54 protein-coding genes (2 of these 54 cut by a window edge) are annotated in these 57,671 nt (G+C 54.5%); 17 read left to right on the top strand and 37 right to left on the bottom strand.

Annotated elements, in window-relative coordinates:
* The 7 genes from nirD to ACK3CJ_RS02345 all read right to left on the bottom strand — a co-directional run.
* Positions 1-221, bottom strand: the 5' portion of a protein-coding gene (nirD, locus tag ACK3CJ_RS02375) for a nitrite reductase small subunit NirD (protein WP_409524803.1). It extends 130 nt beyond the left edge of the window; the window shows 221 of its 351 coding nt (coding positions 1-221); the start codon lies at positions 219-221; the stop codon falls past the left edge of the window.
* Positions 218-2,737: a nitrite reductase large subunit NirB gene (gene nirB, locus ACK3CJ_RS02370; RefSeq protein WP_409524801.1), complete on the bottom strand. Its 2,520-nt coding sequence runs from the start codon at positions 2,735-2,737 to the stop codon at positions 218-220. The genes nirD and nirB overlap by 4 nt, the downstream gene beginning before the upstream one ends.
* Positions 2,738-2,765: 28 nt before the next feature.
* Positions 2,766-3,986, bottom strand: coding sequence for an NAD(P)/FAD-dependent oxidoreductase (locus ACK3CJ_RS02365; RefSeq protein ID WP_409524800.1), 1,221 nt, complete (start codon positions 3,984-3,986; stop codon positions 2,766-2,768).
* A complete protein-coding gene (locus ACK3CJ_RS02360; protein WP_409524799.1) occupies positions 3,983-4,876 on the bottom strand; it encodes an ABC transporter ATP-binding protein in 894 nt (297 codons plus the stop codon). The genes ACK3CJ_RS02365 and ACK3CJ_RS02360 overlap by 4 nt, the downstream gene beginning before the upstream one ends.
* A gap of 59 nt (positions 4,877-4,935) precedes the next feature.
* Entirely contained in the window at positions 4,936-5,907 is a 972-nt protein-coding gene (locus ACK3CJ_RS02355) for an ABC transporter permease (protein ID WP_409526535.1), read from the bottom strand.
* Positions 5,908-5,999: 92 nt separating this feature from the next.
* Entirely contained in the window at positions 6,000-7,319 is a 1,320-nt protein-coding gene (locus ACK3CJ_RS02350) for a CmpA/NrtA family ABC transporter substrate-binding protein (RefSeq protein WP_409526534.1), read from the bottom strand.
* A 465-nt stretch (positions 7,320-7,784) separates the two neighbouring features.
* Positions 7,785-9,098 (bottom strand): nitrate- and nitrite sensing domain-containing protein, encoded by a 1,314-nt coding sequence (locus ACK3CJ_RS02345; protein WP_409524798.1) that lies wholly within the window; start codon positions 9,096-9,098, stop codon positions 7,785-7,787.
* Positions 9,099-9,552: 454 nt separating this feature from the next.
* Here ACK3CJ_RS02345 and ACK3CJ_RS02340 point away from each other — a divergent pair, with 454 nt between their 5' ends.
* From ACK3CJ_RS02340 to ACK3CJ_RS02290, 11 genes are all read left to right on the top strand, one after another.
* Complete coding sequence (locus ACK3CJ_RS02340; protein ID WP_409524797.1) at positions 9,553-12,270, top strand: molybdopterin-dependent oxidoreductase; 2,718 nt, start codon at positions 9,553-9,555, stop codon at positions 12,268-12,270.
* Positions 12,267-13,454, top strand: coding sequence for a methyl-accepting chemotaxis protein (locus tag ACK3CJ_RS02335; protein WP_409524796.1), 1,188 nt, complete (start codon positions 12,267-12,269; stop codon positions 13,452-13,454). Before ACK3CJ_RS02340 ends, ACK3CJ_RS02335 begins: the two co-directional genes overlap by 4 nt.
* A gap of 6 nt (positions 13,455-13,460) precedes the next feature.
* Entirely contained in the window at positions 13,461-14,357 is an 897-nt protein-coding gene (locus ACK3CJ_RS02330) for a nitrate- and nitrite sensing domain-containing protein (protein WP_409524795.1), read from the top strand.
* A gap of 79 nt (positions 14,358-14,436) precedes the next feature.
* The gene (locus ACK3CJ_RS02325; protein WP_409524794.1) at positions 14,437-14,943 is read left to right on the top strand and encodes a Na+/H+ antiporter subunit E; all 507 of its coding nucleotides are present in this window, start codon (positions 14,437-14,439) and stop codon (positions 14,941-14,943) included.
* Positions 14,940-15,236, top strand: a complete 297-nt coding sequence (locus tag ACK3CJ_RS02320; protein WP_409524793.1) for a monovalent cation/H+ antiporter complex subunit F — start codon at positions 14,940-14,942, stop codon at positions 15,234-15,236. Before ACK3CJ_RS02325 ends, ACK3CJ_RS02320 begins: the two co-directional genes overlap by 4 nt.
* Positions 15,220-15,549: a cation:proton antiporter gene (locus ACK3CJ_RS02315; RefSeq protein WP_409524792.1), complete on the top strand. Its 330-nt coding sequence runs from the start codon at positions 15,220-15,222 to the stop codon at positions 15,547-15,549. Before ACK3CJ_RS02320 ends, ACK3CJ_RS02315 begins: the two co-directional genes overlap by 17 nt.
* Positions 15,550-15,551: 2 nt before the next feature.
* On the top strand, positions 15,552-16,496 hold the full coding sequence (locus ACK3CJ_RS02310; protein WP_409524791.1) for a hydrogenase subunit MbhD domain-containing protein: 945 nt from the start codon (positions 15,552-15,554) through the stop codon (positions 16,494-16,496).
* Positions 16,493-16,798: a cation:proton antiporter subunit C gene (locus ACK3CJ_RS02305; protein ID WP_409524790.1), complete on the top strand. Its 306-nt coding sequence runs from the start codon at positions 16,493-16,495 to the stop codon at positions 16,796-16,798. Before ACK3CJ_RS02310 ends, ACK3CJ_RS02305 begins: the two co-directional genes overlap by 4 nt.
* Entirely contained in the window at positions 16,795-18,330 is a 1,536-nt protein-coding gene (locus ACK3CJ_RS02300) for a complex I subunit 5 family protein (protein ID WP_409524789.1), read from the top strand. The genes ACK3CJ_RS02305 and ACK3CJ_RS02300 overlap by 4 nt, the downstream gene beginning before the upstream one ends.
* A complete protein-coding gene (locus ACK3CJ_RS02295) occupies positions 18,327-19,820 on the top strand; it encodes a monovalent cation/H+ antiporter subunit D family protein (RefSeq protein ID WP_409524788.1) in 1,494 nt (497 codons plus the stop codon). Before ACK3CJ_RS02300 ends, ACK3CJ_RS02295 begins: the two co-directional genes overlap by 4 nt.
* Positions 19,817-21,535, top strand: a complete 1,719-nt coding sequence (locus tag ACK3CJ_RS02290) for a complex I subunit 5 family protein (protein WP_409524786.1) — start codon at positions 19,817-19,819, stop codon at positions 21,533-21,535. Before ACK3CJ_RS02295 ends, ACK3CJ_RS02290 begins: the two co-directional genes overlap by 4 nt.
* 103 nt (positions 21,536-21,638) lie before the next feature.
* On the opposite strand, the gene ACK3CJ_RS02285 is transcribed toward ACK3CJ_RS02290, so the two are convergent.
* Entirely contained in the window at positions 21,639-22,088 is a 450-nt protein-coding gene (locus ACK3CJ_RS02285) for a hypothetical protein (RefSeq protein WP_409524785.1), read from the bottom strand.
* Positions 22,089-22,108: 20 nt separating this feature from the next.
* Positions 22,109-23,149 carry a hypothetical protein gene (locus ACK3CJ_RS02280; RefSeq protein WP_409524784.1) on the bottom strand — a complete coding sequence of 347 codons (1,041 nt, stop codon included), beginning with the start codon at positions 23,147-23,149 and terminating at the stop codon, positions 22,109-22,111.
* A gap of 276 nt (positions 23,150-23,425) precedes the next feature.
* Here ACK3CJ_RS02280 and ACK3CJ_RS02275 point away from each other — a divergent pair, with 276 nt between their 5' ends.
* The gene (locus tag ACK3CJ_RS02275; RefSeq protein ID WP_409524783.1) at positions 23,426-24,571 is read left to right on the top strand and encodes a hypothetical protein; all 1,146 of its coding nucleotides are present in this window, start codon (positions 23,426-23,428) and stop codon (positions 24,569-24,571) included.
* A gap of 95 nt (positions 24,572-24,666) precedes the next feature.
* Here the strand turns inward: ACK3CJ_RS02275 and ACK3CJ_RS02270 are convergent, their stop codons facing one another.
* Positions 24,667-26,136, bottom strand: coding sequence for a PLP-dependent aminotransferase family protein (locus tag ACK3CJ_RS02270; protein WP_409524782.1), 1,470 nt, complete (start codon positions 26,134-26,136; stop codon positions 24,667-24,669).
* Positions 26,137-26,245: 109 nt separating this feature from the next.
* On the opposite strand from ACK3CJ_RS02270, the gene ACK3CJ_RS02265 reads away from it, so the two are divergent.
* A complete protein-coding gene (locus tag ACK3CJ_RS02265; RefSeq protein ID WP_409524781.1) occupies positions 26,246-26,881 on the top strand; it encodes a pyridoxamine 5'-phosphate oxidase family protein in 636 nt (211 codons plus the stop codon).
* A 22-nt stretch (positions 26,882-26,903) separates the two neighbouring features.
* On the opposite strand, the gene ACK3CJ_RS02260 is transcribed toward ACK3CJ_RS02265, so the two are convergent.
* The 8 genes from ACK3CJ_RS02260 to ACK3CJ_RS02225 all read right to left on the bottom strand — a co-directional run bounded on the left by ACK3CJ_RS02260 (position 26,904) and on the right by ACK3CJ_RS02225 (position 35,193).
* Entirely contained in the window at positions 26,904-27,503 is a 600-nt protein-coding gene (locus ACK3CJ_RS02260) for a DUF882 domain-containing protein (protein WP_409524780.1), read from the bottom strand.
* Positions 27,504-27,628: 125 nt separating this feature from the next.
* A complete protein-coding gene (locus ACK3CJ_RS02255) occupies positions 27,629-29,239 on the bottom strand; it encodes a L,D-transpeptidase family protein (protein ID WP_409524779.1) in 1,611 nt (536 codons plus the stop codon).
* Between the two features lie 158 nt (positions 29,240-29,397).
* Complete coding sequence (gene parE / locus ACK3CJ_RS02250) at positions 29,398-31,290, bottom strand: DNA topoisomerase IV subunit B (protein WP_409524778.1); 1,893 nt, start codon at positions 31,288-31,290, stop codon at positions 29,398-29,400.
* Positions 31,277-31,954: a YqiA/YcfP family alpha/beta fold hydrolase gene (locus ACK3CJ_RS02245; RefSeq protein ID WP_409524776.1), complete on the bottom strand. Its 678-nt coding sequence runs from the start codon at positions 31,952-31,954 to the stop codon at positions 31,277-31,279. Before ACK3CJ_RS02245 ends, parE begins: the two co-directional genes overlap by 14 nt.
* Positions 31,944-32,717: a phosphodiesterase gene (locus tag ACK3CJ_RS02240; protein ID WP_409524775.1), complete on the bottom strand. Its 774-nt coding sequence runs from the start codon at positions 32,715-32,717 to the stop codon at positions 31,944-31,946. Before ACK3CJ_RS02240 ends, ACK3CJ_RS02245 begins: the two co-directional genes overlap by 11 nt.
* A gap of 2 nt (positions 32,718-32,719) precedes the next feature.
* Positions 32,720-33,163 carry a DUF1249 domain-containing protein gene (locus ACK3CJ_RS02235; protein ID WP_409524774.1) on the bottom strand — a complete coding sequence of 148 codons (444 nt, stop codon included), beginning with the start codon at positions 33,161-33,163 and terminating at the stop codon, positions 32,720-32,722.
* Positions 33,153-33,809, bottom strand: coding sequence for an NUDIX domain-containing protein (locus ACK3CJ_RS02230; protein ID WP_409524772.1), 657 nt, complete (start codon positions 33,807-33,809; stop codon positions 33,153-33,155). Before ACK3CJ_RS02230 ends, ACK3CJ_RS02235 begins: the two co-directional genes overlap by 11 nt.
* 151 nt (positions 33,810-33,960) lie before the next feature.
* Positions 33,961-35,193: a transferrin-binding protein-like solute binding protein gene (locus tag ACK3CJ_RS02225; protein ID WP_409524771.1), complete on the bottom strand. Its 1,233-nt coding sequence runs from the start codon at positions 35,191-35,193 to the stop codon at positions 33,961-33,963.
* 267 nt (positions 35,194-35,460) lie between these two features.
* Between ACK3CJ_RS02225 and ACK3CJ_RS02220 the strand changes: the two genes are divergently transcribed.
* On the top strand, positions 35,461-36,753 hold the full coding sequence (locus tag ACK3CJ_RS02220) for a surface lipoprotein assembly modifier (protein ID WP_409524770.1): 1,293 nt from the start codon (positions 35,461-35,463) through the stop codon (positions 36,751-36,753).
* Between the two features lie 24 nt (positions 36,754-36,777).
* Here ACK3CJ_RS02220 and ACK3CJ_RS02215 read toward each other — a convergent pair whose 3' ends face one another.
* From ACK3CJ_RS02215 to ffh, 14 genes are all read right to left on the bottom strand, one after another.
* Complete coding sequence (locus tag ACK3CJ_RS02215; RefSeq protein ID WP_409524769.1) at positions 36,778-38,541, bottom strand: EAL domain-containing protein; 1,764 nt, start codon at positions 38,539-38,541, stop codon at positions 36,778-36,780.
* Positions 38,542-38,625: 84 nt separating this feature from the next.
* Positions 38,626-39,486: a deoxyribonuclease IV gene (nfo, locus tag ACK3CJ_RS02210; protein WP_409524768.1), complete on the bottom strand. Its 861-nt coding sequence runs from the start codon at positions 39,484-39,486 to the stop codon at positions 38,626-38,628.
* A complete protein-coding gene (locus ACK3CJ_RS02205) occupies positions 39,483-39,665 on the bottom strand; it encodes a hypothetical protein (protein WP_151705220.1) in 183 nt (60 codons plus the stop codon). Before ACK3CJ_RS02205 ends, nfo begins: the two co-directional genes overlap by 4 nt.
* Before the next feature lie 46 nt (positions 39,666-39,711).
* Entirely contained in the window at positions 39,712-41,448 is a 1,737-nt protein-coding gene (recJ, locus tag ACK3CJ_RS02200) for a single-stranded-DNA-specific exonuclease RecJ (protein ID WP_409524766.1), read from the bottom strand.
* Between the two features lie 18 nt (positions 41,449-41,466).
* Positions 41,467-42,861 (bottom strand): threonine synthase, encoded by a 1,395-nt coding sequence (gene thrC, locus ACK3CJ_RS02195; protein WP_409524765.1) that lies wholly within the window; start codon positions 42,859-42,861, stop codon positions 41,467-41,469.
* Between the two features lie 10 nt (positions 42,862-42,871).
* Positions 42,872-44,173: a homoserine dehydrogenase gene (locus ACK3CJ_RS02190; RefSeq protein ID WP_409524764.1), complete on the bottom strand. Its 1,302-nt coding sequence runs from the start codon at positions 44,171-44,173 to the stop codon at positions 42,872-42,874.
* A 173-nt stretch (positions 44,174-44,346) separates the two neighbouring features.
* Positions 44,347-45,087, bottom strand: a complete 741-nt coding sequence (locus tag ACK3CJ_RS02185) for a thioredoxin fold domain-containing protein (protein WP_409524763.1) — start codon at positions 45,085-45,087, stop codon at positions 44,347-44,349.
* A 57-nt stretch (positions 45,088-45,144) separates the two neighbouring features.
* Positions 45,145-46,020, bottom strand: a complete 876-nt coding sequence (xerD, locus tag ACK3CJ_RS02180; protein ID WP_409526533.1) for a site-specific tyrosine recombinase XerD — start codon at positions 46,018-46,020, stop codon at positions 45,145-45,147.
* A gap of 50 nt (positions 46,021-46,070) precedes the next feature.
* Positions 46,071-47,522, bottom strand: coding sequence for a hypothetical protein (locus tag ACK3CJ_RS02175; protein WP_409524762.1), 1,452 nt, complete (start codon positions 47,520-47,522; stop codon positions 46,071-46,073).
* Positions 47,523-47,686: 164 nt separating this feature from the next.
* Complete coding sequence (gene rplS / locus ACK3CJ_RS02170; RefSeq protein WP_409524761.1) at positions 47,687-48,043, bottom strand: 50S ribosomal protein L19; 357 nt, start codon at positions 48,041-48,043, stop codon at positions 47,687-47,689.
* Positions 48,044-48,060: 17 nt separating this feature from the next.
* Entirely contained in the window at positions 48,061-48,810 is a 750-nt protein-coding gene (gene trmD, locus ACK3CJ_RS02165; protein ID WP_409524760.1) for a tRNA (guanosine(37)-N1)-methyltransferase TrmD, read from the bottom strand.
* A gap of 3 nt (positions 48,811-48,813) precedes the next feature.
* A complete protein-coding gene (gene rimM, locus ACK3CJ_RS02160) occupies positions 48,814-49,335 on the bottom strand; it encodes a ribosome maturation factor RimM (RefSeq protein ID WP_409524759.1) in 522 nt (173 codons plus the stop codon).
* Between the two features lie 34 nt (positions 49,336-49,369).
* Positions 49,370-49,621, bottom strand: a complete 252-nt coding sequence (gene rpsP, locus ACK3CJ_RS02155; protein ID WP_151705230.1) for a 30S ribosomal protein S16 — start codon at positions 49,619-49,621, stop codon at positions 49,370-49,372.
* A 179-nt stretch (positions 49,622-49,800) separates the two neighbouring features.
* Positions 49,801-51,177 carry a signal recognition particle protein gene (gene ffh / locus ACK3CJ_RS02150; protein WP_409524758.1) on the bottom strand — a complete coding sequence of 459 codons (1,377 nt, stop codon included), beginning with the start codon at positions 51,175-51,177 and terminating at the stop codon, positions 49,801-49,803.
* A gap of 178 nt (positions 51,178-51,355) precedes the next feature.
* Between ffh and ACK3CJ_RS02145 the strand changes: the two genes are divergently transcribed.
* Both ACK3CJ_RS02145 and ACK3CJ_RS02140 read left to right on the top strand, forming a co-directional pair.
* Entirely contained in the window at positions 51,356-52,144 is a 789-nt protein-coding gene (locus ACK3CJ_RS02145) for a cytochrome C assembly family protein (RefSeq protein ID WP_409524757.1), read from the top strand.
* Between the two features lie 76 nt (positions 52,145-52,220).
* Positions 52,221-53,486 carry an HlyC/CorC family transporter gene (locus ACK3CJ_RS02140; protein ID WP_409524756.1) on the top strand — a complete coding sequence of 422 codons (1,266 nt, stop codon included), beginning with the start codon at positions 52,221-52,223 and terminating at the stop codon, positions 53,484-53,486.
* On the opposite strand, the gene ACK3CJ_RS02135 is transcribed toward ACK3CJ_RS02140, so the two are convergent.
* Entirely contained in the window at positions 53,470-54,105 is a 636-nt protein-coding gene (locus ACK3CJ_RS02135) for a CoA pyrophosphatase (protein WP_409524755.1), read from the bottom strand. The two genes, ACK3CJ_RS02140 and ACK3CJ_RS02135, sit on opposite strands and share 17 nt — an antisense overlap.
* Before the next feature lie 109 nt (positions 54,106-54,214).
* Here ACK3CJ_RS02135 and ACK3CJ_RS02130 point away from each other — a divergent pair, with 109 nt between their 5' ends.
* Positions 54,215-54,787 carry an NUDIX hydrolase gene (locus ACK3CJ_RS02130; protein ID WP_409524754.1) on the top strand — a complete coding sequence of 191 codons (573 nt, stop codon included), beginning with the start codon at positions 54,215-54,217 and terminating at the stop codon, positions 54,785-54,787.
* A gap of 15 nt (positions 54,788-54,802) precedes the next feature.
* On the opposite strand, the gene ACK3CJ_RS02125 is transcribed toward ACK3CJ_RS02130, so the two are convergent.
* The 4 genes from ACK3CJ_RS02125 to dnaK all read right to left on the bottom strand — a co-directional run.
* Complete coding sequence (locus ACK3CJ_RS02125) at positions 54,803-55,114, bottom strand: NGG1p interacting factor NIF3 (RefSeq protein WP_409524753.1); 312 nt, start codon at positions 55,112-55,114, stop codon at positions 54,803-54,805.
* 82 nt (positions 55,115-55,196) lie between these two features.
* Positions 55,197-56,006, bottom strand: a complete 810-nt coding sequence (gene dapB, locus ACK3CJ_RS02120) for a 4-hydroxy-tetrahydrodipicolinate reductase (RefSeq protein ID WP_409524752.1) — start codon at positions 56,004-56,006, stop codon at positions 55,197-55,199.
* Between the two features lie 34 nt (positions 56,007-56,040).
* On the bottom strand, positions 56,041-57,177 hold the full coding sequence (gene dnaJ, locus ACK3CJ_RS02115) for a molecular chaperone DnaJ (protein WP_409524751.1): 1,137 nt from the start codon (positions 57,175-57,177) through the stop codon (positions 56,041-56,043).
* Between the two features lie 104 nt (positions 57,178-57,281).
* Positions 57,282-57,671: the 3' end of a molecular chaperone DnaK gene (gene dnaK, locus ACK3CJ_RS02110; protein WP_409524749.1), read on the bottom strand. The gene runs 1,527 nt beyond the window's last position; the window shows 390 of its 1,917 coding nt (coding positions 1,528-1,917); the start codon falls outside the window, past its right edge; its stop codon occupies positions 57,282-57,284.

The raw sequence follows: 57,671 nt of genomic DNA, 5'->3' as shown, positions 1-57,671 counted from the left end.
AATTCACCGTTGATATCGCAGATTAATCCATGCGCCAGTACTTCGGCACCGGAAAAGGGGTCACGATGTGCCAGCGCAAACAGCCCTGGTTCCTGCTCCGGCAGCCAGAACAGCGCGACGGGTTGCTGCCCCAGCAGCACCGCCACACCGGAACCTGCGACCAGATCATCCACCGAGCAGACCGGTTGCCACTTTACTTCATTCAACATTGCCGCGTTCATGCGACCTCCTCCTCTTGGATCTCTCTGGCCGGAATCAACTGCCCACGCTCCTCGATCATCTGGATACGGGCACTGCGCGGCTGATCGGCATTAACATAACTGCGGAAGCGTTTGCGCTTGTTCGGATCCTGCACTGCGGTCTTCCATTCGCACTGGTAGGTGTCGATCACATGCTGCATGCGTGACTCCAGTTCAGCGCCCAGACCCAGGCTGTCATCAATCACCACTTCACGCAGGTATTCCAGACCACCTTTCAAACCCTCCATCCAGACGGATGTGCGCTGCAGACGATCGGCAGTGTAGACATAGAACATCAGGACACGGTCGATATAACGGATCAGCGTGGCATCATCCAGATCGGTCGCAAACAGGTCGGCATGACGAGGTTTCATACCGCCGTTGCCGCAGACGTAGAGGTTCCAACCATTTTCTGTCGCGATCACACCGATATCCTTGCTCTGTGCCTCGGCACATTCACGGGTACAGCCGGATACCGCCATCTTGACCTTGTGCGGGGAACGCAAGCCCTTGTAGCGATCCTCCAGCAGGATCGCCATGCTGACACTGTCCTGCACGCCATAGCGGCACCAGGTACTGCCGACACAGGACTTAACGGTTCTGAGTGATTTTCCGTAAGCATGCCCAGTCTCGAAACCGGCTGCGATCAGCTCTTCCCAGATCAGCGGCAACTCATCCAGCGTGGCGCCGAACAGGTCGATACGCTGTCCACCGGTGATCTTGGTATAGAGGTTGTATTTCTGGCCCACCTCACCGATCACGATCAGCATCGCGGGTGTAATCTCGCCACCCGGAATACGCGGGACCACTGAGTAGGTGCCGTTCTTCTGCATATTCGCCAGAAAGGTGTCATTGGTATCCTGCAACCCGACATGAGCCGGTTCATGTACGTGCTCGTTCCAGCAGCTGGCAAAGATTGAGGCTGCGGTCGGTTTACAGATCTCACAGCCATGGCCCTTACCATGTTTGCTGATCAGTTCGCCGAAGCTGCGGATCCCTTCCACCTTGATCAGATGAAACAGCTCCTGACGAGTATAGGGGAAGTGTTCGCAGATGGAGCGATCCACCTGTACACCGCGTTTCTCCTGCTCATTCTCGAACAGGTTTTTCAGCATCGCACTGCAACCGCCACAACCGGTCGCGGCCTTGGTAGCGCATTTGATATCCGACAGCGACACGGCGCCATCATTCATCGCTTCGCAGATATCACCCTTGGTGACATTATGACAGGAGCAGATGGTCGCCTCGTAGGGCAGCGCACCCGGCCCCAGTGCGACGGGGGCACCGCTGGAGGTGGGTAAAATAAGTGATTCAGGGTTCGCCGGCAGTTCTATGCCATTCAAGGCATACTGCAGCAGCGTATCGTAATAGCTGTTATCCCCGACCAGGATGGCGCCGAGCAGATGCTTACCATCAGCTGACACCACCAGCCGGCGGTATACGCCTTCCACTTCATTGATATAACGATAATTCAATGTGCCGGGTGTGGCACCATGCGCATCACCGATTGAGCCGACATCCACTCCGAGCAGTTTCAGTTTGGTCGACATGTCGGCACCGGTGAATGTCACCGAAGAGGTACCGCCAATGGTTGCCACAGCGGCACGCGCCATGCTGTAACCGGGTGCGACAAGCCCGTAGTGACCACCGTTCCAGATGGCGCACTCGCCGATGGCAAAGATGTCAGGATCACTGGTACGGCAGTGGTTATCGATCAGGATACCGCCACGCTCACCCAGTACCAGCCCGCTGCTGCGCGCCAGCGCATCCTGAGGCCGGATACCGGCAGAAAAGACGATCAGATCCGTTTCCAGATAGTCATCCCCGGCAAAGCACATACGCAGGCGGTACTCTTCGCCGGTGTCGATGCTACGGGTGCCCTTCTCGGTGTGCACCTGCACCCCCAGCGCTTCGATCTTCTGCCGTAGCAGAGCACCACCCTGATCATCCAGCTGCACCGGCATCAGGCGCGGCGCAAACTCCACCACATGCGCCTCCAGCCCCAGCTTCTTAAGCGCATTGGCGGCTTCGAGTCCGAGCAGACCGCCGCCGACCACAACACCACGTCGGGCACCGGCGGCACTGGCCTGGATCGCATCCAGATCATCCAGTGTGCGGTAAACCAGACAGTGTTCGCGCTCACGCCCTTCGATCGGTGGTACAAAAGGATAAGAGCCGGTTGCCAGCACCAGGGTATCGTAGGGATAGCGTCCCTGAGCGGTGATCACCTGCCGTGCCTCGCGGTCGATCTCGATCACCTGTTCACCCAGATGCAGCGTTACGCGCTCCTGTTGGTAGAACGCCTCATCGCCCAGTCGCAACTGCGCAGGATCCTGGGTATCAAAGTACTCCGACAGATGAACCCGATCATAGGCAGGGTGAGGCTCTTCGCCCAGCACCTGCACCTGATAATCTGCCGCAGCTGGCGATGCCAGCCACTGCTCGACAAAATGGTGTCCAACCATTCCGTTACCCACGACGACCAGTTGTTTGCTCATGTTACTTACCTCTTTAAATAACGACACTTCAGGCCGCTTCTGACGCAGCAGACTCGTCGGACAGACCGAACATCAACTGTTCGCGCCACTGCCCAACCGCTTGCTGTGTCTTGAGTAGATCGAAATACCAGGGACCCAGTCCGATATCGCCATACAGGACAACCCCCACCAGACGGTCATTCTTAATCAGTAGTCGACGGTAATCCTTCAGATCACTGTCCATATACACCTGCTCGGTGGCGTCGGTTGCATCGATATCGCCACAGGAGTAGAGAGAGATACCACTGATCTTGAGCGAAGTCGCCACGGGGTTTTCGGTGTAGTTGTCATCTTCGCCACTGAGCAGAGAGGCCAGTACGCGGGCCTGCTCCCAGATCGGTGCCACCAGACCATAGGTATTGCCCTGGCACTCGCAGCACTCACCCAGGGCATGGATGGCCGCATCCGAGGTGCGCAGGCGACGATTGACACAGATTCCCTGACGTACCTGCAGGCCCGCCTCCTGTGCCAGCTCAGTGCGCGGCACTATCCCGGTGGCAATCACCACCAGATTCGCCGGCAGTACACGTCCATCCTTCAGCAGCACCCGCTCAACCTTTCCATCGCCTTGCAGGGACTGGGTTTCAACACCCGTCAAAACCGCCATACCGCGTGCAGACAGCTCATCCTGAAGTAGACCTGCCGCCACCTGATCCAGCTGTCGATTCAGCAGATAATCGGCGCGTTGCAGCACGGTCACCTGCATACCTAGCTTACGCAGCCCTTCAGCCGCTTCCAGACCCAGAAACCCACCACCGATCACTACAGCCTGACCACCGCCCAGCCCGATACTGCGCAGTTGCTGCATATCCTTCCAGTTGCGAAAGCTCATCACCCCTTCCAGCTCACGCCCTTCCAAAGGCGGCAGCAAAGGTCTTGAACCCGTCGCCAGCACCAGTTTTTCATAACCGATCGTCTGCCCGGCTGAGGTCACAACCTGTTTTTTCCGTGGTTCAATCGAGACCACCTGCTCACCTGTCAGCAGAGAGAAGCCCTGCTCGGCATACCACTGTTCGGTACTCAGCTCGGCTGAGATCTCTTCCATCTCCCCCGACAGCAGCGGTGACAGCAGAATGCGGTTATAGGCCACACCTGGCTCTTCACCGATCACCAGCACCGAGCGGGGTTTTGATGCCTGCTGCGAAAGCTCTGTCAGCAACCGATGTCCGGCCATGCCATTGCCGATGATGATCAGATCGTAATGTTTCATGCTTGAGCCCTTACCTTCTGCTGAACTGGCTTTTCCTGCTGATGCTGCGTTGTCTCAACAGTCGCTTGTGGCTTTTCCACTGAGCGACGCTGGCTGATATCCTCCACCTTGCGCTGCTTCTCATACAGGAAGCTGAGCACCTGATGACGGTAGTGGTTGTACTCGGCATCATCGGCCAGAGCGATACGATTACGCGGCCGAGGCAGTTTGACCTCAAGGATTTCACCGATTGTCGCAGCCGGCCCATTGGTCATCATCACGATACGGTCCGACAGGAGCACCGCTTCATCGACATCATGCGTAATCATGATCACGGTGTTTTTCAGATCCGACTGAATCTCCATCAGTGAATCCTGCAGATGAGCGCGGGTCAGTGCATCCAGCGCGCCGAACGGCTCATCCATCAGCAGCACCTGCGGCTCCATCGCCAGTGCCCGGGCGATGCCGACGCGCTGTTTCATGCCACCTGAGATTTCATCCGGACGCTTGTCCATCGCATGCGTCATATGTACCAGTTCAAGGTTGTATTCGATCCACTCGCGCATTTCAGCCCGGTTTTTCTTGCCTTTGAACACCTGCTTCACGGCCAACTCAACGTTCTGATAAGTGCTCAGCCAGGGCAACAGCGAGTGGTTCTGAAACACCACCGCACGCTCGGGGCCCGGCTCATTCACTTCACGACCATTCAGTAGCACGCCACCCGTGGTAGCCTGATACAGTCCTGCAACAATGTTAAGAACGGTCGACTTGCCACAGCCCGAATGACCGATCAGACTGACGAACTCACCCTTGGCAATGTTCAGATTCACGTTCTGCAGGGCACAGAAGGGGCCTTTTGGTGTCGGAAAATCGATTCCCACCTGTGTCAGTTCAAGATGTGTCTGGCTCATAACAGCCTCCTGTTCATTAACGTACTGTTCATTAGTGCTCTGTTCATTAACGACCTTTATTAACGAACAACAGCTGACTTATCCCAGTTGATCCAGCTCTGCAGCAGCAACATGGTGCGATCCAGCAGGAAACCGATCAGACCGATCACAACAACGGCTACACAGATACGCCCCAGCGAGTCGGATGATCCATTCTGGAACTCATCCCAGACAAACTTGCCAAGCCCCGGGTTCTGCGCCAGCATCTCGGCGGCTATCAGCACCATCCAGGCGATACCCAGTGACAGACGCAGGCCGGTGAACATCATCGGAATAGCTGATGGAATCACGATGGTACGGACATGTGTGAACCAGCCCAGACGCAATACCTTACTGACATTCTGCAGGTCCTTACTGATGCTGCTGACACCCACCGAGGTGTTGATCAATGTCGGCCAGAGCGAGCAGAGGGTCACGGTGATCATCGAGACCAGAAACGAGCGTGAAAACATCGGATCGTCACTGACATATACGGCGCTGACGACGAGTGTCACCAGTGGCAGCCAGGCCAGCGGCGAAACCGGTTTGAACACCTGAATCAGCGGGTTAACGGCGCGGTAAACATTGGCACTCAAGCCGATCAGAATGCCCAGTGGAATCGCAATCAGGGTGGCCAGAGCAAAACCGCTGAGTACTGTCCACAGACTGGTCAGTATCTGATCTAAAAAAGTAGGGCGGCCGCTGTAGTCGCGCCAGCGCAGTTCAGCATCCGGATTCTTCGCCAGCAGCGCTGCATTGCGCTGCTCCTGGCGCTCATAGAACTCATCCTTACGCAGAGTCTCCTGACGATGCTCATCCATCAGATTGCCCCACTGCTGACTGACTTCAATCGGCCCGGGAAAAGTGCCCAGTGAGGTGTTGATCTGCTGTGCACCCAAATGCCAGAAGGTCAGGAAGAATGCCAGTCCCAGCATGGGGAAAAAGAGTTTCTGCGCCAGCAATTGCCACTGTGACGGGGTCCACTTTGCCAGGTTCAGCTTGCTCAGGTACATCTTGTTAAGGTATAGCAGTGCGGTACTCATCGTGTCGCCCTCGGCTTGCTGTGCCGGGCAGTGCCTGTCAGACACCGCCGGTCTTTATAAAATCAGGGTGTCGCATCAGCCTTGAGGCCGATCTCGAACTGCTCCAGATACAGGTTGGGTTGCTCGGCATCGAAGGTATGACCATCAATAAAGCGGGTGGCATCCACTGCACGAATACCCTTTTCAGTGGCGAAATCCGGGAAGTCCGCCCCGCTCATCAGGCCTTCTGCAATCAGTTCTTCAGCCGCCTGCTGATAGATCTCGGGGAGGAACACCTTCTTTGCCATCTCCATATACCAGTCATCCGATTTCTGCTCCGGTATCTGGCCCCAGCGGCGCATCTGGGTCAGATACCAGATCGCATCGGAGTAGTAGGGATAGGTGGCGTGGTAACGGAAGAAAACGTTGAAGTCAGGTGCCGGACGGACATCACCTTTCTCGAACTCGAAGACGCCGGTCATGCTGTTGGCGATCACTTCGTAATCCGCCCCGACATAGTAGGAGTTGGAGATGATGCGGGCACCCTCCTCGCGGTTGGCATTGTCGTTCTCATCCAGCCAATTACCGGCACGGATCAGCGCCTTCACGACACGCAGATGCGTATTCGGGTTCTGCTCTGCCCACTCATTACTGACCCCGAACACTTTCTCGGCCACATTGTTACGGATGTCATAGTCGGTCACGACGGGGATACCGATGCCACGGAACACCGCCTGCTGATTCCAGGGCTCACCCACGCAGTAACCATTGATGGTGCCTGCTTCCAGAGTCGCGGGCATCTGTGGTGGCGGTGTGACCGAGATCATCACATCGGCATCCAACTGGCCAGAGGTATCACCGCGCTGAGGCGCGTAGTAGCCCGGATGGATACCCGCAGCAGCCAGCCAGTAGCGCAGCTCATAGTTGTGCGTGGAGACAGGGAATACCATGCCCAGATTGAAGTTCTGCCCCATATCACGATAGGTTTCGATCACGGGTTTGAGGTGCTCAGCGCTGATCGGATGCACCGGCTTGCCATCGGCCATTTGCAGATGTGGCTTCATCTCCTCCCAGACATCGTTGGAGACGGTACAGGCATTGCCGTTCAGGTCCATGGTGAAAGCGGTGACGATATGTGCTTCGGTGCCGAAGCCAATAGTGGCGCCCAGTGGCTGTCCCGCCAGCATATGTGCGCCATCAAGCTGACCGTCTATCACCCGATCCAGCAACACTTTCCAGTTGGCCTGCGCTTCGAGCTGCACATACAGACCTTCATCTTCGAAATAACCCTTCTCAAGAGCAATCGCCAGAGGTGCCATATCGGTCAGTTTGATGAATCCGAACTTGAGCTCATCCTTTTCCGGTGCACCAATACTGGCAAAGCTGCTACCGCTGACCACCATTATCCCAACCGTGCAGGCACGCACCCAGGCACTCAGGCTACTTCTGGCGTGTTCACTTTTTCTCATATCCATTATCGCTACCTCAAATTGTCGGATCAAAAAGTCGTTGCAAAGAGTCGGGGCTAATAATCAGGGCTTATAATCAGAGCTTATAGTCAGAGCTAAGAATCAGGACAAAAAAAACGGCGTCATCTGCGGTTGCCTGCAATCTGCAGGTCCGAGATGGACGCCGTTGTCCAATATCTCTCTTGTTATGTGTCTCTTGTTACGCTTATCGAGCCAACACTGACTCGATCACTGATATGAATAAAGCACTAAGCGTGCCAACTACTGAAATCCTGCTTTATTCGCTTGTAATGCGTAGGATTTAGCGTGATGGAAAGGGATATTATTTTCAGCGACTACGCACTGCTGCAGTGCAACAAAAGGATATTCACGCCCAACAAAGGTGCATAACGTGTATTGCTACTCTGTTTTTGTCGCATAGGATTTGCTTTGCAACAGATCCGTCAGATTAAGCAGCGTTTCAGCTACATCAGCCAGGCGACGGCTTTGCTGCATAGCTGTCTGACGCATCAGGCGATACGCCTGCTCTTCGCTCAATCCCTGATGTTCCATCAGCAACCCCTTGGCTCTCTCGATCAGCTTGCGCTCATGCAACGCCCGGCGTGCCTCGTTCAACTCATCACCAATAGCCTGCAGACGTTGCGCCTGCGCCTGCACCAGATCAAACACCGAACGCCCGAGCGCCGGACTCATTCCATCCGCAGAAAAGGACTCAAGGCCTGCTGCAAGACTCTCAAGCCCCGCACCTGTTGATGCCAACATCAGCGTACCCGGTGACAGCATCTGATCCTGCCCATCGGTCAGACTGTCCAGGCTCTGCTGATGCTCATGCAGCTCCTGGTGGGCCGCCTTGATCTTGTCGGTACACAGATGCCGCAGCGCCTGAGCCAGTTGATCATCTATCCCTTTCATTGCATCGATCCGGTTAGAGGCCAGCTCGAACCACAGCTCACTGACACCGGACGGCACTGGGGATTGTGCGGTGGAACGAGTCGCTACCTGACGCAACCTTGCTATCTCATGACTGACATCATCGTGGCTAAGCCGATGCCAGTCCTGCAGGATTGCAGCAGGCGCAAACTCGGTGAAAATGTCGAAACAGCGCGCCTGAGACTCTATCAGATGTTGCAGACGATGCTGCTGATCCAGGCTCAGATAGCCGGAGGCAAAACCGGAAGCCAGACAGGCGCGCTCCTGCCCGGCCAGCTCTTTGCCTTGCATGAAGTTGAACATCGCGACGAGCAGCCGCGTGACAACAGGGTCTGCAGCAGTATCTGCAGCCTCAAACACCACCGCCAGCAACCCACCGATCAGCCGACTGAAAGCCGTGGTTGCATCATCAGGAGACACGTTGAATGCAGCAATCTGCTGCCTCAAGTCCTGCAGAAGATCCAGCGCATGCAGTACCCAGGCAATACGGTTGAAGAGCCGCACGCCGTCGCACGAGACGCTTGCAGTATCGCAATCCAGACGCTCAAAATGCAGGCGCACGGCCTGCTCTGCAGCATCCGTTTCCTTTATCTGCAATGTCCGCCTGTCGGTAAAACGCTGACCATCCGAGACAAGAAACACATTAGACACACCTCGCTCTCGCTGTAGCTGATGCACCAGCTCACTGACGGTACTGACCAGCTCACAGGTCAGCGCCAGCTGTTCCAGGCTGACGATTTCACAGCGTTTGGCTGCCAACAAAAAACGTTCTGCGGATCTCATACTCTTGCTCCAATCAGACAACCTAAAACACTGCCTGTCTTTGGGTTTCCATGGTTATGCGTCGTGTCGAGCATTAAAAATGCCCGGTATGAAAAGCTGATTCCGAACCTGCAGGATCTATTACTGCTCATCAGAGATTCACTACCTCAGGTAATAGCCTGCAATAGTTGTTCCAGTTATGGCTAATCAAAAGAAGGACGTCACCCTTATGAGCACAAATCAGTGCAGACGCACCAGTTACGGGCACTCACCATCAACTGAGATCCTCTCGAATTATCGTTATGTATTTGATTTATAAATATATAGCGACACTGGCACCGATGTTGCTTTATTCTGTGTAAGAAGAACGATGAATGTTTAACTGTGTCAGGGGATATTTTCCCCATGGGCAATGGCGCCCACACTCTCTGTTGATGACAGCAGCGGGTGTGGGCGTTTTTTTTTGGATGTGACCATGATGAATGAACTCACCACCTGTCCCTATTGCGGTGTCGGCTGCGGCGTCAAGGCAGTCGTCAACGGCCAGCAGTTGATCGCCATCTCAGGCGATAAGACTCACCCGGCCAACTTTGGCAAGCTCTGCGTCAAGGGCAGCGCACTGGGTGAAACGACGGGGAAGCACAATCGTCTGCTGCACCCGTTAGTTGACGGCCAGCAGGTCAGTTGGGGCACGGCGCTGGATGAAACCGCATCCAGGCTGCAGAGCATTATTGCCGAACATGGTCCCGGCAGTGTCGCCATGTATCTCTCGGGGCAACTGCTGACTGAAGACTACTATGTCGCCAACAAACTCCTGAAGGGGTTCATCGGCAGCAGCCATGTCGATACCAACTCCAGACTCTGCATGGCCTCCACTGTGGCCGGACATAAGCGTGCCTTCGGGGCAGATGCGGTTCCCGGCTGCTATGCGGACCTTGAGCTGGCCGACCTTCTGATACTGGTCGGCTCCAATGCGGCCTGGAACCACCCGATCCTGTTTCAGCGCATGCAGGCCGCCAAGACTCGCAATCCGGCACTGAAAGTGGTGGTCATCGATCCGCGCAAAACCGCCACTTGCGATCTGGCGGATCTTCACCTGCAGTTAAAGCCGGGATCTGATGCCGCCCTGTTCAACGCCCTGCTACTGCACCTGGTGAATGAAGATCGACTCGATCATGCGTTTATCAGTCAGCATACCGAACAGTTCAGCGAGACCATCGTTGCAGCACTGAGTCCGGAATTGGATCTGTCTGCCACCGCCGACTACTGCGATCTGGCAGTGGACGATCTGACACGCTTCTTTGACTGGTTTATGGCGCATGACAAGACCGTCACACTCTTCTCCCAGGGGGTCAACCAATCCAGCAGTGGCACTGATAAGGTCAACGCGATCATCAACTGTCATCTGGCCACCGGCCGTATCGGCAAGCCGGGCAGTAACCCCTTTTCACTGACCGGCCAACCCAACGCCATGGGTGGTCGTGAGGTCGGCGGTCTGTCGAATCAACTGGCCGCCCATATCGATTTCAGCGATTCTCAGTTGATTGACCGGGTCGGCGAGTTCTGGCAGGCACCAAACATAAGTCGACAGGAAGGATATAAAGCAATTGATCTGTTTCGTGCCATCGAAGAAGGCGAAATCAAGGCGGTCTGGATCATGGCAACCAATCCGGCGGTGAGCCTGCCGGATGTAAATCGTATACGCAAGGCACTGGCTGGCTGCGAGCTGGTGATAGTGTCCGAAAGCATGGCCGCAACCGACACGCTGACACTGGCCGATATTGCGCTGCCAGCCACCACCTGGTCGGAAAAGAACGGTACCGTCACCAACTCTGAGCGACGCATATCTCGACAGCGCAGCCTGATTGCAGCCCCCGGCGAAGCACGTCACGACTGGCAAATCATCTGCGATGTGGCAAAGCGACTGGGTTTTGCCGATCAGTTCTTTTATCAGCACCCGGTCGAGATATTCCGCGAACACGCCTCGCTGTCCGGGCTGGACAATAACGGCAGTCGCTGCTTTGATATCAGCGCGCTGAGCAGCATCAGCGAAGCCGCATTTGATGCTCTTCAACCCCTGCAGTGGCCTGTCACTCGCCACTCCCCGGCAGGTACCGCCAGACTCTTCAGTGATCGACGCTTTTTTACGCCTTCCGGTCGGGCGCGTTTTATTCCGGTAGTGCCCCGTACGCCAGAACAGCAGACTGACAGTGACTATCCATTCGTACTGAATACCGGGCGCATCCGTGACCAATGGCACACCATGACTCGTACAGGCCGCAGCGCACGCCTGCTGCAACACCGACCCGAACCTTTCGTTGAGCTGGATCCGCAGGATGCGCAGCAACTGAAACTGGCGGAGGGCGACATCGCACGCATTCATAATTCGCTCGGGCAGATGCTGGCACGCGTACGTTTGAGTAGCAATCAGCGCCGCGGCGAGCTGTTTGTGCCGATGCACTGGAATGACCAGTTTGCCTCCGATGGCTGTTGCGACTCGTTGATTCAATCGGTCTGTGATCCTGTATCCGGACAGCCTGAATCCAAGCAGGGCGCTGTTGCGATCAGTCGCCTGAACACCCGCTGGCAGGGTCGTCTGCTGATACGTCAACCGCATGCTGCAGCGACACCCACTTATCAACCAGCAGCCGATTACTGGACCAGAGTCCCGCTGGAGCACTCAACCAGCTACTGGATGGCCGCTCAGACAAATACTGATAACTGGAACAGCTGGTGTCATGAGCACCTCGGACAGGCACCGGATATCTGGCTGGAAGATCCAGAGCAAACGCTGTTCCGCGGCTGTCATATCCAGGACGGCAAACTGCAATGGGTGCTGCTGATAGGCCCAGACAACCGCCTGCCGGATACAGCCTGGCTGGATCAGCAGTTTGCCGGCCCAGTCACTGCTGATATGCGCAGGCAACTGCTGCGTGCCACGGCCAGCGACTCACAGCCGGCAGGTGCGGTGATCTGCAGCTGTTTTCAGGTGACTGAACCCGCCATCCGCGAGGCAATTACACAGGGTTGCAGCAGCACACAGACACTTGGCAAGCAGCTTGGCTGCGGCACCAACTGTGGCTCCTGCATACCGGAATTGAAGGCTCTGCTGGAAGAGGAACAGCCTGCAAAAGCAGCAAGTTCCGAGATAACCAGTAGCCAGATGGAACAGGTGGGAGGTAGACACTCATGAGAACCCTCTATCTGCCAGCCAGAATAGTGCTGAACTGGGGAGGCATCCGGGCTCTTTCTTACCTGATCGGTCTGATGGCACTGTCCGGGATCTCCAGCCTGCTGCTGCCCATCCCCTTTTTACCTGTCTACTTTCTACCCTTGATGTTCATGCTGTCGATCACTTTTATCTCGCTGACCAGCCTGATACAACTGGAACGTGAAGCGACTGCGCTGAGCAGGCTCTGTGAAGAACAGATGGATCACGGAGATCATCGTGACCAGACAGATCTGACCGCCGGAATGACTAACGGACTGAACCCCCTGACTCAGACCATCAAGCGCCTGATGAGTGAATCTCAACGGCAGGACATCACGCTGAAACAACGCCTGGAAGAGATCGCTCATGCCACAAACGAACTGGAGCAGAGTGCCGATCAGGTGGCGGCGAATGCCGAACATCAAAGCCTGGCAGCCTCCACCGCGGCAGCTGCCGTGGAACAACTCAACGCCAGCATCAGTGAAGTCGCTTCATTGGCCGAGCAGTCCCGCCATGCCAGTGAGCTGGCCGGTGGTCAGGTTAAAGAGGGGAGCATACGCCTTGAGGATCTGGTACAGCGCATCAGCATCATGGCGCAGAATGCCGCTGCTACCAATGAACTGATCATCAAGCTCGGTGATAACTCACGCATGATCAACCAGATGTCAGGGGTGATCAGCGATATTTCTGATCAGACCAATCTGCTCGCGCTGAATGCTGCCATTGAGGCCGCCAGAGCCGGTGAGGCCGGGCGCGGCTTCGCCGTCGTTGCTGACGAAGTACGTGGCCTCGCACAGCGCAGCCAGCGCTCCGCTATAGAGATCAGCAACAGTATCGACTCGGTACAGAGCTACATTGCTCAGGTCACAGAGCATATGGGGCACCTGTCGGGGCTTGCCGATGAAAGCGTCAGCAGTGTCGGTGATGTCAGAGCTGCACTTGATCATATTGATCAGCAAAGCCTTCAGGTGGCTGAACAAGTAGCGCTGGTCGCCGTCAGCACTGGTCAGCAGAATCTGGCCGCAACCGAGATTGCGGCGCTGGTCGATCAGGTACGACAGGGCAATGAGGAGAACAATCGTGCGGCATTCCAGACCAAAGCGATAGCCCATCACCTTGCCCAGCTCACCATAGGGACAACCGTCAACCCGGAACAAGCGAGGTGATCTGTCATGATGCCTGATTCCACAGTGTTAATACTCACTCTACTACTCCTGATCACCGCAACTGTATTGTTACTGCTGCTGCGCTGGCATCTGCAGAGTCGAACCTTGAAAAGACAGAAACAGGGTGTTCGTCTGCTGACGCTGTTGCGTGAACTGATCGCCGATCTGCAGCGTCATCGAGGGCTCAGCACAGGCCTGTTGCGAGGTGATAAAAGCCTCAGCTCGGATCTGCAACAGGTACGCACCAGAATCAATACCCGCCTGCAGTTAAAAAGTGAGTTAAATAACAATTTCAGAAATGAGTCCAGCAATGAGTTCAGTGCCTTTCTCAAGGACAACGAGCGCTGGCTGGGGATTACCGATCACTGGTCACGTCTGGGCCGAGACACTCATCACGTCACGCCGGATAACAACCTGCAGCAGCATAATCGCATGATCGGTAATCTGATTTTTCTGGCGGAAGATGTCGCAGAAAGCCTCCATCTTCCGGACAAGAATCGACTGCTGAGCTATCAGCCCTATATCTGGCGGGAAGTGATACAGGCTGCTGAGTGGGCAGGCCAGGCCCGTGCATTGGGCACAGGGATCGCTGCAGCTGGGCAGAGCAGTGCACAGGAGCGCATTCGCTTGCGCTTTCTTCGCGATAAGATTCAGGCTCTGTCTGACACTGCCTTCACCATGCTGCGGCACAAGAGTCCCGATAACAATCTGTTCAATCTGCTGGCACCGGAAGCCGCAGTATGCAGCCTGCTGCTGTGTATCGAACAGGAGCTGCTGCGTAGCGAGAAAACAGCGATTGCGGCAAAGAGCTACTTTGCCCAGGCAACCCTGACCATCGACGCACTGTTCACACTGGTCGATACCGCCCTTGAACATCTGAATCATGAGCTGAGCAGCCACTGACCCTTTGACTGCTTGAGAAGCACGTGCCTTTACCTTAGGCTAAGGACCTATGGCCAATGCACATCAGGAAATCAGACAGATGGAGTCACATGACTGGCATGTCAAGGCAGTGTCCGCCCTGCAGCGGTTTTTGCTGGCACTGCTGGTATGGTGGGTATTGAGCGATGACCTCATCGGCAGCGGTTGGATGGGTATCCCGACATCCCTGCTGGTGGTCTGGGCCAGTCTGCAGCTGGCCCCCCCCGGGCGTTACCGGATCAGGCTTCTGGCACTGCCACGCTTCTGCCTCTATTTTATTACCGTATCCATTATCGCCGGACTGGATATTCTGCGGCGCACGCTGACACCCTCCCTTCCACTCAATCCCGGTATGCTGGATCTGCAGATAGACCTGCCTGAAGGCCAACCATCGTGGCTGTTCATGATCACCATCAGCCTGCTGCCGGGAACTCTCAGCGTCAAACGCCAGTCAGACTCTTTGATTCGACTGCACTGTCTGGATACATCAAACAACCCTCAGGCCGATGCCAAAATACTGGAACACCGAATTCAGACGCTCTACGGCCTCAGGACGAGTCTCACATGAATAACCTTTATATACTCTGCATTATCCTGCTGCTGATTACGCTGCTGGTTGGGCTTATCCGGGTCTGGCACGGACCACGCTCTGCCGATCGAATACTTTCAGCACAGCTGTTTGGAACCACGGGCGTCGCTATTCTCTTGCTTCTGGCCGAGCTACAGTCATTGCCAGCCGCACGTGATGCAGCGCTGGTTCTGTCCCTGCTCGCGGCTCTGGCAAGTGTCGCGTTTGTCAGCAGGGTCTGGAGCAATGCTCGCCACCAGCCACAAGAGCCTGAGCATGAGCCTTCTGATTGATCTGCTGCAGGGCTTCCTGCTGCTGGCAGGAGTCGTGATGTTCGGCGCCGGAACACTGGGCCTGCTGCGTTTTCCCGACACCTATTGCCGTATCCACGCTCTGACCAAAGCCGATAATCTGGGGCTGGGGTTGATCATCGCCGGACTGATGCTCAGCGCAGGATCTGTTCTGCTGATGCTTAAACTCTTGCTGATCTGGCTACTGGTGATGCTGGCCAGTGCATTGAGTGGGCATCTGGTCGCCTGGGAGGGTGATGCTCAGGGTATAGAAGCCCAGCGCAGTACAGGTACAAGTGCAGGGAAGGAAAAGTGAGCATGCCCCTACTTCTCGACCTGCTGCTGCTCGGCTCACTCTGGGTTTTTGCGCTGCTGACGCTGACGGCACTGCCCCTGTTTCGTGGTGTGGTTTTTTTCATTCTCCTCGGTTTGATGTTGGCACTGGTGTGGATCAGGTTGGATGCTCCCGATATCGCGCTGGCAGAAGCAGCCATAGGCGCCGGTATCACCGGTGTACTGCTGCTGGATACGCTCGGGCATCTGCACAAACTCGCAGATCAGGAATCCAGCCCGATCAGGCTCAGGTCCAGCCGTTTCTGGGTTGCACTGATCAGTAGCCTCAGTCTGGCAGGCCTGCTGGTCTGGGCTCTGTTGGATACACCCTCTACACCCACCATGCTGGCTGAGCAGGTCATCAAAGCCTTGCCAAACAGTGGTGTCGATCACCCAATCACGGCAGTACTGCTCAACTTCCGCAGCTATGACACCTTGTTGGAAATAGGTGTTCTGGTGGTCGCCATACTGGTCGGGCTGACGCTGGCAGACAAAGATGCCGCTCAGCTGTCACTGCCGACACTCCCCAACCCTCTACTGCAGGCCTGTCTGGCACTGCTGGTCCCCCTGATGTTGATGGTCAGCAGTTATCTGCTCTGGGCCGGATCGAAACAGCCCGGTGGTGCCTTTCAGGCCGGTGCTGTCCTGGCGGCAACCGGTATTCTGCTGCACCTGTCCGGTTTTCGTCTGGCGCTGCGCACCAGCGAGCGGTTGATGCGCGCAGGATTATTGCTCGGTTTCAGTGTATTCCTGCTGGTGGCTGCCAGTGCACTGATTGGTGGCCAGCCACTGCTGACCTACCCCGACGGACTGGCAGGCACGCTGATTCTGCTCATAGAGCTGGCTCTGACCTTCTCGATCGGCCTGATTCTGCTGAGTCTGTTTACTCTGCCTCATTTTGCCTTGCCGGAACAGGAGAGGCAGATATGAGCAGCAGTGCCATGATCTTCAGCCTGGCTGGCATAGGCCTCTGCTCCATCGGTCTGTTTGGCTTTATGCTGCACACACACCTGATTCGCAAACTGCTGGCGTTCAATATCATGGGCAGTGGCGTTTTTCTATTGCTGGTAGGAATGGCGCAGCGCAGCGGCCAGGCTGACCCTGTCCCCCAGGCACTGGTCCTGACCGGTATTGTGGTTGCCGTTTCGGCCACCGCACTTGCTCTTTATCTGATCCGTCGCTGGTTACAGCTCTGTGCATCCACGGAGCTGCCGGAGGACGATTATCGATGATGCAGAATGCACCCATCCCACTGTTGATGATCACACCACTGGCCGCGGCTGTGATCTGCATGCTGCTATCCGAACGCACTCGCTTGCTGATCACGTTTGCCGCCATCGTGATACAACTGATGGCATCGGTTGCATTGCTGTTGCTCTTGCTGCAACAGGGCCCCATCACTCACTCACTGGGAAACTGGGAGGCGCCCCTGGGCATCGCACTGCGTGCCGATGGTCTCGCTGTGCTGTTTGTGTTGATGACGTCGACCATCGCATCGGTCAGTGCCGTGTATGCGGCGCTCTATCTGCCCCCCGGCCCTCTGCGTTCAAATTTCTGGCCGCTGTACTGGTTTATGTGGGCCGCCTTGAACGGTATCTGGCTGGCAGCAGATATTTTCAACCTCTATGTCGGATTGGAGCTGCTGAGTCTGGCCGCTGTCGGGCTGGTTGCCTTTTCAGGGAGCAAAGAGGCTCTGGTGGCGGCGATACGTTATCTGCTGGCTGCGCTGCTCGGTTCACTGGCTTATCTGCTTGGCGTGGCCCTGCTGTATGGCGCTCATGGCACCCTGTCGCTGACTGACCTGTCACAGCAACTGCAACCCGGCATCGCCAGTCTCATCGCCGTAGCAGCCATGGCGATGGGGCTGCTGCTGAAAAGTGCCCTTTTCCCCCTGCACACCTGGCTGCCCCCGGCACATGGCGGTGCACTGACACCTGTCAGCGCACTCTTGTCTGCACTGGTGATCAAGGCATCGCTGTACATTCTACTGCGCCTGTGGATAGAGCTGCGCATCCATGAACTGGCACCGGATGCCTCCCAACTGTTGGGTTGGATGGGCGCACTGGCCATCGCATGGGGAGGATGGATGGCCCTGCGTCAGACACTCCTGAAGCGAGTGGTCGCTTACTCCACCGTCGCTCAGATCGGCTACATCATGCTGATGTTTCCGCTGCTGCGGGCAGATAATACAGAGGCGTCAACTCTGGCCCTGCAGGGTGGCGTCCTGATGCTGCTGGCGCATGCGCTGGCCAAGGCTGGTATGTTTCTGGCAGCCGGCAATCTGATTCTCTGCACCGGACGCCCCGAGCTGAGCGCGCTGGCCGGTACCAGCCAGTATCGCCCACTGAGTATCTTTGGCTTCGGTCTCGCCGGTGTCAGCCTGATGGGCCTGCCGCCCAGCGGAGGCTTCAGTGCCAAATGGTTGCTATTGCAAAGCGCACTGGCGAGCGAGCAATGGTGGTGGATTCCGGTCATGCTGTTCGGTGGACTGCTCTCTGCCGCCTATGTGTTTCGGGTGTTTCACTACTCGTTTCGAGAGGCAGATAATACCGACACCTTCCGCCACCCAGCCCTGGGGCTCGAGCTCTGCGCGCTGGTGTTGTCCGGCGCCAGCATATTGCTGGGCTTTGCCGCCACCTGGCCACTGCAACTGCTGACGCTGCCGGATATTCTGCCACCCGGTGTATCGCCGGAGCTGTTACCGGATCTGCTTGAGGCCACAACCTACGAAACACTGCAAGGCATGTCGGAGCGCTGGCGATGATGATCAATCTGTTGCCACTGATTGTGCTGATGACCTCCTTCCTCGCAGCCATGGTGATATTCATGCTGCCAGAGAAGGAGCATCGCCTGCGCAGCATCGTCAACCTGGGTGCGGCCCTGCTCAAAATAGCCCTGATTCTGTTGCTGATTCAATATGTCGTAGCCGGCTTTCGACCGGAGCTGCGGCTGGAGGTGCTGCCGGGGCTTTCGATGATCCTGCGCGCCGATGCGCTGGCAATGCTGTTTGCCGGACTCTCCTCCATGCTCTGGCTGTTTACCACCCTTTATGCAATTGGTTATCTGGAAGGATCTGCTAATCGCAGCCGCTTCTTTGGATTTTTCAGCCTCTGCGTTGCCAGTACCATGGGGATCTCGCTGGCGGGCAATCTGTTTACGTTTTTTATTTTCTATGAGCTTCTGACTCTCTCCACCTATCCACTGATCGTGCATCGCGGCACGCCGGAGTCACTGCGCGCAGGCCGGATCTATCTGGCTTATACCCTCAGTGGCGGTGCGGTGCTCTTGATCGGCATCGTTTCCATCTATGCGCTCGCCGGTGATATCGAGTTCGGTGATCTGCAGCGGGTGGCCGAGATGGCACCCAATCTGCATCCTCTGCTGCATCTGGTCTTTGCTCTGCTGATTATCGGGCTGGGGGTCAAGGCGGCACTCGTGCCCCTGCATGGCTGGCTACCCATTGCGATGGTTGCTCCAGCGCCGGTCAGCGCGCTGTTACACGCTGTTGCGGTCGTCAAAGCCGGAGCTTTCGGCATAGTACGGGTAGTTTATGACGTGTATGGCATCGACTACTCCTGGCAACAGGGGCTGCTGACCCCGCTGGCCATCATCGCCTCAATCACCATTATTTATGGATCACTGCGAGCGCTGCAGCAGTCGGATATCAAGCGGCGACTGGCCTACTCGACCGTCAGCCAGGTCTCCTACATCATCCTCGGGATCACCCTGTTCGGCCCACTCGGCACCATTGGCGGGCTGGTGCACCTGTTGCATCAGGGGCTGATGAAGGTCACGCTGTTTTTCTGTGCCGGTAACTATGCCGAAACTCTGGGTATCCACAAAATCCAGGAGCTGGATGGTGTCGGCACGCGTATGCCACTGACCAGTGCCGCCTTCACGGTAGGCGCCTTCGGCATGATCGGCCTGCCTCCGGTGGCGGGCTTTATCAGCAAATGGTATCTCGGTAGTGGTGCACTGCTGGCAGGCATGGACTGGGTTGTGACGGTACTGGTGGCCAGCAGTCTGCTGAATGCGGCCTACTTCCTGCCCCTGCTCTATCGCATCTGGTTCAAGCCTCTGCCGGCCAGTTGGCCCAACGAGATGATCACCCGCTATCGTGATACCGCTCCGCTGTTACTGTATCCAGCTTTGGCCACCGCGCTGCTGAGCATTGCAGCCGGGCTCTTTGCCGGGCTGCAGGTCAGCCCGCTGGGCTGGGCAGAACTGATCACCACCCGGGAGTATCTGCCATGAGCCATAACCTGATACTGATCCCCCTGACGCCACTCCTGTTATGTCTGATCTGGTGTATCCCCCGATGGCGTGAAACTGCCTGCAGACTGACACCCTTGGCCGTGCTGCCAGCACTGCTTATCGGCCTGAGCGGCGCAGCGATGCATATCGAACTGCCCTGGCTGCTTCTAGGCAGCGACTGGCTGGTGGATGACCTTCGCCGTGTGTTTTTGATTCTTACTGCTCTGTTGTGGGGAAGCTGCTCCATTTATGCACGTGGCTACATGGCAGGCGATGCGCGCGAGAAGAGTTTTCACCTTCTGTGGCTGCTGACACTCTGCGGTAATCTCGGGCTGATCATCTCCGCCGACGTCGTCAGTTTCTACCTCTTCTTCGCGCTGATGACCTTTGCTGGTTATGGCCTGGTGATCCACACCCGTTCGGTGGAAGCCCTGCGGGCAGGTCGTATCTACCTGATCATGGCCGTAGCAGGCGAAGCCCTGATTCTGGCCGGATTGCTACTCAGTGCGGCACAGCTGCTGACACCCGGCTCACTGCTGTTGGAGGAGTTTGCCCGAGCCAATGCCACCTCAACCTATCAAAACCTGATCATCGTCTGCCTGTTTGCAGGCTTTGGCGTCAAAGCCGGCCTGCCACTGCTGCACATGTGGTTACCTCTGGCGCACCCGGTCGCTCCGATACCCGCCAGCGCCGTGCTCAGCGGCGCCATGGTCAAGGCAGGGCTACTCGGCTGGATCTTCCTGCTGCCAACAGGAATGGTCAACCTGCCCTACTGGGGCGTAAGCATCTGCCTGATCGGTCTGCTCGCCGCCTTTGCTGCTGCGCTGATCGGCGTACAGCAACAGAAAACGAAAACAGTACTGGCTTACTCCAGCATCAGCCAGATGGGGCTGCTCACCACCGCTCTCGGAGCTGCCTTCATCCAGCGCGAGATCTGGGCGGATCTGTTGCCAGTGATAGCGCTGTTCGCGATGCATCATGCACTCACCAAGGGCGTGCTGTTTCTGGGGGTCGGTATCACTCAATATCGCACCAGACTGCCGATGCTGATACTGGCAACCGCCATCTGCCTACCTGCCCTGTCACTGGTCGGCCTGCTCAGCAGCGGCAGCCATGCAAAATTATCATTGAAAGCAGCACTCTACGATGACCTGTTGCCTGACTGGTTGTTACCGGCCATCACGCTCAGCGCAATTGCCACAACTCTCCTGATGCTGCGCTATCTCTGGCTGCTATCACAGAATGTCTCCGACAACAGCAACTCTGAGAAATCGCCACTGCCGAACAGCATGTTATTGGGCTGGCTTTTCACGCTGGCGGCCAGTCTGACTGCTGTTTACTGGATGCCGCTGGCCACAGAACCAGTCTATCCCACAGGTAATCCAGGCGGATGGCTGGGTATGCTCTGGCCGGTTCTGGCCGCTGCACTTCTGGCTGAAATTGCGCGCCGGCACTGGAAAACTCTGCCAGTGCCGCCCGGTGATCTGATACTGCCAATTGAAACTCTGCTGCGACAGATACCGATTATTTTCCGTAAATTCCAGCGTTCCACCACAGCGCTGCACGAGCCTGTCGCGGAGCATTGGGCTGACTATGGTGACCGCGTGGCACGCTATCTGGAACATCAGTTCGAGAATCGAAGCCTTATTGCCACCTACTTTTGCCTGCTGACACTGCTGTTGAGTCTGTTATTGCTGGGTGCTTATTTTGTTTGAGTACTGGTGGGATCTATTTCAAGATCATCCCTATAGAGATATAAGCACAAGCTCCATAGCTTTTTACCGTTCAGTAATTTGATTTTTATAGGAACAAACTTCATTAATCGGGATAAAGCCACATATAGAAAAGTGCAAATATTAAACCAATACCACCAAAAAAATAGAAGCTCCGAGCTATAAAACGGTCAACTGGCTTGATATAAGGTATAACGAGTGTTGTACGCAACAAACTAAATGAACGCATGGCAACTCCTGCAGCTTGTTCAACCTGCACCATCTTTTCGATGGATTTACTTGAGGCGGCAAAAATATTCAAATAACCAAAAATATTTAACCAATGTAATGGGGGTGGTTCAATTCCATCACGTTTCATGGCGCGATTGACACGTAAAACTGAGTAAAAAAAGAATGCCAGCTGAAATAGGAAGCTCAACAACCCAGGAATTCCAGCTGTAAATAAGAAAAATTCCTCTGATAAATAATTACGCAAAAAATGAGAAATATTCGGAAAAAGATCATACATAAAAATTGAACCACTTAATGTTTTCAAATAATCTCATAACAAAATGACTAAAAAATTCCGTCATATAACCTACTGCCAATACTTTCACCTAATGACCCACCTACCTTGGCTCCGATATAGCCTGCGCCCGCTACAATAACCACAATACAGCCTATAAGCGCCCAAGCTATTGGCCCCCCAATCGCTGCCAAGGCGGCCATTTTCCCCAGACCACCGAAAGCTGCAAGCGTTACACCAGTTGCAGCACCACCTAACCCAGCACCTCCACCAAACCCACCAATTTGCTTTACACTTTCACGATGCCAGTTTCCATCAGCATTACTCACACTTCTTACCTTGCCAGCTCTGATTGAAGCATCAGCGGCTAAGGATAAGGGCGTAGCGACTTTTGACATAAACTGCGAGAATTTTTTCAACCTGTGGGCCTGGAACAGGTCGGCAACGAAAATACGTGTGTCGGCGTGAAGGCGGCCACGATTACGGCTGGCCAGAGTGATACCACGGTGAGCATTATTGATGGCGCTCCCACGGTTTTTAGTGCGCATAATAACTGGGGAGAGCTGAGTCATTGCACTTCTGTGTTCGCTGATAAGCACATCGTAGGCTTGAATAGCATTGCGCCGTGCAATAGCGTCCCTGGCTCCGGCTCCCGGCATACCGGCCGCGGAAGTTTTTTGCACAGCAATGAGTGCGTTTTCATAGTTCACCAAGGCTTTATGAAATTTTGAGAGGTTTTCATATTTGGCCTTGAAGGCAGAACCTGATGTACCTATCAGGCTGAGAACCACGGATAGTTCATCTTCAGTCAGGTATTTTTCCCAGAATTCAGCTTCTCGGTGTAACTCTTCACCCTCAGCTCCCGCCGCCTCCATCAGCCATCTACGCTCATGAATAGCCTGTTGATTACAGGTACGAATAATCGACTGTGAAAAGGTTTCAGCTAAATCCAGCGTGAAGGCTTGTGCTTCATAAACGCGTCCATCTGAACCTATGCTATTTACTCGGCAGAACTCGGCGGTGAGTGCCTCATCAGCGTCAATCAGATCAGAAACGTGGCAGGCGTGGGAATTGAAATAGACGGTTGTCATCGCTATATCCTTATAGTAAATAATCCTTCAGGGCAGTCCGGCCCCGTTTTGCGCAAGAGGTTACTGCCTTTTGTTGCTCGGATCAATGGTAATCGCCATTTCCCCGGATCCTCTGCAGTGGCTGAACAACCGGTTCAAGACCAGACAGGTTAGTTTTGAGTGATCCACTTCTTCGCTTTCGCCACAGAAATCACTTTACTAGAACTTACTAACATATATACTAATTATTAAGCAGACTAGTAATTGATAGTAATTTTTTAACCATCAAGGCGGACAATGGCAGCCTCACCTCACGCAAACTGGCATTACCCACGCACAGATCTGGCTGAAAAGATTTTAAAAAGCTTCAAGGCTGGACTGGCCGAACGCTTCACGATCTTTGCGCCAAGAAAGCGAGGCAAGACAGAGTTCGTCCAGCGCGACGTTGCTCCCATGGCTAGAGAACAGGGCATTCTGGTCGTTTACGTCGATTTCTGGCGTGACAGATCGTCTCCCTCCATGGCTTTTGCAACCGCTGTCATGGCAGCCCGGCGTGAACAAGAGAGCTGGTTTACCAATCTGGTCAGTGGCTCCAACCTCAAAGCGAGTCTTAAGTTGTTTGGTGGTGACCTCTCGTTGGAAGTTTCTCCACAGAAAAAACACGCGGAGAAAAAAGTGGTGGAAGCCGCCTTTGAAGAACTGGAGGCCACCAGCAAACCCATTTTACTGTTGCTCGATGAAGTGCAGCATCTCGCTACCGATCCCGAGTTCAGCGACTTCACCGCCGCCCTGCGTAGCTTTATGACCGCCCGCTCCGATGAAAAGATCAAAGGCATCTTTACCGGCTCCAGTCAGGAAGGGCTTGCCCAGTTATTCAAAAGGACCAAGGCCCCCTTCTACAACGCCAGCTCTACTCTGGATTTCCCCGATCTGGGTGAGGCGTTTGTGATCTTTGAGCTGGATGTGTTCAAGCGTGTCACTGGCGGAGCCTACCTCAATAAAGAGCGAGCCACTGACATCTTCGAGTCCATGGCCAGATCACCAGGACGCTTTACAGACCTCCTCAAACGGATGGCACTGGAAGAGGTTCACGATATTGACGAGGGGATCGCTCGCTTTTCTGATGCACTGATTGAAGAAGAATATCAGCAGTTCAGAACCCTGTGGGACGACATGCACTTCATGGATAAAGCTCTGCTTACCATGATTTCACGCGGTGAGCACAAAGGGCTCTACAGCGAGGACTACAAAGCCCAGTTGAAGACAATCTACCCGGAATTCGATACAACCAAGAAGTCGAGTATTCAAAACGCCGTTAACCGGCTGAAAAGCAATACTCTCAATGCGATTTACAGTAGCGAACATGGCGTATGGCGTTTTACCGACCCGGCCTTTGAGCACTTTGTCCGAACCCTGGATAACACATCGGACGACACAGAATAAGCAACCCACCGTGCTCGCGATAGTATGAAGAAGATTGTTCGTGAGCGTTATGGCTACAAACCTCCTGCCCGCATCCACATGCCAAGAGTGAGCTTTTAGTGATCGCCATTTCCCCTGCCCCTCTGCAGCGTCTGGAGCAAGCGCTCAACACCCTCACTCATATAAGGTTCCGACAGCGCGCTGAACCCGAGCAACAAGCCCTGCTGTGGCTCACCAGTGAAGTAGTGGCTGGACAACCGGTTCAATGTCAGCCCCAGCTCTGCTGCTCCCCTGGCTAACTGATCATCGGTCAGATCTGACTCGGGTTTCAGGAGTGCCACCAGATGCATCCCGGTATGCGTTGAGGTAATCTGAAACTCATCCGACAGTTCTGTGTGCAAAAGCTGCAGCAGATGGTCTCGGCGCTGTTGATAGATGCGGCGCATCTTGCGCAGATGGGTGGCGAAATAGCCGTGTGTCAGAAAGGTCGAGAGCGCCGGTTGCAGCGGCAGTGATGCCATGCTGCCCAGCGCTTGCTGACTGTTCAACAACGGTAAAACCAGTTGATCCGGCGCGACGATATAGCCGATACGCAGCGAGCGAAACAGTATTTTGGAAAAACTGCCCACCAGCAGTGTGTGTTGCTGCGTATCGGCATTCATCAAGGGTGCCTGCGCCCGCCCCTGATAGATAAATTCGCTGTCGTAATCATCCTCGATCAACCAGAAGGGATGGCCAGATTGATTGCTCTGGCTGCACAGATCCAGCCACTCCTGACGCCTGCGTGCACTCATCGCCACACCCAGTGGATATTGTCGTGACGGTGTCAGGATCGCCGCCAGTTGACCAGACATCTCCGACGGACAGACCGCCCCCTCGGCATCGATAGCCAGAGCATCCAGGTTGACCCCCATACTGCTGACACTTTCTGCGAGTGCCGGGTAGCAGGGATTTTCCAGCCAGACGGAGGGCGATGAGACGCCACTGATACGCTTCAGCGCACTCAGCAACAAACTGATCGCATCTCGGTTACCTGCTGTGATAATCACCTGATCGGGCGTCACACTGAGTCCTCGCATCGCATGCAGGTAACCAGCTACAGCCTGCCGCAAGGCAGGAAGGCCTGACTTCATCGTCCCCTCGAGCAGCTCTCTTGGCGGCTCGCGCCAGCTCTGTTGCAGGCAGCGTCGCCAGATTTGATGTGGAAACAGGCTCACATCGGCTCCTGAGTCGAAGCGCAGTCTGTCACCCAGAGTGGATGGCTGTATCTCTGCGAGGTCAGATACTCTCTGCTCTGGCATCAGAGAAGGCATCAATGACGGCAAGCGATGAGCAATAAACACTCCTTTTTTCGGCACCCCCAGCAGATAACCCTCAGATGTCAGCAAGTCATAACTATTGCTGCTGGTAGTTCGCGAAATACCCAGATCCTGTGCCAGTTGCCGGGATGAGGGCAAGCGATCTCCGGGGCTGAGTCGCCCCTGTTCTATCAGCGTTCTGATCTGCCTGGCAATCTGCAGGTACACCGGAAGATGATCGCTGGCATCAAGGCTGATCGTCACACTGGAAAACGAGGTACTGCTCATCACATCTGGCCTTATCAAAATTGATCAATCTGGCTATCAATCAAATAGCCAGATGCCGATATGATAACCCAATCACCACTTGATACCAGATAAAAGCTGAGGAAAGAAAATGTCGCAATCTATCGCTGTCACGCAGCGGACCAAGGTCAAGAGAAGCCCGAAGCGGGCTGTTTATGATCGGGATACCCTCTATGCTATCATTGATGAAGCGCTGATGTGCCATGTCGCACAACTGATGGGCGAACAGCCATTTGTCACGCCGACTTGCCACTGGCGCGATGGCGATTACTTTTACTGGCATGGGCATGCGGCCGCACGCAATATCCAGGGAGCGTTGCAGACTCAGGTCTGTATCAATATCAGTTTGCTGGATGGGTTGGTGCTGGCGCGCTCGGCCTTTCACCATTCGGTCAACTATCGTTCGGTGACGCTCTTTGGTGTACCGGAACTGATCGAAGATGAGGCTGAAAAAATGCGCCATCTGGAGATTTTCATGGAGAAGGTGGCGCCGGGTCGCTGGCCACTGTTGCGCCCGGTGCTGGACAAAGAGCTCAAGGCCACCGGCATACTCAGAATTCCACTGAATGAGGCTTCAGCCAAAGTCAGGGCCGCCCCGCCCGTGGATGACGAGGAGGATTACAACTGGCCGGTCTGGGCAGGTGTACTGCCCATCACCCGCCAGATGGGTGAACCGGAACCGGACCCGAGGCTGCAGAATCAGGATTGGCCCCTTCGCCAATCCTGACAGCACAGCCCAAACAACTCATCTACCAATATCTGACCTTGCCTGTGTCAACATGCACAAAGCCGGACTCGGTGTAGAGCCCTACCCCTCCGGCTTTCATGGCAACTGCCGACTGATGCAGATCCATCAGATCACGCCCCGGCAGTCGCACATCAATCGCCTTACCCTCCATATGCATGCTACGCTGGGCAACACCAGAGTTGGCGCTTCGGGAGCGGAGCATTTCATTGGTTTTGGGTGAACGGTAGGCGGAGATGATTTCGAAAGGTGCCCTGCTATCCAGGCTGGTCCGCAGGGTATACAGCAGATCCAGTAGAGTTGGATCGACCGGATGCATGTCACCCGTTCGGAAATCGCGCAGAAAACGATTGATCTCCGTCAGACTGGACGGAATATAGCGTCCATCCGCCCAATAGGTGGTGGAAATCGTTTCGCCGGTATGCAGATGATGCAGCGCCACTTCCCTTTCTGCTGCTTTACGTGTCTGACGGGTTGCCGCCAGTGCCGGCATCGCCAGCCCCGCCGCTGCCAGAACACAGCCCTTGATAAACAGTCGTCTGTTCAGACGACGTGATAAATCCTGAGACCCTGACGCCTCAAGACGATCGCACTCAGCACACATGCCTAACCCCCTTCACTTCAATATCAGGCAAACGTTGCCGCATTTTTGCGTATAACTGGGCAAATATTAACCAAAAATGAGTGATTTATCCAGAGGTGGATAATTGCTGGGGATAAAAGCCACGTCTACTGCGCCGCAACCTGTGGATAAATAAGGTTAAAATCGCGGTCCAGACGGCTGATAAGCGGTTCATTGGTGCCATAGATATCCGGCCTGATCTGCAATATACCTGCTTCATCCACCCAAACGGGTAGATAGGCCAGATACACCGGCAGTGATTCTGGCAGTGCAACTCGTCGGGTTCCCGGGCGAGCCAACTCCTCTGTAATCGACACGCTGGAACCAGCAGCGTTGAACAGACGTTGCGAAAGCTCCTCTATACCCTCGACACGAATGCAGCCGGAGCTGAAAGCACGCAACGGAAAGCCAAACAGGTTACGCGCCGGTGTATCGTGCAGGTAGATACTGTAGGGGTTATCCATGCCAAAGCGGATCTGACCAAGACTGTTGTGAGGTCCGGGTGACTGGCGAAGTCGAAACGGGAAGTTATTGCGGCCATACTGTGTCCAGTCAATCTCATAAGGGTCCTGCGCCACCCACTGACCCTCTTCGTATAACGCGACGCTGATCTGCTTACTGGCGAGGAAGTCCGGGTCTGCACGTTGATCCGGCAGCATATCTTCAACGGCCAGACGACGCGGTACCGTCCAGTTGGGATGAATGATCAGATAAGTCAGATCCGAAATAAATGAAGGTGTGGCACGACGCTTCTGACCACTGATCACCTTCTGGTGCAGACTAACCTCTCCCCCCTCGTACAGCTCCAGCTCATATCCTGCGATATTAACCAGAATATAACGTTCTCCCATGGATCTTGGCAGCCATCGCCAGCGCTCAAGCGATGCACGAATCTCACTGGCTGTCTGGGCTGGTGAGCGATTCAGCATCGCCCGGGTATCTCTGCCGATAACACCATCCGCCTTCAGCCCATGCCGTTGTTGAAAGTGGCGCACTGCAGTTGCCAGCTCAGCATCAAACAACGGATTTTCCAGCGCCGCCAGACTGTTCAGATCTGAGATCAGATCTCCCTCACTCAGCAACCGGGTACGAATTTGCGGAATCACTTCATGAAGCTCACCCTCTCGCAGCGTTGGAAACTCAGGCAAAGACTGCCAGTTACCCGCCAGAGACAGCGCTCGATAGCGACGGTACGCATCCTGCAGACGTTGATAGTGAGGATGCTTCGGCGCCAGAATATTCAGTAATAATCTGGGCGAATCACCGCGCAACAGCGCTGAGATAAGGAGGTCGGTTGACAGGTCCGGCCGTTCCATCAACCAGTGACGGTCAAAATCCCGCGGGTTGAGCTGACCACGCCCGAGATCTTCAGCCAGACGTACAAACAGATCTGTCAGATACAGCTCAGCCAGAGCAGGCTGATCCTGATAGGTGGAGAGGGTCTGGTGAGGTGAGGTATAGCGTGCTGAATAGAGGCCATGATCCGCAGCAGCCATAAAAGCCTCCTGCAGCTCGTCGATGCGAGCCGATAATGGCCAGCCTTGCTGATCAAACCAGAGAGGCGTGAAGTCTGGTTGCTGGTAATAGGATTGCAGATGCTGCAGATCAGCCTGATGCACCTGCCGTATCTCATTCAGCAGCTCACCCTGAGCTGCCGTACAGACGAGCCACACCAGACCCATTACTACCCATCTGGACAAACCACGATCCCGATTCATCCTGAACTCCGCTGTTGATCCAGTCATTAGATGATGCTCACACACAATCGCAGCACCAGCACACGTTGTTCAGGTACTGCGATTGACTGCTTGCTACATCAGCAATACATCAAGTATAGACGGGAATGGCGAATATGGACGATGGACGCGATTTTGCATCAAGCCGGATCAGCCAGATTACCCTTCGCTTCCAGCCAGGTTTTGCGGTCACCTGAGCGTTTTTTCGCCAGCAGCATATCCATCAACTCCATGGTGTCGTCGGCATCATCCACTGTGAGCTGTACCAGACGGCGCGTATCCGGCGACATGGTGGTTTCGCGCAGTTGCAGCGGATTCATCTCACCCAACCCCTTGAAGCGCTGGACATTGATTTTCGCATTCTTGCGCTCAGCGCGAATACGGTCGATGATCGCATCACGCTCTTCATCATCCAGTGCATAGGCGACCTCCTTGCCGACATCGATGCGATACAGGGGTGGCATCGCGACATAGACATGCCCTGCCTTGACCAGTGGACGAAAATGCTGAATGAACAGCGCGCACAGCAGCGTGGCGATATGCAATCCATCGGAGTCGGCATCGGCCAGAATACAGACCTTGTTGTAACGCAAACCTTCAAGGTTATCCGAACCCGGATCAACACCGATTGCAACCGCTATATCATGGATCTCCTGAGAAGCGAGGATCTCACCGGAATCAACCTCCCAGGTGTTGAGAATCTTACCTCGCAGCGGCATGATCGCCTGAAACTCGCGACTGCGCGCCTGCTTCGCAGAACCACCGGCTGAATCACCCTCGACCAGAAACAACTCAGCCTGCGTGGCATCGGCACCGGAGCAGTCGGCCAGCTTACCTGGCAGGGCAGGGCCCTGAGTGACGCGTTTACGCACCACCTTCTTGTTGGTGCGCATACGCCTTTGCGCATTGCTGATCACCAGCTCAGCCAGCTTTTCGCCCTCCTCCACATGCTTATTCAGCCACAGCGAGAAAGCATCCTTGACCGCACCGGAGATAAAGGCGGCTATACCGCGGGAAGAGAGACGCTCCTTGGTCTGACCAGAGAACTGGGCATCACGCATCTTCGCTGACAGGATATAGCAGCAGCGCTCCCAGATATCATCCGGTGTCAGCTTGACCCCGCGCGGCAGCAGGTTGCGGAATTCGCAGAACTCACGCATCGCTTCCAGCAACCCGGTCCGAAGGCCATTCACATGTGTGCCACCGAGCGCGGTCGGGATCAGGTTCACATAGCTCTCGGCCGTGATATCACCCCCCTCGACCAGCCACTGCACCGCACACTCAACAGCATCCTCCTGGCCCTCCAGCACACAGGTGAAGGGATCCTCGGGCAGGGTGTCAAACACCTGAGTGGTGCCTTTCAAATAGGCTGACAGCCCTTCCTCATACAGCCACTCCTCCTTTTCAGGCTTGCCTGATGAGCGGTCTGTGAAGGTAATCTTCAGGCCGGGACAGAGTACTGCCTTGGCGCGCAAGATATGCTTCAGCCGCCCGACATGAAACTTAGGCGTATCGAAGTATTTCGGATCAGGAGAGAAGCGTACTGTCGTGCCGGTATTGCGTTTGCCGCAGGTATCTATGATTTCCAGATCAGATACCTTTTCGCCATCGGCAAAACCGATGCGATAGATATTGCCGTCACGCCTGATCTGCACTTCGAGCAGTTTCGACAGGGCATTGACCACCGACACGCCAACCCCGTGCAAACCACCCGAGAAGGTATAGTTATCGTTATTGAACTTGCCACCGGCATGCAGCCGAGTCAGGATCAGTTCAACCCCACTGACACCCTCTTCCGCATGGATATCCACCGGCATCCCTCGTCCATCATCACTGACCGTGAGTGAGCTGTCTTCATGCAGGATCACATCTATCTGCCGGGCATGCCCTGCCAGCGCTTCATCCACGGAGTTATCGATCACTTCCTGAGCCAGATGGTTCGGCCGGTCGGTTTCGGTATACATTCCGGGGCGGCGCTTGACTGGGTCGAGGCCACTGAGGACCTCTATCGCGTCGGCATTATATTGCTTCATCAGCTCTGTTTTCCTGTTCAGGCGTTACAACGGGTAAGGGTGTTGCTGGCGGAAGATCGATCCGCCCTTCGGCAAAGGCATAGATAGCCGGGATCAGTTTTTCAAACTGCTCAAAACCATGACTACCACCTTCCTGCACAAACTGGGTGCAAGCGGCATATTTATTCACAGCGTCCCGATAATCAAGTGTTTCATCGGCTGTCTGCACCAGCAGCAGATAACGTGAGGGATCCTGTATCCGCTGTGTATCCAGCATCTGCAACTGTAACAGATGTTCACGGGTAAGATGATAGCGCTCGTGGTTGTAGAGGTTTTCATTTTCGCCCAGCCACGCCTCCAGCAAACGATAGGGGGCAACGGCAGGGTTGACCAGCACGGCTCTCAGATCCGGCTGACTCTCTACCAGCCAGTTGGCGTAGTAACCCCCCAGTGAACTGCCGATCAGCGTCACGGGGCGTGTCGATTGTGCCACCAGTTGTTTCAGTTGCTCCATCGCCTGAGCTGGCCAATGCGACAGCTCGGGCACCTGCAACTGATCCGCCAGTCCAAGCCTCTGCATACCGGCCTGTAGCAACCTCGCTTTCCAGGACTGGGGCGAGCTGTTAAAGCCATGAATATAGATCAGATTCGAGGTCAGCATCTGCTCTCCAGTATTACGCTTCAAATGCATCCTGTACACGCTCAAGATGAGCCACAATCTGCCCATCTGAGTGCAGCTCATACCAGCGATAGCCAGGCAGACCAGCCTGAGGGTCATCCTCTGTGGTCACCGTCAGCATCCCCGGTTTGAACTGTACGGCAGTCGAGGGTGCAGACCACATGGTGATACCGGCATATTGCAGCTCCAGCGCCTGATGCACATGTCCACACAGCACACCTTTGACCTGTGAGTGAGGCTTTACTCGATTCCAGAATTCTTCTGCATTTGCCAACATGATCTGATCCTGCCAGGGAGTCCCGATCGGCAATGGGTTGTGATGCAGGGCGATCAGGGTAGGGGCATCCGTATGCTTTGATAAAGTGCTTTCCAGCCACTCCAGAGAATCCGGTGAAATCGATCCACTACCTTTACCATCCGGTAGATGGTTCGAATCCAGCAACAGCATCCGCCAGCGACCAAGACGCAGTTCAGACTGTTTCAGCACCGAGATATCAAAACGATCCATCTGCTCACTGTTGTCGTGATTCCCTGCCACCCAGCAACGCACGCCAGGCAGGGGCTGAATCGTCTGCAGCAGACGCTCATAAGCGGAGAGCTCACCATGGTGTACCAGATCTCCACTGAGCAGCACAGCATCAAAGGATATACCCAACGAGAGCGCATGCGCCACCACTCGCTTCAGGAGAAACTCACTGTCGCGTTCATAATAATGACCACCGGGTTCCGGCGATATATGACAATCACTTATCTGGAGTAAATAGCGCATAGTCAGTCAGCCAGAACGGGTTCCATCTCAAATCCGTGATCAAGACACAGATTCAACCACTCGCCGAGATACTGGTTCAGCTGTTGTTTTTCATCAGGCTGATGCATCTCACCATTGGGGTAGGGGTAAACGCCGCTGAGTTGGCGGCGACGCTTGAGACAGATTACTTCTGCCATACGTGCATCATGATACAGGCGCACAATCAGTTGCGGTGCCTCAAGCCAGCGGGAATCCGATTCATGCACATAGGACAGCAGCAGCGTACTGGTATATCTGAAGCGTTCATCTATCTCTATTCGGACAACAGCTTGTTGCTGCACCATACCCACCCTGAACTCCCGCTCATCGCAGGATTCAAAATCCGGCAGCAGTTTCATGATTCGGGCATAGTTGATCTGACACTGGGCCATCTGCCTGGTCAGGTCCGGAACATATTTACGCTTCATCGATTCTCCGCATCAGGGCTACCCCTTCAGCCAGCACCTCATCGTGCCTGAGCTGAAGCCATTGCAGTGCAATAATGGCTGCCGCATTGTTGATCACACCTGTATTTACCAGTTCAAATGCCTGTTCGGCACTGAGCAGGTGGACCTTGATATCTTCTCCTTCTCCGGCCAGACCATGAATCCCCTCAGCTTTGGAGCCATCAACATAGCCACACAGCAGATCCAGCCATTCATCACATCCACCGGGACTCGGCAGATAACGGGTTATATGTTTAAGATGATGCACTTCAAGCCCTGCTTCTTCAAGCGTTTCCCGTTTTGCGACCTCTTCAGGCGTCTCGCCTGGCTCGATGATACCGGCCACCAACTCCAGCAACCAGGGTCCGGCTGGCGCTTTCAGTGCACCCACTCTGAACTGTTCTATTAATACGACAGCATCCTGAAGTGGATCAAACAGCAGCACAGCTGCTGCATCCCCTCTGCGTAGCAGTTCGCGCTGGACGCTGATCTCACCGCCCCGAAAACAGGCATGCGTCAACGTCAGGCTATGGATATTCAGAAAACCCTTATAGGATTGCTTATCCTCATCCGTATTGAAGTCATCAGACCCAAAAGAGGGTTGCCAGCTGGCAGTCGTACTCTTCACACATTGTCCTTTTCAAAAGTTGACCATGACATAAAATGCAGAACAAAAATGCACGGCGTTCAAGCAAAAATGCCGGACTGTCACCAGCCCGGCATTCGGGTTTGCACTTGAGTTGAACCGGGTAGTACCCGGAACAATCACCCAGGCATGGTTATTCTTTTTGCCCGCCAAAGCTTCCGAAAAAGTGGCGTTCGGTCTCGAAAGGATCCGGATTGGTCAAACCAAAGACTCCACCAATTTCGTCTGCTGCGGGACCAAAGAAGCGACCATCAATATTACCACGCATGAAATCAGGGTTATTGATGGTATACACCTCTCCACCCAGATCACTGCCGTTGATGGTCAACTCACCGCGCAGATCCAGCATCGGCGCATAGATAAAGCCTGGCAGCACAACCCCCATATCCAGATAATAATCATCCAGACTGAGCCCATCGACCATAATAGTATCAGTAGTGGTCAGTTCGATATTACCTGTAAGGAAGTTAGCCTCAGCCTCCATATTGGCCAGTGTGCGCCAGTATTGTCCAATATCAGGATTATTCGACGGCACCATATACTGTCCAACGGCTGTTCCACTATAGGTCCAGGTACCGGTTGTCGGCATATTTTCTGGCAGTGTTGTGTTACCAACGATGAACGTACCAACCACGCCAACTGTTTCCCGCTCTGGACCCGCCACATCGCTCCAGCTACCCAATGTCAGGTAGTCGTAAGCAGTTTCACCCATCGGCTGTTTGGTGTTGCGATCCACACTCGGCAGCTTGTTGAGCAGGATCAGCTCGGTACGGTGCTCGGCTATCTCGTCATTATAAATAACGCGCACACCGCCGTTGATCTCCTCAAACACCTCAATCATCGGGTTGGAACGATCCAGCACCAGCTGATTACCAGTTCTTGAGGCATTTTCCGAATTCAATACAATGCGCGTAATCTGGCCACTGCTGTCTCGCACCACATTGAAGTCCGCCAGTGTGTCGAACACCAGGTTACTGCCATAGGGAATAGGTGGGACGGGTTCTGGTTCCGGCTCTGGTTCTGGCTCTGGAGCATCAGGATCCGGATCAGGCGGTTCTGGAGAAAAATCAGGATCATCCGGATCTGGTTCTGGTTCAGGCTCTGGCTCTGGTTCGGGCTCTGGCTGAACCACGGTCAGATCCATCACCAGCGAATAGGAGTTACCCTTGCGCACTGTTCCGCTCTGAGAAGGTACTTCAATATCCGGTGCAATCACGGGATCCTGATTGGCAGGCGGCTGTGACGGCGTACCGGGAGACGGAAAGGAAGGAATGGTATTGCTCGAACCTCCCCCGCCGCAACCCGCCAGCATCAGCGTTGCGACTGTAAGGGCAGTCAGTTGAAAAGGTGCTCGGAAAGGCTTCATTCACATTCTCCATGTTGAGTCCGCTCAGAGCTCGACGGCTGATCAAAAGCTGAATCAGACGAGCGCCACCGCAGCATAGGACTCTGATACTAAAGCCAATACAGACTGTAATGCAATATCAGCAATAAACTTTACCGTACTTGCAGTTGGAGTAATTTATACCCGAGACTTGGCGTAACGCCTGCCGGCTGCTAGTCTGCGCAGGACGAGAAACAGGCAATCCTCGGATTAACCTGTCTTCACCCCTTTCCAGCATAGGTCAACCGAGTGAAAAAAACAGTACTCATTCTGCTCCTGCTGATTGCCGTTGTTTCAACCACATCCGCTGCAACCGCTCGAGCCGATAGTCTGCAAGCCGCACTTGCTCATGCCGATATCCTGTTCAGGGCCTCAGAGCATGAGGCACTGATTGAATTCCTGCACCCCTACAGACAGATGAACGAGCCGCCACTGGAAGTGCTGTTCATCCTCGGCATGAGTTACATGCAGCAGGAGCAGCACACACTGGCAGCAGATGAGTTCCGATTGATGCTGGCACGAGATCCATCACTGATCCGCCCAAGACTTGAGCTGGCACTGGCACTGCAGCGTAACGGTGATCTACAGGGTGCTCGCTACCATTATGAGCAGGTACTGGCGGCTGAACTACCCATTGGCGCGCAGCGCAACATCTATCAGATGTTGTCACAGATCCGTGAGCGCGAACCAACCTTACGCCTGAATCTGGAGCTGACTTCAGACACCAACCCGACACAAACAACCAGTAGTGATGTGATCTATATCGGTGGTTTGCCTTTCATTCGCAATGATCAGGATCAAGCTGAAACCGTCTGGGGAGTTGCCGGCTCTGCCGATCTGCACCTGCCACTTCCCAGCAATCCAGACTGGTTTGCCCGCATGTACGGCAGTTTTCAGGAGTATCCCGGTCGCGCGCTGGATGCTCAGTATGCACAGGTCAATGGTGGACGACGCGCGCAGTTCGGTGCCTATAATCTCAGTGCGGAAGCAGGTGCTCACATCACCTATTACGAGCATCGCAGGCAGCGCCAGGGACTTCTGGCCAGAGGCACGCTTTTCACCCGTCCCAGCCGATCACTCGCGCTATCGGGCGACCTGGAAGTTCGTAGTTTTCACTATCCCGAACTGGGCTACCTGGATGGCCACCAGAGCACAGCAACAGCTCGCGTTATCCACATCGCAACCCCCACTCAACGCTGGGATCTCTCCTTCAGCCTGTCCCATTATGACGCCAGCGCAAAGCCTTCAAGCTATCTGCAACCTGGGATCAACCTGCGTTATCTGCATGAATGGAATGGTGGCTGGATCAGTGGAGTACGCGTTCAGGGGCGTTACAGCGAGTATGAAGCCCCTGATCCCTTTTTCCGACAGACGCGTCGCGATGTCGAAGGACGTGTTGAGCTGGATCTTTTGAACCGCCGTATCGACTGGTATGGCTTCTCACCCCAGATGCTGTTCGGCTATACCCGACGCGAGTCCAATCTGACGCTCTACTCCTACGACCGCTTCTATGCCCGTATCGGACTGACCTCGGAGTTTTAGACGTCGTTAAGAACGCCTGCCAGATCACCCCGTCAGTGTGCGTCGTCTGGATTCGAAGATACAGCTGGCACTTTGCTGTTTGGCTTCCTTCTTCGCCTGTGCCGCCATCTCTGAGATCTCATGGAAGCTGCCACACCTGAGCGGATCGGGATGTACAACGCCCACCGCCAGACCCAGAAGCGGACAAAACTGACTTTGCCCCTGACGATCCAATCCCTGAAACCCTCCCTGCTGCAGATCCTCATCCGTGTAGAAGTGGCGCACCTGATGATCAAAATCCCTCAGGATCGCTTCACAAATCTCTTTCCAATCCTGGCAACGGAAAATGACGACAAAATCATCCCCTCCGACATGCCCGATGAAGTTTTCCTGATGCTCGGCATACTGTCCCAGCAAGTCTCCCAGCAGCCGGATCACCTGATCTCCCCTGGAATAGCCATAACGATCATTGAAGGGTTTGAAGTGATTCAGATCAAAATAGGCCACTCTGAAATCAGCACCGGACTGCAGCAGACCATCAATCTTTCTATTGATTGGTACATTCCCCGGCAACAATGTCAGTGGGTTGGCATAGCGAGCGTTCTGTATCTTCAGTTCGGTAATACGTTTCAACAGGTCACGTACGCTACCCATGCCGATATAACAACCATCCTGAACGATAACCAGATCCTGCTGCAGATTATGATCATTCTGATCGGTCAGCAGACGCGAAACTTCCTCCAGGCGGGTATGGCTCTCCACTACCATCGGGTCGCGCCGCATCAATCGTGATACCGGCTTATGCTCAAACAGGGAGCGGCCATACTGAGTGGAAAACAGCTCAAGCAGATCAGACCGACGCACCACACCAACAGGGCGGCTGTCTGACAATACCGGAATGCAGCCCCACTCCGGCTGCTCTCTGAAGAGAACACCAGCACCACGTATGGTATCTTCAGGCATCATGGCATCTACCGGGCACACCAGCGATAGCGCTGTTTCGGTAACATCTCCCGCGACATCCAGCGCAGCCGGACGAGCGCGAATCACCCCCGCGTCCAAAGCTAACGATGGCTCCGGCAAAGGCAATCCCAACAGATAGCCCTGGCCATATTGCACACCCAGCCCCTGCAGGACACGCAACTCCTCCAGAGTCTCGATCCCTTCGGCAATGATCATGCAGCGCAGGCTGCGTCCTACATTACAAATGGAGCGAACAAACTCGCGCTTGACCGGATCGCTGTCTACGCCCTGAATGAAATGTTTATCAATTTTTACATAGTCCGGTTGCAGCTCGGACCAGAGTTTAAGTCCGGAATAGCCAGCGCCCAGATCATCTATCGCGATTCGAAAACCCATCTCACGATAATGCTGAACAGCACTCAGGGAGAGACCTTGATGATCAAAAGGGTGTTGTTCAGAGAGTTCGATAACGATCTGATTCAGCGACAACCCCAATTGGCGCAACAGGTCGGCAGTAAAACCGCTTTGATGATCAGGGGAGCTGAGCAGGGATGCCGTCACATTCAGAAACAGCTTTCCTTCAGGTTTCAGATGAGCAAAGCGCTCCAGTGAGCGCTTACGGCACAGCAGTTCCAACGGATGCAACAGATCATGTCGCAAGGCAGCGCCAAAGAGCTCCAGCGGCGAATGCAACTGGCTGGTTTCGGGCCCTCTTATGAGCGCCTCATAACCCATCGCAAGCCCTGTCTGAAGATCCACGATCGGCTGAAATACAGGAAACAGAGACTCACTGTGAAGAATCTGCCGAAGCTCCGCCTCCTCTTGCTGCAATCTGTTTGTCGTCACCAACCTCATAACCTGCTTCCATCTCACCAGACTTGATGGTTAGGAAGTTTATGTAAGGATTATGACAGCTGGGTGACAGCTGGATCAGGCTGCGGGATCAGCGGCAAAACGCCTCAGTTGCTGAATCTCTTCTGCCCAGAGTGTTTCATCGATGGTTTCGAGCACCAGAGGAATACCGGTGAAGCGCTGATCACGCATGATATAGCGGAACACCTCCCAGCCTATCTCTCCGGCACCCAGACACTGGTGACGGTCGATTCGACTGCCCAACTTGCCTTTGGAATCATTCAGATGCATGGCATTGAGATACTGAAATCCGACCACCTGCTCAAATTCGGCAAAGGTCGCCTCACAGGCTTCCTGAGTGCGCAGATCATATCCCGCGGCAAAGATATGACAGGTATCCAGACAGACACCCACTCGGCTTTTATCTTCCACACCATCGATGATGGCAGCCAGATGCTCGAAGCGATGTCCGAGATTGGTGCCCTGCCCGGCGGTTGCTTCGATAACAGCCACCACACCACGGGTCTGATCCAGTGCCAGATTGATCGACTCAGCAACACGTTGGAGGCAAACATCTTCATCCAGTTGTTTCAGATGACTGCCAGGGTGGAAGTTCAGATACTTCAACCCCAGTTGCTCGCAGCGCTGCATCTCATCCAGAAAGGCCGCACGCGACTTTTCCAGCGCTTCAACCTCGGGATGGCCAAGATTGATCAGATAACTGTCGTGCGGCAGGATCTGCTCAGGACCAAATCCAAGCTCGGCGCAGCGCTCGCGAAAGCGGGCGATACTCTCCTGAGTCAGAGGTTTGGCATCCCAGCGGCGCTGGTTTTTGGTGAACAGAGCGAAGGCGTTGGCACCGATGGCATGTGCATTCAGCGGCGAGTTTTCCACTCCACCGGATGCGCTGACATGCGCGCCGATATAATACTCACTCACAGCTTGCAGGCGCCCCCGAGGCAGTCATCGAAATCCATCGATTCCAGCTCTTCACGTTCACTGTGTTGTTTCTGCAACTGTGCAAACAAACGACCCTCTGTAGAATCATCCAGTTTAACCGCAGCACGTTCAAAAATACTCAGCAGAGCCTTCAGCTCATCCAGTGTCAGATCATTCATATTGCTCTCCTTCAGTCATTTTTTCGCAGCTCATTCTGCCGTTACGTTATCCGACCGGTCGGATATGCTCAACCATCAACTGCAGATTGCGCTGACCACGAAACTCATTGATATCCAGCCGATACACCAGCTCGATTTCCAACACCTCCTGATCAGGCCAGAGGCGCGTATCTATATTAAATGCGATGGCATCCAGTGTCATGGCCGATCGAGGGTCCATCAACACCAGTTTCAGATGGCGCTTGCCAACCAGGCGCTGCTGCAGGATTCGAAAGCGGCCATCAAACATCGGCTCCGGGAACTGATGGCCCCAGGGACCAGCATCGCGCAGCAACTGCGCTAGCTCCAGCGTCAAACCATCCGCACTCAGCTCACCATCACTGACGATACGCCGTGTGAGCATTTCAGCCCCCATCTGGCGCCGCACTTCGGCATCAAAGGCCAGACGAAACGGCTCCAGCGACTCCGGCTGTAATGACAGACCAGCCGCCATCGCATGCCCACCGAATTTGCTGATCAGGCCCGGATGAGCAGCAGCAATCGCATCCAGACCATCACGGATATGAAAGCCACTGATGGAGCGCGCCGAGCCCTTGATTTCACCCTGCTCCCCCGGTGCAAAAGCGATCACCGGACGATGCACCCGCTCCTTGATGCGTGATGCAAGAATGCCCACCACACCCTGATGCCAGCTTGCATCATAGAGACATAGTCCATAGGGCATGCTGCTTTGATCCAGTTCCAGTTGATCCAGCAACAGCAGCGCCTGCTGCTGCATTCCCTGCTCGATACCGCGTCGCTCAAGGTTGAGCTGATCCAGCATCCGCGCCATCTCCAGCGCTGTATCCATCTCATCACACAGCAGACACTCAATCCCGATCGCCATATCCTCAAGTCGCCCTGCGGCATTGAGTCGCGGCGCAACAGCAAAACCGAGATCTGCGGCAATCAACTGCTCACGCTTACGCCCGGCCACCTCCAGCAGCGCCAGAATACCCGGCCGGGCCTGGCCGGCGCGGATACGCTGTAACCCCTGATACACCAACGCACGATTATTACGCTCCAGCGGTACCACATCTGCCACGGTGCCCAGAGCCACCAGATCCAGCAGAGAGGCCAGATTGGGCGCTGGCAGGCTTTTCGCCTGAAAATAGCCCCGCTGCTGCAGTGCGCGGCGCAACGCGATCATGACATAGAAGATGACACCAACACCGCAGGTGGATTTGGCGATGAATTCACAGCCGGGCTGGTTGGGATTGACGATGGCGCAGGCGGCGGGCAACTCACTGCCCGGCAAATGGTGATCGGTCACGATCACATCCAACCCCAGTTGCGCAGCTCTGGAGACGCCGTCGACACTTGATATGCCGTTATCCACCGTTATCAGAAGCTGAGGCTGTCTGGTGGCGGCCACCTCGACAATCTCAGGGCTCAGCCCATAGCCATACTCAAAACGGTTCGGTACCAGATAATCGACTTCGCGAGCGCCAAACATGCGTAGCGCCAGCACAGCCAGGGCCGTGCTTGTGGCACCGTCACAGTCAAAATCACCCACGATAAGAATTTTTTCGCCCTGCTCCAGAGCAGATATCAGACGCCCAACCGCCGCATCGATCCCCAGCAATTGATGATCAGGCAGAAGCTCTTGCAGATGGCGGCCTATCTGGTCTGGATTATCCAGTCCACGTGAGGCATAGACGCGTGCCAGCACCGGATGCAATGACTGCAAGGGTGCCGGCAGGTGTGCAGGTACGGGCCTGCGTTCAATGACTATCTCACTCATCAGGATCCGCTATGGCACTTAGCCACGGTGGATATGGCTGGCAACAAACGCCTGCACCCCACTCAAACTGTTTTCAAGCACGGTAAAGCGTTCTTCGCGCTCAAACAGATCGTGCAGATGTTCGGGCAGGCTCGGTGAATTCAATCCAGCCTTGACCACCGGTTCGGGAAACTTCACCGGATGCGCCGTTGCCAGCGTGATCATCGGTACCGAGCGGTCACGCCAGCACTCACGCGCGGCCTTGACACCAATTGCTGTGTGCGGATCCAGCAGATAACCAGTCTCAGCATGCACCTGACGAATCGTTTCGCAGGTCGCTTCATCGTCCACCCTATGGCTGTCGAACAACTCGCGCACGCGATCCCAGCGGCCTGCATCAAGTTTCACCGGCTCCTGACGGAAACGTTTCATCAGATCGGCAATCGCAGCACCATCATGGTCATAGACATCAAACAACAGGCGTTCGAAGTTGGACGACACCATGATATCCATCGACGGTGACAGAGTATGCTCCAACTGCCCCTTGGACATGTCATTGCCGGAGATCACCCGATGCAGAATATCGTTGCGGTTGGTCGCCACAACCAGTTGCTGAATCGGCAAGCCCATCTGCTTGGCGAGATACCCGGCAAAGATATCACCGAAGTTACCCGTCGGCACCGAGAAGGAAACAGGACGATGCGGGCCACCCAGCGCCAGAGAGGCCGAGAAATAGTAGACGATCTGGGCCATGATTCTGGCCCAGTTGATCGAATTCACCGCACCGAGTTTCTGACCCTGCAGGAAGCCCTGATCAGCAAAACTGTCTTTGACCATCTCCTGGCAGTCATCAAAGTTGCCTTCCAGTGCAATGTTGAAAACATTGTCCGACAGAATCGTGGTCATCTGGCGGCGCTGCACCTCGGACACACGGTTATAGGGGTGCAGAATAAAGATATCCAGATGCTCGCTGTGGCGACAACCTTCAATCGCAGCAGAGCCTGTGTCTCCCGATGTGGCTCCCATGATCACCAGACGCTCGCCACGCTGGGCCAGCACATGGTCCATCAAGCGACCGAGTAACTGCAGTGCAAAATCCTTGAATGCCAGTGTCGGGCCGTGAAACAGCTCCAGCACCCACTCATTCGTGCCCAGCTCGACCAGCGGCGCAACGGCAGAGTGATTGAAAGCGGCGTAGGTTTCATCCACCATCCGGCGCAGGTCCTCCTCTGCAATCGTATCGGATACAAACGGCTGCACCACCTTGAAAGCCAACTCAGCGTAAGAGAGACCACTCCAGGAAGCGATCTCCTCCTGACTGAAATGCGGCAGTTTTTCAGGCACATAAAGACCGCCATCATCGGCAAGGCCTGCCAGCAGCACATCCGCAAAGTTCAGAACCGGTGCCTGACCACGTGTAGAAACATATCTCATGACTTAATCCTCAGTCTGCCAGGTGATCAACGCGGATACGCACAACCTCACCGAGAATATCCGGCAGGGCTTCTATCTCACGCAGGGCTTCATTCATCATGCGCTCTTCAACCCGCTGAGTCAGCATGATAACAGGCACCTGAGCCTCCTTGGTTTCCTGCTGGATGATCGCCTCGATGTTGATCCCCTTCTCACCCAGAATACGAGTGACATGGGCCAGAACACCCGGCCTTTCGACGGCCTGTAAACGCAGGTAATAGCCGCTGACAGTCTCTTCAACATTCAGAATCGGCAGATCTGACAGGGCACCGGGCTGGAACGCCAGGTGCGGCACACGGTTCTCGGGATCGGCGGTGAGCGTGCGCACCACATCCATCAGATCCGCGACCACTGCCGACGCGGTTGGCTCAGCACCGGCTCCCGGCCCATAATAGAGCGTCTGTCCCACGGCATCGCCGCTGATCAGAATCGCATTCATCACGCCGTTAACATTGGCCAGCAGAGCTGACTTGGGAATCAGTGTCGGATGCACACGCAGCTCGATCCCCTTAGCGGTACGACGGCTGATACCCAGATGCTTGATGCGATAGCCCAGCTCTTCTGCATATTTGACATCTTCCGGAGTGATTTTACTGATCCCTTCGGTATAGCTCTTATCAAACTGCAGCGGGATGCCATAGGCGATGGATGCCAGAATAGTCAGCTTGTGTGCCGCATCAATCCCTTCGACATCAAAGGTCGGATCGGCTTCGGCATAACCCAGCGCCTGCGCTTCCTGCAACACATCGGCAAAGGCACGACCCTTGTCGCGCATCTCTGTCATGATGAAGTTGCCGGTACCATTGATGATTCCGGCCAGCCAGTTGATCTGATTCGCAGCCAAGCCTTCACGGATCGCCTTGATGATCGGGATACCGCCGGCAACAGATGCTTCAAATGCCACCATGACGCCCTTTGCCTGAGCAGCAGCAAAGATCTCATTGCCATGCACGGCGATCATCGCCTTGTTGGCAGTCACGACATGCTTGCCGTTCTCTATCGCCAGCAGCACCAACTCACGCGCGACATCATACCCACCGATCAACTCAACAACGATATCGATATCGGGATCGCGCGCGACAGCAAAGATATCCGGGGTAATCTGAATGCCGTTGGTATCAATAGCAGGGTTAATCCGACGGGTCGCAATCGCACCAATTTCGATGCGGCGACCCGCCCGACGTGCAATTTCATCCGCATTGCGCGTCAGTACTTTCAATGTACCGCTGCCTACGGTTCCCAGACCACAGATCCCAACTTTTACCGGCTTCAAACTACACCTCGCAGATTATCTCGCTCAGGACAGAACCCCACCCAATGAGGGCGGAGAAAAAATGGAGACCAGTATAACGAAAACTGAGGGCGCGGACTACGCACCCTCAGCATTGGAGAGGAAAAGAAAGTGATGCGACAGACAGTTTTTCAAGCTCAACTGTCGCGCAGAGGTCAGTTGATACCCAGAGTCTGAGCCAGGCGCGCGGCAGGCATATAGCCAGGCAGTAATGCGCCGCTTTCCAACACAATTGCCGGCGTACCATTAACACCGATCGACTGCCCTAACTGGAACTGATCGAGCACGCTGTTCTCACAACTTTTATTCGAGATAGTCTGACCGCCCTTGACCTTATCCATCAGTTCGTTTCGCTCATCACCCTCGCCACACCAAACAGAAACCATGGTGTTGTACGTTGCAGTGTTCGGCCCTCCTCTCGGAAAAGCCAGATAATTGACCTGAATACCCAATTTATTCAACTCAGGAACTTCACCATGAAGTCGACGACAGTAGGCACAATCAACATCCGTGAATACCTGAATAGTGGCCTTACGCTCACCCTCCGCCGGATAGATGATCTGCTCTGCAACAGGTACTTGAGCCATGACCTCAACCCGCATCGAGTCCTGAGCTTTCTCAGTCAGATTAACCAAACCCATCTCAGGATCAATTTCATAGAGGTGTCCGACAACAAAGTGTTTACCCTCCTGATCCATATAGAGAAAATCACCACCCTCAAGCACCACCTCATAGAGCCCCGGCAACGCCGAATCCTCTATTGATTTCACCAGCAGCCGGGAGTCCACTTTCTGAAGCTGCTGCAGAAGGAGATCCCGCACTTCATCCGTAACTGCCATAGCGGCATTACCCATCAGGCTCACCAACAGTACAGCAGCCAACATCAGCTTGTTCATAAACGCCTCAACTCAAGAAGGATAGTCAAAAATAGGAGCATAATATCGACCAAAAGTTCAACCCCGGGGGTGGTGCTGCTGGTGCAGATCCTGCAACCTCTGCGTCGCTACATGTGTATAGATCTGTGTGGTCGACAGATCAGCATGCCCCAGCAAAAGCTGCACCACACGCAGATCAGCACCATGATTGAGCAGATGAGTGGCAAAAGCATGCCGCAGCACGTGCGGCGACAGGGGCTTATCTACCCCTGCCGTCTGCGCATGCCGCTTGATGCGATGCCAGAAGGTCTGACGCGTCATCATCTGCCCTCGCCGACTCGGAAACAACACCTCTGAACGCACAGAGCCCAGCAACAAAGGGCGTGATTGTTTCATATACTGCTGTATCCACGCCAGCGCTTCATCACCGACAGGTACCAGCCGTTCCTTGTCGCCCTTACCGATAATTCTGATCACCCCCTGGCGGAGGTTCAACTGCTCCAGCTCAAGCGTCACCAACTCGGTGATCCGCAGCCCTGCCGCATAAAGCAGCTCCAGCATCGTACGATCCCGCAACCCCAGTGTATCCGACACATCAGGTGCCGACAGCAGGGACTCAACATCCGACTCACTCAAGGTTTTAGGCAAGGGCCGCCCACGACGTGGACTATCGATATTCAGGGTTGGGTCCTGCTCCACCAACCCCTCACGCAACGCAAAACGATAGAATCCACGCAAGCAGGAGAGCAAACGAGCCGTTGAGGCGCTTTTTAGTCGCGCTTGCATACGCCAGGCCAGATGAGACTGCAGGTGCTGCCGATTGGCCTGTAAAAGACTGCTGCGCTGCTCACCCAACCAGGCTGCAAAATGATTAAGATCCTTGCGATAGGCCACAATGCTGTTATCACTGAGGCCCTTCTCCAGCCACAAATGCTGGCAGTACTCTTCTATCAACTTCCGCGCATGCGCATCCGGCTCAAGTGCCGTGAGTCGCAGATCTACGGTCAACGATAAACCTCCAGTGCACTGATACGATCAAGCGATACAGGATATTCTGCAACACCTCTGTTGACACGTTGCTCAACCCGCAGATTACCGTCTTCAAGACTGATCAGGCGCCCCTCCACACGCTTACCCATCACAGTATAAAAACGTACAGGCAGCCCAGTATATTGCCCCAGATCATCCGGAGAGGTCGCCTGAAAACGACGCTCCGGCCGCTCTGTGGGGCGTGCCGGAATGCCCGGCATCAGCATCGCAACTTCATCAGCAACCTCACCCATCTGCCCAGACTCTACGGGATTCGGATCCTGATCCAAGCGTTCAACCGGATCTGCCTCGGCGAAAGCTTCCTGATCAGAAATCGAAGCAACCTCATCCGACTCAGCTACAGATTCCGATGCAGGTTCTGACACAGCTGCAGGTGAGCGCACCACAGGTGCTTGAAGTAGATCTTCCCAATTTATATCTCTCAGCAGCAGGGTTCTGTCATTTACATTCAAGACGGGATTGAGGCGCTCCAGCAATGCATCCACATTCTGTGCCATCATGACTATTTCCGGTCCCACCCCGCCCGGAGGACTGATGATAAACTCCAGCCTCGCATCAGGACGATTCAGTTCCAGATACAGATCAGACAGGATATCATCCAGATAGATACCCTCACCCATCAACCACTGCCTGAAAAGCCCTGCATGCAGCTCCAGATATTCCTCCTGGGACACTCCGGCACGTGCTGCACAGAACTCCGCCTTGCGCTGGTTGTAACCTGAATCAGTATAATTGAAGGCTAGACGATTCATGCGCATGGTACCCATCATCATCTCAGGTGATATCGGTCCGGCTGGAACCGTCAAGCGTGCGCTGGTCCCGACTGATGCAAAATCACGCATCTGTATATCACTATCGGCACGGATTTCACCCATCAATTCATCAAACTGAAAGACTGTGTAGAAATCCATATTCATGCGCCGGATATTCATCTCACCCAACGCCGCCAGGTCCAGTCGAGATATATCACCACATCCCAATGCCTCTGGGCTGATAAAATCCGTTCCCTCCATCAACTGGGCCTGCTGCTCCAGTTCACGCAACCAGGGCGAGTTCAGATTAATACCAAACCCCTCCACTGCCATACTGGCCTGATCTGGAAATCGCCCCTTTTCAAACGCGCCGCCGGGATCCATCAGAAATAGAGGGTCGCTGCTGCGAAAGCTGATAGCATCGATAGTAAAAGAATCTGACTGGCCATTCGGCATAGCGCGGAGGCCATTAACCCGAATTTCGGAAAGTGGATTGACATAAAGGCCACTGTATTCAATCTGCATGACAGGACGCATCTCCGCAATTACTGCGTCTACCTGCCGCTTCACCTGATACCAGTAAAAACCGTAGCCTCCTGCCACTACCAACAGCGCCAGGAAGAGCACACCGGCCAGTAACCCGAGCTTGCGCATAACAACAATCCTTCAATGGTCTTTATCACCAATCATTCTAAATCGGTATGCGAGAAATGGCGAGAAATCCGGTTCAATATCCATTCATTCAAACTAACAAGGCCACTAAAACAAAAAAGGCGACCCCCAGGGTCGCCTTTTTTATTTCCGGTACCGAGTCAAACTCAGCCCAGTTTTTCCTTGATACGTGCAGACTTACCACTACGCTCACGCAGGTAGTAAAGCTTAGCCTGGCGCACATCACCGCGGCGAACCACACTGATGCTTTCCACGACTGGACTGTAAGTCTGGAAGGTACGCTCAACGCCCACACCATGGGAGATCTTACGAACAGTGAAAGCAGAGTTCAGGCCACGGTTACGAATGCCGATCACTACACCTTCAAAAGACTGCAGACGGCTACGCTCGCCCTCAACAACTTTAACCTGTACGTTAACAGTATCACCCGGTGCGAAAGGAGGCACCTCTTTACTCATCTGTTCAGCTTCGATCTGCTGAATAATTGTACTTTTGCTGCTCATCGCTCGCTCCTGTAAATTTAACCGCACGCCTCACCGGCTTCGCGGATATATTCGCTTAACAGCGCCTGCTGCTCCGGGTTCAGATCAATCCTGTCCAGCAAATCCGGTCGTCTTTCCCAGGTTCTGCCCAGCTGTTGTTTCAGCCGCCAGCGCCTGATATGTTCGTGATTTCCGCTCAGAAGCACCTCCGGTACATTCATACCATCGAGCACTTCCGGCCTGGTGTAGTGAGGGCAATCCAGCAGACCATCAAAAAACGAGTCTTCAACCGCTGAATCCGCATGTCCCAACACACCCGGCAGCATCCGCGAAACCGCGTCAACCACCACCATGGCTGGCAACTCACCACCACTCAGAACAAAATCACCTAACGACCACTCCTCATCAATCTCAGCTCTGATCAGACGCTCATCAATACCTTCATAGCGTCCAGCAACCAGAATAAGACTGTCAGCAGCGGCCAGTTCACTGACACCGGCCTGATCCAGCCTGCGCCCCTGAGGTGAAAGGTAAATCACTTTCACCCGACCTTTTGCCTGTTCCTTTGCGGCTGCAATTGCATCGCGCAGAGGCTGCACCTTCATCAGCATGCCTGGACCACCACCATAAGGCCGGTCGTCCACCGTCCGATGCCGGTCATGCGCGAAGTCGCGCGGATTCCAGCAACTGACATCCATCAAGCCGTTACGTACAGCTCTGCCGGTGACACCGAAGCGAGTAACCGCCTCAAACATCTCCGGAAACAGCGTTACAATTCCAAACCACACAACTCAGAACTCCGGGTCCCAATCAACCCGCATCAGTCCCTCGTCAAGATTAATCTCTTTGATCACCTGATCCGGCAAATAAGGAATCAGACGCTCCTCGCGGTCAATACTCTCCGCAGTGCCTCTGACAACCAGTACATCATTCGAACCGGTTTCCATCAGATGATCCACCCGTCCCAGCAACACGCCGGATTCGGTATATACCAATAGATTTTCAAGTTGATGCCAGTAATACTCGTCTTCACCCGGCTCAGGCAATACAGACAGCGGTACCAGAATATCCAGTCCGCAGAACTGCCTGGCTTGTTCCGGTGAATCCATACCGGCCAACTTGGCAATCAAGCCTTTTCCGTGGGGCTTCCACTCTTCCACTTTAAGTGTCAGAAGTTCGCCACCACGCTTTACCTGCCAGGGTTGGTAGCCGAAGAGACCGTTCATCGGATCAGTATAGGAAAACACCTTTACCCACCCTTTGATGCCATAGACAGAGGTCAGTCGACCTACTACTGTCAGCTCTTCAGACATCGATTCTTACCCCTTGCAGGTTCGCCAAGCCAGCTTACTGTGCGGCTTTGCGTGCGTCTTTCAGCAACTGAGCAACACGCTCAGACGGCTGAGCACCTTTGCTGATCCAGAACTCTGCACGTTCCAGGTCAACACGCAGACGCTCTTCCTGTCCCCGGGCTACAGGGTTGAAAAAGCCCACCCGCTCAATAAAGCGGCTGTCACGCGCAAAGCGTGAATCGGCAACGGTGATGTGATAGAACGGACGCTTTTTGGCGCCGCCGCGAGACAAACGAATAGTGACCATGCGCTGGACCCCTTTATTTCGCAAGGATGGGTTTTGAGATCGCCCATCGTTTAATTTCCCCAGCCAGCTCACTGTGTAAGCCTGCGGACTGAGGGCCAATCTAGAATTAGAGGCGCGGATTGTACGCCAATTAATCAGTCATTGAAAGCCTGCAGCCTTCATATTCAGCCAGCAAAACGCTAGAAGCGTGGAAAACCGCCACCCATCCCCTGAGGCAGCATCGATTTCATGCTGCGACCGAGCTTTGCCATACCAGCTTTGTTACCGAATTTTTTCATCATCTTCGCCATCTGCTTGTGCTGTTTGAGCAGACGGTTAACATCCTGAATCTGTGTACCTGAACCCATCGCGATGCGACGCTTGCGAGAACCCGAGATGATATCGGGGTTACGGCGCTCGCCCGGCGTCATCGAATTGATGATCACCGCCATCTGCATCATGCCCTTTTCGGCCTGAGCAGACTGCGCTGCCTGCGCCATCTGCCCCATACCCGGCAGTTTTTCCAGCATCGACATCATGCCACCCATGCTGTTCATCTGCTGTAGCTGCTCGCGAAAATCTTCCAGATCAAAGCGCTTGCCTTTGGAGATCTTGTTGGCGAATTTTTCAGCCTTCTCCTTATCGATCTTGTGTTCAGCCTCCTCGATCAGACTGAGCACATCGCCCATGCCAAGAATGCGCGACGCCACACGATCCGGATGAAAAGGCTCCAGCGCATCGGTTTTTTCACCAACACCCAGGAACTTGATCGGTTTACCGGTGATATGACGCACCGAGAGGGCCGCACCACCGCGTGCATCACCGTCTGTCTTGGTCAATATCACACCAGTCAGAGGCAGCACTTCATTAAAGGCACGCGCCGTGTTCGCGGCATCCTGGCCGGTCATCGAATCAACTACAAACAGAGTCTCGACCGGATTGATGGCGGCATGCAACTGACGGATCTCTTCCATCATCGCTTCATCGATCGCCAGACGACCTGCGGTATCCACCAGCAGTACATCATGGTGCTGCAAACGTGCATGGCGGATCGCTGAGTTGACTATATCAACGGGCTTCTGCTCGATATTGGAGGGAAAGAAGTCGACGCCGACCTCGCTGGCGAGCGTTTCGAGCTGACGAATCGCAGCTGGGCGATACACGTCGGCCGAAACAACCAGTACTTTTTTCTTTTTCCGCTCTTTCAGAAAGCGCGCCAGCTTGGCTACCGAGGTGGTTTTACCCGCTCCCTGCAGACCAGCCATCATGACCACGGCAGGCGGAGTTACGGCCAGATTGAGCTCGGCATTCGCCTCCCCCATGACACGCACCAGTTCTTCGTTGACGATCTTGACGAAGACCTGCCCGGGGCTCAGGCTTTTGCTGACCTCCGAACCCAGTGCACGCTCCTTGACGCCGTTGATGAACTCCTTAACCACCGGCAGCGCAACATCCGCCTCAAGCAGAGCCATGCGCACTTCGCGCAACGTCGCCTTGATGTTGTCTTCGGTCAGCCGGGCCTGGCCGGTGACACTGCGCAGCGTCTGTGTAAGCCGTTGTGACAGATTATCGAACATGTTTGCCTCTGTATCGCTGATCGACTGCTACCTGGGCACCCTGATTCCTGCAGTGATGATGGCAACAGATCTTTATCAAAACCCTTATTATACAGAAGGGGCCAGTTACACGGCACCTTATATTTCCTCTGCCTGAAGTTTATGCCAAACTTGGCGCCTTCAAAGGAGAGAATTCGGGATGCTCATAGTCACCACACTGATTGCGATAATTTGCTACACGGCCGCGACTGCTCTGCAGTGGCAGCGCTTGAAGCAGAACAGATCTGACACGCGCAATAGAGTTCTGGTACTGGGTCTGGCTGGCTTTATCAGTCATGGCGGAGCCGTTTTTCTGACACTGCATCAAACCGAAGGGGTCAATCTGGGGTTCTTCAGTGTCGGTTCACTGATCGCATGGCTGGTTGCGGCCCTCGTACTCGGAAGCAGCCTGCGCCAGCGGCTGGACAACCTGTTCATCGGCGTTTTTCCGATAGCCATACTTGCACTCGCACTTGCTGCCCTGCTGCCTGACAGCAGTGAATATCGTGCCTTTGAAAGCGGACTGCTGGTACACATCCTTCTGTCTATTCTGGCTTACAGTATTTTTACACTGGCCACACTGCAGGCCATTCTTTTGTCTCGGCAAGAGATAGCACTCAAGCACCATAACACCCGCGGACTGGTGGCCAGCCTGCCTCCTCTGCAACTGATGGAAAGACTCCTGTTCGAAATGCTCTGGGTTGGTTTTATCCTGCTGAGCCTGTCACTGCTAAGCGGCATGCTGTTTGTGGAGAACCTGTTTGCCCAGCATCTGGTGCACAAAACCGTCCTTTCAATCGCAGCCTGGGTCATCTATGGCATTTTGCTTGCTTGCCGTCATTTCCTCGGATGGCGCGGCAACCGTGCCATCCACTGGACAATCGGCGGATTCATTCTGCTGATGCTGGCCTTTTTCGGATCAAAACTGGTACTGGAACTTCTGCTCTGAGCCCGACAAAGCTATTGACAGTTAATCTCTGTCACCAGAGAATGATCCCCCATTTGGTAATTAAAGGCTCTAACTCTTGGAAGATGCGTCGATAGGCTCACTGCTGATCCTACTTGGGTTTCTGATTTTGCTGTCTGCTTTTTTCTCCAGCTCAGAAACATCGATGATGTCACTTAACCGCTACCGGTTACGCCATCTGGTCAATAACAAGCACCGCGCCGCCACCAAGGCCAGCCTGCTTCTGGAACGCCCGGACCGCCTTATAGGCGTCATTCTGATCGGCAACAACTTTGTCAACATCCTGGCATCGGCTATCGCGACAGTTATCGCCGTCCGTTTGTGGGGTGATGCCGGGATTGCCATTGCGACCGGCGCTCTGACGCTGATCATTCTGGTTTTTGCCGAGGTGACGCCAAAAACACTGGCAGCCCTGCACCCGGAGCGCATCGCTTTTCCCGCGTCATTTGTTTTGACCCCTCTGCTGAAAGTCATGTACCCACTGGTCTGGGCAGTCAACTCCATCACCAATGGTCTACTGCGACTCCTCAGGATCAAGGCCGCCGACACCAATGGCGACCACCTCAGCACCGAAGAGCTGCGCACACTGGTCAATGAAGCCGGAGCCCTACTCCCCAAACGCCACCAGTCAATGCTGCTGGGCGTGCTTCAGCTCAATGATGTCTCGGTGAATGACATCATGATTCCACGTAACGAAGTGGAAGGAATAGATCTGGAACATGACCTGGATACGATCCTGGAGCAACTGTCAAAAACCAGCCACACTCGACTGCCCATCTATCATGGTGATATCAATAAAGTGGTCGGCATTCTGCATATGCGCAACCTTGCCCAACTGATTCAGCAAGGCAAGGTGACCAGAGAATCCATCCTGCAGGTGGCACATGATCCCTATTTCGTTCCTGAAAGTACGCCACTGCAAACTCAGCTGCTTAATTTTCAGAAGAAGAGCCGGCGTATCGGAATCGTGGTAGATGAGTATGGGGATGTTGAAGGAGTTGTAACGCTGGAAGATATCCTGGAAGAGATAGTCGGCGAACTGTCTGAAGAGAACAGTGACCTGGCAGAAGATATTCATCCGCAGGATGATGGCAGCTACTTTATTGATGGCGGCGCTTATGTTCGCGATATCAACCGCGTCCTGAACTGGGATCTGCCCACTGACGGACCCAAAACGCTGAATGGGTTGATCACCGAAACGCTTGAATCACTGCCGGATGCCAATGTCTGCCTTGAAATATACAACTATCGGGTAGAAACGCTGCAGATCCAGGACAAGTGCATCCAGACTGCACGTATCCTGCGCATCAACAATCCTTCCTGATAATATTCAGAACATTATCCGAGACAGTACCCGCCAGCCTTTCCGGGCGTGGCGGGATATTTAATCCCGCCCCGAACCCCACATTCAAAAACTCTGTCAAAATATAGGCGGTCAGCCCCCAGATAATCTCACCGTCATACTCCCAGGCCGAAATCCTGTGCGTACGCCCCTCATAGATAAAGCTATCCATACGCTGCGCTTCATTTTCCAGAAAGAAGGAAACCGGCACTTTGAACACCTTATCCAGCTCGCCGGGATTCGGACGCAGTGGCAACTGCGAAGGGATCACGCCAACCCAGGGCGTCACTTGCAATTGATGCTTCGACACCACCTGCCCGAGCGAACCAATGATCTGAACTTTATCCTGACTGAGGCCTATCTCCTCTTCCGCCTCACGCAAGGCCGTATGCAGCAGATCAGCATCTTCCGGATCACGCTTACCGCCGGGAAATGCCACCTCACCACGATGTGTCGACAGCAGATGTGAACGCACGGTCAGCACAATTTCCGGGTCATGCACCTGATCTGTCATCACCACAAGAACGGCCGCTTCCATACCCTGAGCTCTTAACCGCCAGGGCCGATACTGCTTCAACCTCTTCGCCACCTGATCCAGCATGTACCCTCCTGTATACCCTTCTCGATCTACGCTCAAATCCTGTACAAAATGGGTCGACGTGGATTCTGCGATACGGCTAAAATGGGTGCAGACACAAGGAACCCGACCTATGAAGTTTTGTAGCCAGTGTGGCGCACACGTAACAAGCAGAATACCCGAAGGCGACAATCGCGAGCGTTATGTCTGCGGTAACTGTGGCACTATTCACTACCAGAACCCACGAATTATTGCCGGTTGTCTGCCAATCTACAACCAGCAAGTGCTTCTGTGTCGGCGCGCCATTGAACCTCGCTATGGATATTGGACGCTGCCTGCCGGTTTCATGGAAAATGGCGAATCAACCGAGGATGCCGCATTGCGCGAAACATTGGAAGAAGCAAATGCCGATGTCCTGATCCGCCAGCTCTACACAGTCACCTCCATCATGCATGTCAATCAGGTGCAGATGATCTATCTCGCCCATCTGCCGAAACCGGAATTCAGCAGCAGCGATGAGTCACTCGATGTTCAACTCTTCCACGAAGATGAAATACCCTGGGATGACCTTGCCTTTGAAACAATTCGCAACGCATTGCGCTACTATTTCGAGGACCGACGCCTGGGCACGTTTCCGCTGCGCCACATAGAGTTGGATATCAGCGAAAAGGGCAAGCTGCTCACGCGTGAAGGTACTGCGCAGTAATTGTGCCAAAAAGCCTTATAGATCTTCCAACCGCCAGACATCATAGGCCACCTCTTCATAGGGGTGCGCCTGCTTAAGGGTAGCAACCGCCTGCCTGATCAACTGATCATCACAGACCATCTCAACCTTCCACTCCGCCACTTTCTCCAGCGCGTCCTGCTTTCCGATATGCGGATTGCTGCCCGACAAGGGCCTGAACTGACCAGTACCCAGCGTCTGCCAGCAACAACCGTCATAGTCACCGATCCTGCCGACACCCGCATCAAACAGCGCCTGTTTGACAACCTCAAGATCAGCCTCAGGCACAAAAAAACATAATTTATACATAAATTTACCTCAACTATCCGGGATCGAAAAGTGGATAAAAAAAAGCCCGCAAGAGCGGGCGAGTAAGAAGAACTCTTTGAGTTTAGCGCAAACCGAGCACATCTTGCATGTCATAAAGACCAACCGGCTTATCCTTGAGCCAGGCTGCCGCTCTGACGGCGCCCTTGGCAAAGGTCATGCGACTTGAGGCCTTATGTGTAATCTCAATACGCTCGCCCTCTGTGGCAAAGAGCACCGTATGATCACCGACTATATCGCCTGCACGGATGGTTTCGAAACCTATCTCCTTCTCAGGACGTGCGCCGGTATAGCCCTGACGGCCGTAAACCGCACAATTTTTCAGATCGCGTCCCAGCGCATCAGCGACAACTTCACCCATACGCAATGCAGTGCCGGAAGGCGCATCCACCTTATGACGATGGTGCGCTTCGATAATCTCTATATCGTAACCGGCATCATCACCCAGTACAGTGGCTGCAATCTCGAGCAGTTTAAAGCAGAGATTAACCCCTACACTCATATTCGGTGCAAATACTATCGCCGTCTTGTCGGATGCTTTGCGCAGACGCTCTTTCTGCAGATCATCCAACCCGGTGGTTCCGATCACTATCTGCTTGCCATTGGCAGCACAGAACGCGACGTTACCCATCGACACCTCAGGCGAGGTGAAATCAATCAGCACATCGAACTGATCCAGCACTTGCTCAAGGCTCGGACTGAGCAGAATGCCAAGTTTGCCGATACCGGCAAGCTCACCCGCATCTGCACCCGACAGACTGCTTCCGGGCTCAACGATCGCAGCCGCCAGACGCACGCCGTCGGCCTGCTGGATCGCTTCGATGATAGTTCGTCCCATACGACCGGCTGCACCGGTGACTGCTACTCTGATCATGCGTTTACCATGCCCGAATCTGCTGACCTGATGATCAGGTCATATCCTCAAAGAATTTTTTGACGGAATCAAAAAAACCATGCCGCTTGGGGCTGTGCTTACCCTTGCCCTCTTCGGTCGCGTCCTGGAACTCACGTAGCAGCTCCTTCTGTCGACTGTTGAGGTTAACCGGCGTTTCGACGATCGCTCTCACCATCAGGTCGCCGGTTGAGCCACCACGGACAGGAGCAATGCCCTTACCACGCAGACGGAACAGCTTGCCGCTTTGAGTTTCAGAGGGGATCTTCAGCTTGACGCGACCATCCAGTGTCGGCACATCCAGCTCACCACCCAGTGCTGCATCAACAAAGCTGATAGGCACTTCGCAGAACAGATGTTTGCCATCGCGCTGGAAGATCGGATGCTCACGTACACTGACCTGAACATAGAGATCACCTGCAGGGCCGCCATTGCCGCCCGCCTCGCCCTCACCCGCCAGACGGATACGATCTCCCGTATCCACACCCGCCGGGATTTTGACCTGTAGCGTCTTGACCTTCTCGACACGACCATGACCATGGCAAGCAGTACAGGGATCCGGGATCACCTTGCCGCGACCATGACAGGTTGGGCAGGTTTGCTGAACAGAGAAGAAACCCTGCTGCATCCTGACCTGGCCGACACCGCCACAGGTACTGCAAGTACGTGGACTGGTTCCCGGCTTCGCGCCAGAGCCGTCACAGGTATCGCAGGCGACCAGAGTCGGGACACGCAGACTTTTTTCGCAACCGCGAACCGCCTCTTCAAGGCTTAGATCAAGGTTATAGCGAAGATCAGCACCGCGCTGCACACTGCTGCGCCGCTGACCGCCACCGCCCCCACCGAAGATATCGCCGAAGACATCACCAAAGATATCGGAGAAGTTGCCCTCGAAGCCACCACCATGGAAACCGCCACCACCTTGCCCTTGCACACCGGCATGACCAAACTGGTCATAGGCGGCCTTTTTCTGGGCATCTGACAGCACCTCATAGGCTTCGCTGAACTCTTTGAACTTCTCTTCCGCCTCAGGATTATCCGGATTGCGGTCCGGGTGATACTTCATGGCCAGACGGCGATAAGCTTTTTTGATATCACGATCGGATGAGTCTCGCGACACACCCAACAGTTCATAGTAGTCTTTCTTTGACATAATCCGAATCTGATCCGGTTGTAGACTTCAAATGAAGCCGGACACGACAACGCGGGCATAAGCCCGCGTCGCCACACATACCCTATCGAACAGGCGCGGACAGCTTACTTCTTATCGTCCTTGACCTCTTCGAACTCAGCATCAACAACATCGTCTGCTGTCTGCTTTTCTGTCGCATCATCTGCAGCAGAATCAGCCTGAGCCGCATCGGCATACATCTTTTCAGCCACAGAGGAGATCGCAGCCGTCAGGGCTTCGGTCTTGCTTTCGATGGCAGCCTTATCATCAGCTGTCAGCACCTCTTCCAGCTCAGCAATTGCCGCTTCAATGCTGGTTTTTTCGCTGTCGCTGACCTTGTCTGCGGCATCTTTCAATGTTTTCTTGGCCGTATGAACCATGGCATCGCCCTGGTTACGTGCAGTCGTCAGCTCTTCAAAGCGACGGTCATCATCGGCGTGTGCTTCAGCATCGCGGACCATTTTTTCGATCTCTTC

The sequence above is a fragment of the Nitrincola salilacus genome, from assembly GCF_046271865.1.
Lineage (GTDB): Bacteria > Pseudomonadota > Gammaproteobacteria > Pseudomonadales > Balneatricaceae > Nitrincola > Nitrincola salilacus.
The sequence above is the reverse complement of the archived record's forward strand: the minus strand, read 5'-3'. Positions and strand labels throughout refer to the sequence as shown.

Coding starts and splice junctions, on each gene's coding strand:
- nirB (WP_409524801.1), bottom strand. CDS start 2,737: ATGAGCAAACAACTGGTCGTCGTGGGTAACGGAATGGTTGGACACCAT.
- ACK3CJ_RS02365 (WP_409524800.1), bottom strand. CDS start 3,986: ATGAAACATTACGATCTGATCATCATCGGCAATGGCATGGCCGGACAT.
- ACK3CJ_RS02360 (WP_409524799.1), bottom strand. CDS start 4,876: ATGAGCCAGACACATCTTGAACTGACACAGGTGGGAATCGATTTTCCG.
- ACK3CJ_RS02355 (WP_409526535.1), bottom strand. CDS start 5,907: ATGTACCTGAGCAAGCTGAACCTGGCAAAGTGGACCCCGTCACAGTGG.
- ACK3CJ_RS02350 (WP_409526534.1), bottom strand. CDS start 7,319: ATGGTGGTCAGCGGTAGCAGCTTTGCCAGTATTGGTGCACCGGAAAAG.
- ACK3CJ_RS02345 (WP_409524798.1), bottom strand. CDS start 9,098: ATGAGATCCGCAGAACGTTTTTTGTTGGCAGCCAAACGCTGTGAAATC.
- ACK3CJ_RS02340 (WP_409524797.1), top strand. CDS start 9,553: ATGATGAATGAACTCACCACCTGTCCCTATTGCGGTGTCGGCTGCGGC.
- ACK3CJ_RS02335 (WP_409524796.1), top strand. CDS start 12,267: ATGAGAACCCTCTATCTGCCAGCCAGAATAGTGCTGAACTGGGGAGGC.
- ACK3CJ_RS02330 (WP_409524795.1), top strand. CDS start 13,461: ATGATGCCTGATTCCACAGTGTTAATACTCACTCTACTACTCCTGATC.
- ACK3CJ_RS02325 (WP_409524794.1), top strand. CDS start 14,437: ATGGAGTCACATGACTGGCATGTCAAGGCAGTGTCCGCCCTGCAGCGG.
- ACK3CJ_RS02320 (WP_409524793.1), top strand. CDS start 14,940: ATGAATAACCTTTATATACTCTGCATTATCCTGCTGCTGATTACGCTG.
- ACK3CJ_RS02315 (WP_409524792.1), top strand. CDS start 15,220: ATGAGCCTTCTGATTGATCTGCTGCAGGGCTTCCTGCTGCTGGCAGGA.
- ACK3CJ_RS02310 (WP_409524791.1), top strand. CDS start 15,552: ATGCCCCTACTTCTCGACCTGCTGCTGCTCGGCTCACTCTGGGTTTTT.
- ACK3CJ_RS02305 (WP_409524790.1), top strand. CDS start 16,493: ATGAGCAGCAGTGCCATGATCTTCAGCCTGGCTGGCATAGGCCTCTGC.
- ACK3CJ_RS02300 (WP_409524789.1), top strand. CDS start 16,795: ATGATGCAGAATGCACCCATCCCACTGTTGATGATCACACCACTGGCC.
- ACK3CJ_RS02295 (WP_409524788.1), top strand. CDS start 18,327: ATGATGATCAATCTGTTGCCACTGATTGTGCTGATGACCTCCTTCCTC.
- ACK3CJ_RS02290 (WP_409524786.1), top strand. CDS start 19,817: ATGAGCCATAACCTGATACTGATCCCCCTGACGCCACTCCTGTTATGT.
- ACK3CJ_RS02280 (WP_409524784.1), bottom strand. CDS start 23,149: ATGACAACCGTCTATTTCAATTCCCACGCCTGCCACGTTTCTGATCTG.
- ACK3CJ_RS02275 (WP_409524783.1), top strand. CDS start 23,426: ATGGCAGCCTCACCTCACGCAAACTGGCATTACCCACGCACAGATCTG.
- ACK3CJ_RS02270 (WP_409524782.1), bottom strand. CDS start 26,136: ATGAGCAGTACCTCGTTTTCCAGTGTGACGATCAGCCTTGATGCCAGC.
- ACK3CJ_RS02265 (WP_409524781.1), top strand. CDS start 26,246: ATGTCGCAATCTATCGCTGTCACGCAGCGGACCAAGGTCAAGAGAAGC.
- ACK3CJ_RS02260 (WP_409524780.1), bottom strand. CDS start 27,503: ATGTGTGCTGAGTGCGATCGTCTTGAGGCGTCAGGGTCTCAGGATTTA.
- ACK3CJ_RS02255 (WP_409524779.1), bottom strand. CDS start 29,239: ATGAATCGGGATCGTGGTTTGTCCAGATGGGTAGTAATGGGTCTGGTG.
- parE (WP_409524778.1), bottom strand. CDS start 31,290: ATGAAGCAATATAATGCCGACGCGATAGAGGTCCTCAGTGGCCTCGAC.
- ACK3CJ_RS02240 (WP_409524775.1), bottom strand. CDS start 32,717: ATGCGCTATTTACTCCAGATAAGTGATTGTCATATATCGCCGGAACCC.
- ACK3CJ_RS02235 (WP_409524774.1), bottom strand. CDS start 33,163: ATGAAGCGTAAATATGTTCCGGACCTGACCAGGCAGATGGCCCAGTGT.
- ACK3CJ_RS02225 (WP_409524771.1), bottom strand. CDS start 35,193: ATGAAGCCTTTCCGAGCACCTTTTCAACTGACTGCCCTTACAGTCGCA.
- ACK3CJ_RS02205 (WP_151705220.1), bottom strand. CDS start 39,665: ATGAATGATCTGACACTGGATGAGCTGAAGGCTCTGCTGAGTATTTTT.
- recJ (WP_409524766.1), bottom strand. CDS start 41,448: ATGAGTGAGATAGTCATTGAACGCAGGCCCGTACCTGCACACCTGCCG.
- thrC (WP_409524765.1), bottom strand. CDS start 42,861: ATGAGATATGTTTCTACACGTGGTCAGGCACCGGTTCTGAACTTTGCG.
- ACK3CJ_RS02185 (WP_409524763.1), bottom strand. CDS start 45,087: ATGAACAAGCTGATGTTGGCTGCTGTACTGTTGGTGAGCCTGATGGGT.
- ACK3CJ_RS02175 (WP_409524762.1), bottom strand. CDS start 47,522: ATGCGCAAGCTCGGGTTACTGGCCGGTGTGCTCTTCCTGGCGCTGTTG.
- rplS (WP_409524761.1), bottom strand. CDS start 48,043: ATGAGCAGCAAAAGTACAATTATTCAGCAGATCGAAGCTGAACAGATG.
- rimM (WP_409524759.1), bottom strand. CDS start 49,335: ATGTCTGAAGAGCTGACAGTAGTAGGTCGACTGACCTCTGTCTATGGC.
- rpsP (WP_151705230.1), bottom strand. CDS start 49,621: ATGGTCACTATTCGTTTGTCTCGCGGCGGCGCCAAAAAGCGTCCGTTC.
- ffh (WP_409524758.1), bottom strand. CDS start 51,177: ATGTTCGATAATCTGTCACAACGGCTTACACAGACGCTGCGCAGTGTC.
- ACK3CJ_RS02145 (WP_409524757.1), top strand. CDS start 51,356: ATGCTCATAGTCACCACACTGATTGCGATAATTTGCTACACGGCCGCG.
- ACK3CJ_RS02135 (WP_409524755.1), bottom strand. CDS start 54,105: ATGCTGGATCAGGTGGCGAAGAGGTTGAAGCAGTATCGGCCCTGGCGG.
- ACK3CJ_RS02130 (WP_409524754.1), top strand. CDS start 54,215: ATGAAGTTTTGTAGCCAGTGTGGCGCACACGTAACAAGCAGAATACCC.
- ACK3CJ_RS02125 (WP_409524753.1), bottom strand. CDS start 55,114: ATGTATAAATTATGTTTTTTTGTGCCTGAGGCTGATCTTGAGGTTGTC.
- dapB (WP_409524752.1), bottom strand. CDS start 56,006: ATGATCAGAGTAGCAGTCACCGGTGCAGCCGGTCGTATGGGACGAACT.
- dnaJ (WP_409524751.1), bottom strand. CDS start 57,177: ATGTCAAAGAAAGACTACTATGAACTGTTGGGTGTGTCGCGAGACTCA.